The sequence below is a fragment of the Collimonas antrihumi genome (assembly GCF_018304965.1).
GTDB classification, from domain to species: Bacteria; Pseudomonadota; Gammaproteobacteria; order Burkholderiales; family Burkholderiaceae_D; genus Collimonas; species Collimonas antrihumi.
The window spans coordinates 57672-108162 of record NZ_JAGQED010000012.1 but is presented as its reverse complement, the minus strand read 5'-3'; the positions used below and the strand labels follow the sequence as shown (position 1 = coordinate 108162).

Annotated in this window: 42 protein-coding genes; 16 read left to right on the top strand and 26 right to left on the bottom strand. The window is 56.1% G+C overall.

Going from position 1 to position 50491, the window contains the following annotated elements; translation table 11 throughout:
- Nucleotides 1-651: 651 nt before the first annotated feature.
- The 3 genes from KHU29_RS12570 to KHU29_RS12560 form a co-directional block, all read right to left on the bottom strand.
- Nucleotides 652-1296 carry a hypothetical protein gene (locus tag KHU29_RS12570; RefSeq protein WP_211453139.1) on the bottom strand — a complete coding sequence of 215 codons (645 nt, stop codon included), beginning with the start codon at nucleotides 1294-1296 and terminating at the stop codon, nucleotides 652-654.
- Nucleotides 1297-1441: 145 nt separating this feature from the next.
- Entirely contained in the window at nucleotides 1442-1762 is a 321-nt protein-coding gene (locus KHU29_RS12565) for a hypothetical protein (protein ID WP_211453138.1), read from the bottom strand.
- 321 nt (nucleotides 1763-2083) lie between these two features.
- Nucleotides 2084-3217, bottom strand: coding sequence for a helix-turn-helix domain-containing protein (locus tag KHU29_RS12560; RefSeq protein WP_211453137.1), 1134 nt, complete (start codon nucleotides 3215-3217; stop codon nucleotides 2084-2086).
- A gap of 559 nt (nucleotides 3218-3776) precedes the next feature.
- Between KHU29_RS12560 and KHU29_RS12555 the strand changes: the two genes are divergently transcribed.
- Complete coding sequence (locus KHU29_RS12555; protein WP_211453136.1) at nucleotides 3777-3995, top strand: dodecin; 219 nt, start codon at nucleotides 3777-3779, stop codon at nucleotides 3993-3995.
- A gap of 244 nt (nucleotides 3996-4239) precedes the next feature.
- Here the strand turns inward: KHU29_RS12555 and KHU29_RS12550 are convergent, their stop codons facing one another.
- A complete protein-coding gene (locus tag KHU29_RS12550) occupies nucleotides 4240-5307 on the bottom strand; it encodes an AI-2E family transporter (protein ID WP_211453135.1) in 1068 nt (355 codons plus the stop codon).
- Between the two features lie 100 nt (nucleotides 5308-5407).
- On the opposite strand from KHU29_RS12550, the gene KHU29_RS12545 reads away from it, so the two are divergent.
- Entirely contained in the window at nucleotides 5408-5644 is a 237-nt protein-coding gene (locus KHU29_RS12545) for a hypothetical protein (protein ID WP_211453134.1), read from the top strand.
- Nucleotides 5645-5739: 95 nt separating this feature from the next.
- On the opposite strand, the gene KHU29_RS12540 is transcribed toward KHU29_RS12545, so the two are convergent.
- The 3 genes from KHU29_RS12540 to KHU29_RS12530 all read right to left on the bottom strand — a co-directional run bounded on the left by KHU29_RS12540 (nucleotide 5740) and on the right by KHU29_RS12530 (nucleotide 7592).
- Nucleotides 5740-5907 (bottom strand): hypothetical protein, encoded by a 168-nt coding sequence (locus KHU29_RS12540; protein ID WP_246541907.1) that lies wholly within the window; start codon nucleotides 5905-5907, stop codon nucleotides 5740-5742.
- Between the two features lie 446 nt (nucleotides 5908-6353).
- A complete protein-coding gene (locus KHU29_RS22365) occupies nucleotides 6354-6791 on the bottom strand; it encodes a pilin (protein WP_211453133.1) in 438 nt (145 codons plus the stop codon).
- A 225-nt stretch (nucleotides 6792-7016) separates the two neighbouring features.
- A complete protein-coding gene (locus KHU29_RS12530) occupies nucleotides 7017-7592 on the bottom strand; it encodes a TMEM175 family protein (RefSeq protein ID WP_211453132.1) in 576 nt (191 codons plus the stop codon).
- A 260-nt stretch (nucleotides 7593-7852) separates the two neighbouring features.
- Between KHU29_RS12530 and KHU29_RS12525 the strand changes: the two genes are divergently transcribed.
- Nucleotides 7853-8167 carry a hypothetical protein gene (locus tag KHU29_RS12525; protein ID WP_211453131.1) on the top strand — a complete coding sequence of 105 codons (315 nt, stop codon included), beginning with the start codon at nucleotides 7853-7855 and terminating at the stop codon, nucleotides 8165-8167.
- Nucleotides 8168-8230: 63 nt separating this feature from the next.
- Here KHU29_RS12525 and KHU29_RS12520 read toward each other — a convergent pair whose 3' ends face one another.
- The 7 genes from KHU29_RS12520 to KHU29_RS12490 form a co-directional block, all read right to left on the bottom strand.
- On the bottom strand, nucleotides 8231-8653 hold the full coding sequence (locus KHU29_RS12520; protein ID WP_211453130.1) for a type IV pilin protein: 423 nt from the start codon (nucleotides 8651-8653) through the stop codon (nucleotides 8231-8233).
- A gap of 11 nt (nucleotides 8654-8664) precedes the next feature.
- Entirely contained in the window at nucleotides 8665-10512 is a 1848-nt protein-coding gene (locus KHU29_RS12515) for a pilus assembly protein (protein WP_211453129.1), read from the bottom strand.
- Nucleotides 10513-10559: 47 nt separating this feature from the next.
- Nucleotides 10560-11057, bottom strand: coding sequence for a pilus assembly PilX family protein (locus tag KHU29_RS12510; RefSeq protein ID WP_211453128.1), 498 nt, complete (start codon nucleotides 11055-11057; stop codon nucleotides 10560-10562).
- Between the two features lie 17 nt (nucleotides 11058-11074).
- Nucleotides 11075-11617 carry a type IV pilus modification protein PilV gene (pilV, locus tag KHU29_RS12505; protein ID WP_211453127.1) on the bottom strand — a complete coding sequence of 181 codons (543 nt, stop codon included), beginning with the start codon at nucleotides 11615-11617 and terminating at the stop codon, nucleotides 11075-11077.
- A 123-nt stretch (nucleotides 11618-11740) separates the two neighbouring features.
- The gene (locus tag KHU29_RS12500; RefSeq protein ID WP_211453126.1) at nucleotides 11741-12052 is read right to left on the bottom strand and encodes a metal-sensitive transcriptional regulator; all 312 of its coding nucleotides are present in this window, start codon (nucleotides 12050-12052) and stop codon (nucleotides 11741-11743) included.
- A gap of 2 nt (nucleotides 12053-12054) precedes the next feature.
- Nucleotides 12055-13569, bottom strand: a complete 1515-nt coding sequence (locus KHU29_RS12495; protein ID WP_211453125.1) for a sensor histidine kinase — start codon at nucleotides 13567-13569, stop codon at nucleotides 12055-12057.
- Nucleotides 13566-14255, bottom strand: a complete 690-nt coding sequence (locus tag KHU29_RS12490; protein ID WP_211453124.1) for a response regulator — start codon at nucleotides 14253-14255, stop codon at nucleotides 13566-13568. The genes KHU29_RS12495 and KHU29_RS12490 overlap by 4 nt, the downstream gene beginning before the upstream one ends.
- 235 nt (nucleotides 14256-14490) lie before the next feature.
- Here KHU29_RS12490 and KHU29_RS12485 point away from each other — a divergent pair, with 235 nt between their 5' ends.
- The 6 genes from KHU29_RS12485 to KHU29_RS12460 all read left to right on the top strand — a co-directional run bounded on the left by KHU29_RS12485 (nucleotide 14491) and on the right by KHU29_RS12460 (nucleotide 23470).
- Entirely contained in the window at nucleotides 14491-15474 is a 984-nt protein-coding gene (locus tag KHU29_RS12485) for a tripartite tricarboxylate transporter substrate binding protein (protein WP_211453123.1), read from the top strand.
- A gap of 173 nt (nucleotides 15475-15647) precedes the next feature.
- Nucleotides 15648-16748 carry an ABC transporter substrate-binding protein gene (locus KHU29_RS12480; protein WP_211453122.1) on the top strand — a complete coding sequence of 367 codons (1101 nt, stop codon included), beginning with the start codon at nucleotides 15648-15650 and terminating at the stop codon, nucleotides 16746-16748.
- A 72-nt stretch (nucleotides 16749-16820) separates the two neighbouring features.
- Nucleotides 16821-18641 (top strand): ABC transporter permease, encoded by a 1821-nt coding sequence (locus KHU29_RS12475; RefSeq protein WP_211453121.1) that lies wholly within the window; start codon nucleotides 16821-16823, stop codon nucleotides 18639-18641.
- 65 nt (nucleotides 18642-18706) lie between these two features.
- Entirely contained in the window at nucleotides 18707-19798 is a 1092-nt protein-coding gene (locus tag KHU29_RS12470) for an ABC transporter ATP-binding protein (protein ID WP_211453120.1), read from the top strand.
- A 173-nt stretch (nucleotides 19799-19971) separates the two neighbouring features.
- A complete protein-coding gene (locus KHU29_RS12465) occupies nucleotides 19972-21045 on the top strand; it encodes a porin (RefSeq protein ID WP_211453119.1) in 1074 nt (357 codons plus the stop codon).
- A 211-nt stretch (nucleotides 21046-21256) separates the two neighbouring features.
- Complete coding sequence (locus tag KHU29_RS12460) at nucleotides 21257-23470, top strand: M3 family metallopeptidase (protein WP_246541905.1); 2214 nt, start codon at nucleotides 21257-21259, stop codon at nucleotides 23468-23470.
- A 168-nt stretch (nucleotides 23471-23638) separates the two neighbouring features.
- On the opposite strand, the gene KHU29_RS12455 is transcribed toward KHU29_RS12460, so the two are convergent.
- From KHU29_RS12455 to KHU29_RS12440, 4 genes are read right to left on the bottom strand one after another with little or no spacing between them, the layout of a single operon-like run.
- Entirely contained in the window at nucleotides 23639-24124 is a 486-nt protein-coding gene (locus KHU29_RS12455; protein WP_211453118.1) for an asparaginase domain-containing protein, read from the bottom strand.
- 46 nt (nucleotides 24125-24170) lie between these two features.
- Nucleotides 24171-25643 carry a c-type cytochrome gene (locus tag KHU29_RS12450; protein ID WP_211453117.1) on the bottom strand — a complete coding sequence of 491 codons (1473 nt, stop codon included), beginning with the start codon at nucleotides 25641-25643 and terminating at the stop codon, nucleotides 24171-24173.
- Entirely contained in the window at nucleotides 25640-27253 is a 1614-nt protein-coding gene (locus KHU29_RS12445; RefSeq protein WP_211453116.1) for a GMC family oxidoreductase, read from the bottom strand. The genes KHU29_RS12450 and KHU29_RS12445 overlap by 4 nt, the downstream gene beginning before the upstream one ends.
- A gap of 2 nt (nucleotides 27254-27255) precedes the next feature.
- On the bottom strand, nucleotides 27256-27894 hold the full coding sequence (locus tag KHU29_RS12440; RefSeq protein WP_211453115.1) for a sorbitol dehydrogenase family protein: 639 nt from the start codon (nucleotides 27892-27894) through the stop codon (nucleotides 27256-27258).
- Nucleotides 27895-28047: 153 nt separating this feature from the next.
- On the opposite strand from KHU29_RS12440, the gene KHU29_RS12435 reads away from it, so the two are divergent.
- Nucleotides 28048-28800: an L-asparaginase gene (locus KHU29_RS12435; protein WP_246541903.1), complete on the top strand. Its 753-nt coding sequence runs from the start codon at nucleotides 28048-28050 to the stop codon at nucleotides 28798-28800.
- 58 nt (nucleotides 28801-28858) lie between these two features.
- On the opposite strand, the gene KHU29_RS12430 is transcribed toward KHU29_RS12435, so the two are convergent.
- Nucleotides 28859-29845, bottom strand: a complete 987-nt coding sequence (locus tag KHU29_RS12430; protein ID WP_211453114.1) for a D-2-hydroxyacid dehydrogenase family protein — start codon at nucleotides 29843-29845, stop codon at nucleotides 28859-28861.
- 401 nt (nucleotides 29846-30246) lie between these two features.
- On the opposite strand from KHU29_RS12430, the gene KHU29_RS12425 reads away from it, so the two are divergent.
- A complete protein-coding gene (locus tag KHU29_RS12425; RefSeq protein WP_211453113.1) occupies nucleotides 30247-32139 on the top strand; it encodes a phosphoenolpyruvate carboxykinase (GTP) in 1893 nt (630 codons plus the stop codon).
- Nucleotides 32140-32441: 302 nt separating this feature from the next.
- On the opposite strand, the gene KHU29_RS12420 is transcribed toward KHU29_RS12425, so the two are convergent.
- A complete protein-coding gene (locus KHU29_RS12420; RefSeq protein WP_211453112.1) occupies nucleotides 32442-32759 on the bottom strand; it encodes a hypothetical protein in 318 nt (105 codons plus the stop codon).
- 413 nt (nucleotides 32760-33172) lie between these two features.
- On the opposite strand from KHU29_RS12420, the gene KHU29_RS12415 reads away from it, so the two are divergent.
- Nucleotides 33173-34138: a LysR family transcriptional regulator gene (locus KHU29_RS12415; RefSeq protein ID WP_092413126.1), complete on the top strand. Its 966-nt coding sequence runs from the start codon at nucleotides 33173-33175 to the stop codon at nucleotides 34136-34138.
- 150 nt (nucleotides 34139-34288) lie between these two features.
- Here KHU29_RS12415 and gntK read toward each other — a convergent pair whose 3' ends face one another.
- Nucleotides 34289-35845: a gluconokinase gene (gene gntK / locus KHU29_RS12410; protein ID WP_211453111.1), complete on the bottom strand. Its 1557-nt coding sequence runs from the start codon at nucleotides 35843-35845 to the stop codon at nucleotides 34289-34291.
- A 423-nt stretch (nucleotides 35846-36268) separates the two neighbouring features.
- Between gntK and gntR the strand changes: the two genes are divergently transcribed.
- The gene (gene gntR, locus KHU29_RS12405; RefSeq protein ID WP_211453110.1) at nucleotides 36269-37303 is read left to right on the top strand and encodes an HTH-type transcriptional regulator GntR; all 1035 of its coding nucleotides are present in this window, start codon (nucleotides 36269-36271) and stop codon (nucleotides 37301-37303) included.
- A 42-nt stretch (nucleotides 37304-37345) separates the two neighbouring features.
- On the opposite strand, the gene KHU29_RS12400 is transcribed toward gntR, so the two are convergent.
- A complete protein-coding gene (locus KHU29_RS12400) occupies nucleotides 37346-38716 on the bottom strand; it encodes an amidohydrolase (protein ID WP_211453109.1) in 1371 nt (456 codons plus the stop codon).
- A gap of 245 nt (nucleotides 38717-38961) precedes the next feature.
- On the opposite strand from KHU29_RS12400, the gene KHU29_RS12395 reads away from it, so the two are divergent.
- Entirely contained in the window at nucleotides 38962-39441 is a 480-nt protein-coding gene (locus KHU29_RS12395) for a hypothetical protein (RefSeq protein WP_211453108.1), read from the top strand.
- Nucleotides 39442-39470: 29 nt separating this feature from the next.
- Here the strand turns inward: KHU29_RS12395 and KHU29_RS12390 are convergent, their stop codons facing one another.
- Together KHU29_RS12390 and KHU29_RS12385 are read right to left on the bottom strand one after the other, a co-directional pair.
- Entirely contained in the window at nucleotides 39471-39782 is a 312-nt protein-coding gene (locus tag KHU29_RS12390; protein WP_211453107.1) for a hypothetical protein, read from the bottom strand.
- A 47-nt stretch (nucleotides 39783-39829) separates the two neighbouring features.
- Nucleotides 39830-40288 (bottom strand): Lrp/AsnC ligand binding domain-containing protein, encoded by a 459-nt coding sequence (locus KHU29_RS12385; protein ID WP_014008389.1) that lies wholly within the window; start codon nucleotides 40286-40288, stop codon nucleotides 39830-39832.
- A 360-nt stretch (nucleotides 40289-40648) separates the two neighbouring features.
- Here KHU29_RS12385 and putA point away from each other — a divergent pair, with 360 nt between their 5' ends.
- Entirely contained in the window at nucleotides 40649-44329 is a 3681-nt protein-coding gene (putA, locus tag KHU29_RS12380; RefSeq protein ID WP_211453147.1) for a trifunctional transcriptional regulator/proline dehydrogenase/L-glutamate gamma-semialdehyde dehydrogenase, read from the top strand.
- A gap of 147 nt (nucleotides 44330-44476) precedes the next feature.
- On the opposite strand, the gene KHU29_RS12375 is transcribed toward putA, so the two are convergent.
- Nucleotides 44477-46504: a DUF3300 domain-containing protein gene (locus tag KHU29_RS12375; protein WP_211453106.1), complete on the bottom strand. Its 2028-nt coding sequence runs from the start codon at nucleotides 46502-46504 to the stop codon at nucleotides 44477-44479.
- Nucleotides 46505-46783: 279 nt separating this feature from the next.
- On the opposite strand from KHU29_RS12375, the gene KHU29_RS12370 reads away from it, so the two are divergent.
- Nucleotides 46784-48817: an AsmA family protein gene (locus KHU29_RS12370; protein WP_211453105.1), complete on the top strand. Its 2034-nt coding sequence runs from the start codon at nucleotides 46784-46786 to the stop codon at nucleotides 48815-48817.
- Between the two features lie 73 nt (nucleotides 48818-48890).
- On the opposite strand, the gene KHU29_RS12365 is transcribed toward KHU29_RS12370, so the two are convergent.
- Nucleotides 48891-50192: an aspartate carbamoyltransferase gene (locus KHU29_RS12365; protein WP_211453104.1), complete on the bottom strand. Its 1302-nt coding sequence runs from the start codon at nucleotides 50190-50192 to the stop codon at nucleotides 48891-48893.
- Nucleotides 50193-50491: the final 299 nt, after the last annotated feature.

The following is a 50491-nucleotide window of genomic DNA, read 5'->3' as shown; positions in this document are numbered from 1 at the left end:
TCAGGTGGTAACAATCTGGCTACTGCTCTGTTCTTAAATGCTTCACTGTATCTTGCCACTTCATTTCCTTTGCGCCCCCGTTGATTAATTTCCTATCGAGGCGACATCTATTCTGGCACGGGGGGGTATCATGCGCGCGATATGGCATAGGGCAAACATGAGAAAAAATTTAGGCATTTTTTCTCAAAAAAAAAACCTAGGGGGTAGGGAGGCCGGATCACTTGACCACGCTCTCTAGGTAATCCGCGTAACGGTCTACGATTTCATACCCGGGGATGCACGGTTCAATTTTGAGCCATCTATGAATAATTCGATGCACTTCCAATTTATGGCATACAAGATGGCATACAAATATAGTAAATCTATAACAGACTTAATTAAATGAATGGATTTCAGGCTATCACTAGGTTCTGTATCGAAATAATTGGTCGGCCACAGCCGTCCAATGACATCCACAAAATGCCTTGAAAGCCTCATGAAATATAGACTTTATGTTTCATACCGGCTAATGTTGTCCTTTGACATCTAACGGTTTTGAGTACACAAACCTCGCTACATTCCGGACTGTGTACTCAAAATGCCAAAAGCTGCCAATCCGCTCAATGACACCCGCATCAAGGCTCTGTGAAACAAATCCCATGGGAAGGCCACTTAGAACTCCCACCCCCATTGGGTAGCGGCGTACTGCGGCTCTACTCTTACAGCGTATTGCCGGCCAGGTTGCGGCATAAAGCTGACGCCTATCCGCTCAATACGGTCGAACAACGAAGGCTGCACCCTTACGGTGTCCCCTGCGAAAGTTACTCGGCGTGAAAGCGTTCCGTCGGACACTGCGAGATGGCTACAAACCTCCTGCCGGTTGTTCTCGAAGTGCACGAACACCACGACATAAGCTGCGGCTTGCGAATAGCTGGAGGTCAGCATTACGTCAGCATCGAATGCCGATTCCCGTAGTAGCAATGACACCAACGGGTCTGAGGATGCATGCGCAGGAAGACGCTCCGACCACTTGATTGCACCGTCCTCGCTCCCCCGATCCTGGTCAATGCGAATCGCGCTACGCAAGCGCCAGTCACGCCGCCGCATGTTCTGCTTGTACACCTGCGAGAGAACCAATTCTTGGTCGTCCGGGTCAGAGAAGTCAACTTCGCGGCCGCGTTTCTCGCCAATTTCATTGGCAATGATCCATGCATCACTGTGCAGATCCTTATCCGTCAGTCCGCTCTTGGTAGCGTAGGCTATCCCTTTAAAACGGGATGCCATTTTCGTCAGGAATGATGCAAAAAATCTGAACATCGCAGGTTGTTGTTTTGGTTATCGATGCGACCGTATTCTGAAGGAGGTGTCAGAAATAAGAAAGGCCCCCTTTCGGAGCCTCGTTGAATCAGACATTCAATCGTAAATCGCCAGTTCCCCGCATGATGCTGGCCCGAGATGCCCTCTAAGGAAGTTCGATGCCAAAGAAGCGATTGCCATCGTCTCGCCAGTTACGCGGCAAGTCGTCTTGATAGTCCAAATAGCCGGCAATCGCTTTGATCTGAGTCACTGTCCGCGTACGGAGAGTGAACATGCGATGGACGAGGTCAAGTGACGTAATGAAAGGAATTGCCAACTCTTTTGCGATGAAGCCCATACCACCATCGTCACTGACGGCTACAGTGGGCATGCCATCGTTTGTCAGTACGTAAACGTGGGCAAGAACGGCACAATCAGTTGGCGAGGGGATTGTGTGTCCGTTGTCCTTTATGGCGCGCCAAGACATTTCGGCATGTCTCCGAATATTCTTCCGCATTAGCATAATATTAGTTGGCTGCTTGTCGCGTAACGTCACGAACGATGTCAGATTCGCAGACCGGTTTTCGACATACTGAGCCTCGTCCGGCCAATGGAACTTGCTTTTCAATTTTGGCTGTTTTGCCCACTCGGTATGGACTTCAGAAGTAACCTGCGCAGTCTCCGGTGGAAGAATATATTGCTGCCCAAGTAAGGGATGAATGCTGTATGCGAGCCGCAAGTATGTGCAAGTATCGAGTAGATATAACAAGAGCTTTCTCGCCGGATTGTTGTTTTAAGCGGTGACCGGCTAATTGATAAGCGCCTGATACAGCGCTTTCGCATCAATAAGAGATATATCCATTACCTCGGCCAGCCAGCCAGCCCCATGAGCTGAGTCAGTCAGGTACTGGCGCATAATATTGTAAATTGGCGTTTTGAAAACAGATTCATTCTCTGAAATGTAGTCGGCTGCGTCGGGCTTGCCATCCGGGAAAAGCGCCTCTGAAATCAAAGGGAAGGACTTTTCGAAATTTTTCGATGCACCAAAAAAAGCTGATTTGTGTTGCGTGAAATCCTTCAACCCACGATTTTCCGCGTAACGGTTTAGGCGTTTTACAACGGTATAGAATGAAATTGTTCGTTCCTTGGCCACTCTCTTTATAGTGTTGATAATCACCGGTGCCGACTTGCCGATGATCCCATCATAAAGTTTTTCAGAGGCCGACTCTGGAAACAGTAAGGCTCCCGCGAACTCCTCTGCGAAGTCCTCGCCAGCATCAGAGCCGGCTAGCTTAGGCGTAAAGACATGCGCCAATTCGTGTGCCATCCAAAAATTGAAGTCGCAAGCATTGCTGTCTAGATTTAGGTAGATCCAGGTTGCGCCCGATTCCGGCAAAAGAATATGAAGTGCATTGCCGTGCGCATCCTTTTTCCCCCACATCACAGGAATAATCACAGCCCCCAACTCACTGAACGTTCCAATGAGATGTTGATAGCCGACCGCATCGTCTTCTTGAATACCAAGGGTCTTGCGCAGATCGCGAACCGCATGCTCCACATAGGAATATTCTAGGCTGGGATCGCGAAATTCAGCAGGTTTAAGAAGCTGATTTGGTAGATAGGTCGCGAGTGGGCGTAAAAGGCGTCCTTTTTCCCGGGCGTGCTCCATCTCATTTTCGGTAGTCGTATTTCCTGCTCGCTTTCGGTAGGCGACTACCGGCGCCGGTTGCAGTGGCTCGGTTCTAATAAAAAGGTCGTCGAACGACAACTCTAGAAGCAACGACAGTTTCAGAAGCCTTTGGGGCAAGGGCTGTGTCTCACCCTTTAACCATTGAGTAACGGCTGCCGGCTGCACACCTATACGTTCGGCAAGTGCGGCTTGAGTGTAGCCATGTGCTTTGATCGCGTGCGCTATTTGGGGGATGTTAAGGCGCGGTTCCATGGAGTTGGAGTATTAACTAGTCACAATTAATGGTCAAGCAATATTAAGTTTTATTAAGTGGTTTGTCTTGAATTATGTGGTTTAATAGCCAATTTTTCTCCCAGCTGCAGTCAGATATACTGGCGATCAGTAAGCTGCGCCACTCGAAGTTGTCACTAGCCACTAGGGTTGAGATGAGTGGGCGGCCCGCTACGTCATGCTGGATACGTAATAGCAATTTACTTGGTCTGTGGATAACTTTACGCTTTAAGCACACAGGTAAGTACACAATTTCAATGTGAAATTCCAAGACCTAGTGTGGCAAAGACTTCCCGCCGCTTGTTAGCTTCTGTGTTGATACCTGATATAAATAGCTTGAAAGGGTATTGAAAATCGGTTGAGGGCCACAATATTGATTTGGTCTCCTCCAACTCCCCCTAAGTTTTGGACTTAGCCCGCAACCGCAAGGTTGGCGGGCTTTTTTTTTTGCTTCATCGCAGATTGCTTTACTGCGCAGCAGGAGTAAAGTGAACGGGCACGTGCATCTTCCTTAAAACAGCAATTAACAAAGGAGATTCGTATGTCCGCACATACTTACAAGATAGTCGAACTCGTAGGATCGTCCACGATTGGGACTGACGATGCAATCCAGAACGCGATTTCCAAGGCAGCACTTACGGTGAAACACATTGACTGGTTTGAAGTCATTGGAACCCGGGGGCATATCGCGGACGGCAAGGTCGCTCACTATCAGGTCACGCTCAAGGTAGGCTTCAGGCTTTTGGATGGCGCATCCTGACCGGGGCGATTGCCGTATATAAATAGTAAATAACTTAAAAGGTCTTGAAAATTGGTCGAGGGGCACAATATTGATCTGGTCTCCTCCAAATCTCCCTAAATTTTTGGACTTAGCCCGCTGCCGCAAGGCTGGCGGGCTTTTTTTATTCGTTTCTTGAAAACACATCAAGCGATGACAATATAACAATAAAACCGGTTCGCAAACTCTTGGAAATTATTTTCAACGGCAAATATCTTGAACCAGCTTACCTCACCCAATCACGCCACAACACCGTCAGTACTGTCATCAATGCGGGCCCGATGAAGAGGCCGAGCAGTCCAAACGTCTGCGCGCCTCCGAGGATACCGAACAGGACCAGCAGGAACGGCAGGCGCGTCGAGCTGCCGATCAACAGTGGCCGCACCAGATGCTCGGCGATCAGCACGACAACAAAACCGAATACAAGGACGCTAATGGCGCCAACGGTTGCACCTTGCACGAAAAGCCACAGGGCCGCGCCGCAAAATATGATCGGCGCGCAAAACGGCAGCATGGCGGCGATCGCAGTCAGCAGGCCGAGTAGCGTCGCATGCGGCACACCGGCTATCGCGTAGGCGATGCCCAGCAGCGCACCCTCGCCGATACCGACAACCACCAGGCCGGCGACGGTGCCGCGCACGGCTGCCGTCATCTGGCTCGCGATCAGTGCGCCGTCGGGGCCAAAGGCGCGGCGGGTTGCCTTGACCAGGTTTTCGCTCATGCGCGAACCTGCCAGGAAGATGACGAAGAGCGTGATCAGCATGAAGCCGAACAGGATCAGCCCGTGTGCGGCGACCGCGCCAAAATGGCGGCCGAAAGCAACGGCCGTTTCACCGTGCAACCCGTTCATTACCGGCGAGTCGTGTAGCGGACGTGCGAGGTTTTCTTGCCACCAGCTTGCGATCTGCTGCGCCCCGAAAGGCACGTGATTGATCAGGTCAGGCAGCGGGATGCCGGTAGCCTCGGCCTGCTTGAACCAGGTGACGAAATCGTGCGTCTCGTGTGTCGCCTGTGCAATGACAAGTACGAAAGGCAACACGACGAACAACGCAACAGCAACTGTGAGCAATAAAGCGACGACAGTTGTGCGGGCCCGCGATCCACGTGACGCTTCCAGGCGCAACAGCAGGGGCCACAACGCTATCGCGATCACTGCAGCCCAAACGACTGCCGGGATAAAATCGCGCACAACCCATAGCGCGAGTATGACGAGCACCGCGTAGAGCGCGGTCGATGCGGCTTGCTGGATGTTCTTGTTGCCAGGTTCTGGCTCGCCAGACTTGCGTGGAATCATAGAGGTATATTTTTAGTTGATATGCGTCCTGGCCGGCCGGAGCCGTTTTCAATGGTAACTGAAACGTGTACATTCCACATATCGCACAATAAAGGGATCTATGAAATACCTCTCCAGGCTGCTCCGCGACGAGAACCTCTACATGTGCCTGTTGTGCATACCGATGATGTTTGCCATTTTAAGAGGCAGCAAATTTGGCATAGCTTATGTCGACAGCATGACGCTCAAGATTGGCATTGCAATCCTGGCTCTTTTTCTGACATTGAAAATGACCTGGCTGGCAACCTGGGTCATCCACATGGCAAAAAGCCTGTACAAGATTTGCGTCGGGAAGTAACGCGCTACGAGTCCCATCGACGCTCGATATCGATGGTCAACATCCGGCGCGATTGATGGACATCGTGCCCGCCACCTGCAATCGGTGATTAGTGATCAGTAGCGGTAAGGGTTGTCATCCCTGCGCCGTTCGCCACCCCGATCATCATGGTGCTCGTGCCGGTCGCCGCCATCACGATAACCACCGTCTCTCGGACCATATGGGGCAACTACGCAGCCGCTGAGCAGCACGGCCAGACCAAACAGGATAGCAAGACGTTTCATGACGTATTCCAGACTATTCAGGGATATACGTTTCGACGCTTGAATCCGCGCATCGTTCACCTCGCCCGAGATAACCGGCTCATTGTGGGAGCAGAAAGCGGAAACGGTTAACTGGCTGGCCGTTCAGTCAGACTCTCGCGCCAGTCGCCGGAATAGGCGAAAGTCGGGGCGTGGACTTCCTGGGCATACCAAAAATGTGTCCTGAGCTTATAGTTTGGCTCCATGAACCAATGGGCGTGCCCGCTTGCATCGATTGCCCACCAATGTGCGCCTTTGGGCGCATGTCTCCAGTCAACCTCGCCGTACATGTTTGCCTCTTGCTGTTCAGCTACAAAATACCTGCCTTGAAACGGTAATTCCTATAATTTTCATTATAGGAACCAGACGCCTGACAGACATCTACACAGAATAAAAATTCTGACAGGCGCATTGGTTGGCAAGTTCCGTTACTTGCACAGCACCGTGGCGATACAGCCGCTGCCGCTAGTCGACCACTGGAGTGGGGTGCCGGGGGTTGGTGTCAGCATGTAGGTATCTGTGGCAAGAATGCCGTCTTTTGCTTGCGGGACAACTGTGATAACGCCGTTCTTGGTGCTGACCGACGCCACGAGACCGCCAGGATTTCCGGTGGCGTCGGCAGGAATGCCATTGGTGCCGCCGTCGCAACCTGTGCCGGTGTTCAACTTCTGCACGCAAGCCTCAACGGCAGATTTAGCCGCGACGCTAGCCGCAATCACTTCTGCAAATTTTTCTTTCTTCAGATGGTTTTGATAAGCAGGTATGACAACCGCTGCCAAAATGCCAATGATCGCAACAACCAGCATCAACTCTATCAGCGTGAAACCTCGGTCCATCCTGGCAGGCAGGCGATGTGTATTTTTCATTTTGACACCCTCTGATTTAATGAAGCAGGCGAAGCTTCCTGTTAGAGAGCCGGAAGCTGGTTTTGTTCTTACTATTCGTGCAAGACATGGTGCTTGTGTTGCGGTGCTTGTGTTGCCTAAGATACATTTTATACATCTATTGCCAAAAATACAAAGTATCAGTTATTGGTTGTCAAATTTATTCGATGATCCCGGCTTTCCAGGCGATCGATTGCAACTGCCACCTTAGCTGTTAATTACTTTCTCGATACGGCGATCAGGAATTAACCACATGATCGCAACCACCACGTACAGCCCCAGCGCCAGCCATCGGTTGACGAAAGAGAATGGGATCGCAATCGCGTACGAAATCACCGAAATCTTGCCCTTGAAGTCATTGCCGACCGCCCGGGCCAAGGCCGATTCCTTTCCATGCAGCTTGATCAGCGTGCGGCTCAAAATGTTATAGGCGCCGCCGGCCATCAGCAGCACCACGCCATACAGCGCCACCGGCACTTCGGAAAAATGGTTTTCGCCCATCCAGCCGGTGGCGAACGGAATCAGCGAGAGCCAGAACAGCAGATGCAGATTGGCCCACAAAACCGAACCGTTGATCTTTTGTACCGCATGCAGCATGTGATGATGATTGTTCCAGTAGATGCCGGTATACACGAAACTGAGTATGTAGCTGACGAACACCGGCAGTATCAGCCACAGCGCTGCCAGGCTTGGTTCGTGCGGTACTTTCATTTCAAGCACCATGATGGTGATGATGATAGCGATGACGCCATCGCTGAATGCTTCCAGCCGGCTCTTTCCCATACAAGATTTCCTTTAACTCAGCTAAGCCCGATCCTGATTATCCATTTTCCAAGATTCTGTTGCATAAATCCGAATTTTGAACAGATAAGCATGGCAAATGCACAAAAGAGAAGACGATTTTGCATTCTGATTTTGCTACATTCAATTACTTAAAGTTACACTTGTTGCCCCTCCGAACAACATCTACTCATTATTGTCCGTACACTGAAATCATGAAACGGCGAAATCGCCAAATGGTGTGCAGGTAACCAGGAAATAAAATGAAAAAACTTTTAGCTTGTCTGGCGTTTGGTGCCATTGCCGCAGGTGCTTGCGGCAGCGCTGCAGCTCGCGTGGATGTCGGCGTTGGCATTTACGTCGAGCCGCCGCAACCGTATTACCCGCCGGTTGTGCAGTATGAACCGCGTTACGTTCCTGCGCCGGTATATTACCCTGCGCAGCCGGTCTATGTGGAACCCGGCTGGCGCGAGCGCCGCGAATGGCGGGAGCGTCGTGACGACGAGTGGCGCCGCGAAGACTGGCGTCGTCGGGAAGGTTGGCGTAAGCATCGCGGTCATCACGATGATGATGATTGAGATTAAATCCCGTTGATTCAGTCCTGTAGAACCGAGCCCGCTGCCAGCGGGCTTTTTTTACGGCTAACGTCCCCAGCATTCTGCCAGTGAGGCAGTATTGCCGATTAGTCCACGTGCGCCGGTGTGGTCCAAAGTGAATGTGCCGCATTTGTCGGCGACAACCGGCGCCGCTTGCAGTTGATAGGCTGTGGCATGGGTTTGCCCAGCCGCCAGGCTGATCGCATACTTTGCCGTACCGCTTTGCGGCGAACGATTCAAGCCATCCGGCAGGACAGGAAGCTGGTTATCGCTGCCAAGATAGTTGTGATGCACGGAGAAACGGCGCTCTATCCAGTTAGCGGCTTCCAGCATGATTGCTCGCGCGGCGACGCGTTGGCTGCGCCTGACGTACTCGCTATAACCAGGTAACGCTATGCTGCTCAGGATAGCGATGATCGCCACTACGATCATGATTTCGACCAAGGTGAAACCTCTTTGCGTGCCCATGCTCCTTGTGCCTAGCCCGGATCAACGCTACTCGATGGCACCGGCAATTGACGCCAGGTTCTTATCGGGCGTCGTGTGGCCGGGTTCAGGTCGAGCGTTTGCAGCCCACCGTCACGGCCTCTTATGACGAGTTGCCGGCGGCCATCCGGCAACGTGATGAGGGCGGGGGTCACGGCTGAAACGGTTACTTCCAGCATTGAAACCTCTTGCGGGAAAGCGGCGAGCGCTGCTTCGGCGGTGGCGCCGCCTGTGGTGAAGTCGATTGCGATCAGATACGATTTTTCGGCGCTGGAAGAGTAGGTCAGTGCCCACAATACGCCATCGACGATCTGTAATTTTCCGACTACCTGGCCGACTTTGGCGGGCAGGTCGATGTACCAGCCGCCTTGCATGCTCCAGTTGATGGTATTGCTGGTCAATTGCCATTTTCCAGCATCGCTATCCGTTTCTGTCAGGGTTTGTTTCTGCAACTGGCTTCTGCTCGCAGCAGGAGTAGCACCTGTTTTTTCCACAATGCCGTACAAACTTGCTGTTTGCGACTTGCTCTTGGCATCGTCCTCCGCTTTCCCTGCGCCAAACATGATGATGGCGCCACCTTGGGGATGATGCTCAAGCAGGGGTTGCTGCATCAGGGATTGCATCTTGCCGCCGCTATCGGCAGCCACAAACAGGGGGCTACCGTCGAACGCGACTTGCCAGCGGTCCGGCTCACTTGCGCCAAGGTCGAATTTCCAAAGGCTGCCTGGCAAGTCGCCGGCATAGGCGGCAACTACTTCACGTTGCTGACTAAAGACCATGGCCGGCGTCCCCAAGCCGTTTGGAGCCACGGAATCAGCGGCGCCAGCCACCAGCTTTTTAATCAACCTGCCGCTAGCCAGGTCGACCAGAACCATGACGGCGCGTTGCTTCTCACTCTGATAACCATTGCCATACAGCGCGGCCCAACGACCGTTGCGCAAGCGAATCGCGAAGGCCTCGCCCAGCAAGTAGCCCATATCTTCATCAGCGACTCCCTGGCCGTCATCTTCCCCGCTTTTTTGCCATAGGAGAGTGGATATCTGCGCTTCCGGATCGCTGACATCGATCGCAAACAGACTCTTCGCTGCGGCGCCGGTTGAACCCAGGAGGATGGTTTTCCACGTGGCGCTCCCGCTATTGCCGAGATAGGCATCGCCGGCGGTGATCTGACCATCAACGAATAAACGATGTACGTAGTCGATATCGCTCAATAACGGTAAATGCTCAAAGATGGCGCGTGGAATGAACGCGATCTTTTCGATACCGCTGATCGCATCGAAACCATGCAGCATGCCATCATTGGCGCCAACGTAGAGCATGGCGCGGCGCTGCCTCTTGCTATCGACAAACTGCCGGTAACTACTACCGCCATCAGTTGCCGACAGCAACTGATAAGCCGAATCGAAGACACCGACATACAACGGTGCCGAATTGATGATGTCGCCCAGCTTGCCTTTGCGATCCCGGAACTGGCCGACGCCATGTCCGATTTCCAACTCGTCGTTCCCTCTCAGGTATTGCAGGACATCCTCCGAGGATAAGACGGATTTTTGCATGTCGCTCAAACGCCACCATTCAAATGGCAGCATTTGAACCGCAGCGCTGTCTTCTGCGGTCAGGATGCGGCGTACCTGCCACGGCGGAATCAAATCGGCCGCATCCCATTGCGCTGTTTCGGAAACACCGTTTTTACCGATCGGATAGGCTTTGACATGACCTTGCCATGTGATGGCTTCGTGGCTGGTTGTATAGATGAACGGTTGATCATCCGGCGTATTTGCGGCCTGGGCAGTGCCAGACATCAGAATGACAGCGCAGATGCCGGGAAAGACAGCTTTCATGTCTGGCGCCTTCTCCATGAGGAACGACGTAATCAACGTTAGCAACATTACAGAAGCAAATAACTTTGCAACACCACAACCGCCGCGGTACTCGCGCCTATCCCGCGCGCAGTAACCCTGTACGCTGGCCGTTGTTGTGGAAGCTGCTGCTGATACTGCAGGTCGCCATCGAACTGCAATTTCTCAACCAGGCAACGCGATGGCATCGCAGCCGCCGCGCCTTCGCTGCCCACGCGCGGCACGATTATCGAGACATTGCTGTTACTCCAGCTATCTGCGATTTCCCAATAGGGTTTGCTATTTGCGCCGTCGATCGGAATCGGCCCTTGCTTAAGCTGCGGGATAGTAATCGGCGATAACTGCAACTGGTTTCCGCAAAAGCGCAGGGCGTGTTCGGCGGCCTGGAATGCCATCTGCTGGTTGCCGGCATTCGCGGCCATTTTTTCTTCAAGCAGCGCGGCACGCAATGCGGTGAAACCCAGAAACATCATGACCATCAGAAAAATCAACACCATGGGTAAGACCACACCAGATTGCGGGCGCATTTTCCGACGATCATTCTTCATGGGGAAACCGTCGCAGCGTAGCAAGACACGTCTCGATGCACCACCGGATCGGCCGCCGTAGGCTGGCAATTTCTCGCGGTCGGAGTGGCGCCGTCCGCCACCGCAAGCAAATCCAGGAAATACACCTTGACCGTGAAACCATCGGCCACCGAACCGGCGATCTCACCCCAGCCGCCGACCATTGCATTGCCGAGGCCGGTACGCCATTCATGGATATCTTTTGCCGCCAGTTCCTGCGAAGTGCAACTCCCGGGATCAGGGCAAGATGGCGCAGATTCACCGAGCACGGGATATCTCTGCTGCGACAGATTGTAGGCGCCGTCGTGGGCGCCGCGGATATTGGCCCGCATGCGATCGGCCAGGTCGGCGCTGAACTGACTGGCCATTGAACGCAGGTGCGCCGTTTTCTGATAGCGCAACGCAACGATCTGCATGCTGATCAAGGCAAACATGGCGAAGACCATGATGACGATCGCCACCAGCACTTCTATCATGCCGATCCCCGACTGCGTGGCGCTGTGATTGCCGGCTAAGCTCATACCTTTCCTCCTTTCAGTCGAACATCTTCTGAAAAGAATTATAGGAATGGCATATCGGCGAGGGAATAGGTTATAGGCCTAAGTGTGCGGCAGGCAGTGCCTAAATAAACTGCAAGCTAAACTTCAAGCAAATTTATCCAGCAGTGCGGCCAGATGCCTGGCGCTTTGCTGTACTTGCTCAGGACCGCCTGCAGCAGCGGTGTGAGTGACGATGGCATCGGTCAGCAGGATGACGAATGCCCGGTCCAGCGCCTTGCGGGCGGCGGCCAGTTGCTGGGCGACGCCATCGCAATCTGCCGGCACTGCGGCATTGGCAATCAGTTTCTGCACACCGCGAATCTGGCCTTCGACCCGCGCCAGACGGTGCAACAAATCCTTTTTCTGTTCATCCGTCAGCGCCGTGCCGTGCACGACTTTTATAGGGGTATCGCTCAAAGTCAACCTCCTTGATTCAACGATAAAGGCAACGGAAAACTAAGTGTAACCTTAAGACCGGGAGTCTGATCCTTGCTATCGTCTGCCGCAGAAAGCGTAATCTGCGCCTGATGCATAGAGGCGATATCGCGCACGATCGATAAGCCGAGACCGGCGCCGCCCGGGTTTTGCTGCTGCGCCGACGGCGCCCGATAGAAGGCGGAAAACACACGCTCCCGATCTTCTTCAGCAATACCCATGCCGCTGTCTTCCACTTCCAGTATGGCACGACGCGCCAGATTATCGCGGCGCAGCCTCAGGACGATCTTGCCGCCGACAGGCGTGTAATGAATCGCATTGTCCAGCAAATTGCTGATCAATTCGTGCAGCAGCAGCGCATTGCCGTTGACGGTCAATTGGTCGGTGGCGTCGAACGACAGATCGATCTGCTTTTTCACCGCGCTACGCGCCTGCTCCAGTCCAACCTGGCGTGTAATGTCGGTCAGCGACACCGGTTCGATGCCACTCTCTGCGGCGCCGTGCTCGGCGCGCGCCAGCGTCAGCAGCCGATTTGCCAGATGGACGGTGGCATCGGTGGTGCCGGCAATGCTGGCGACGATTTCACGCAGGTCTTGCCAGGCGCGCGGGTCGTTGGGATTACGGTCAAATTCGCGCAGGGCCAGTTCAGCTTGCGTCTTGAGTACGGTGAGCGGTGTGCGCAGTTGATGCGAGGCATCGGCGATGAACCGGCGCTGACCGGTGATCAGCGCCTGCAGCCGTCCCATGTAACCATTCATGGCAACCACCAGCGGCCGCACTTCCCGGTGCACCTGGTTGACCTCGAAATCGGCCAGGTCGGTGGTGGCGCGCGCTTCCACCGCTGCTTTCAATTGCATCAACGGGCGCAATACAAACCGCACCGCAAACCACACCAGCAAAGCCGCCACCGTCACCAGCAAACCTTGGCGCCACATGGTGCTGAAGAGAATTTTACGGGTCAGGTCGCTGCGTGCATCCATGGTTTCGCCAACCTGGATCAGGGCGATGCCGCGCATCGAATCGTCGTACACGGGTTGATACAGGGCGGCAATCCGGACCGGCTGGTTGTGATAGTTGGCGTGATAAAAACGCACCAGCGCCGGATAGATTTCCGAGCGCGGCACGTCCGGCGGCAATGCCGGCAAATCCTCATAGCCGGAAACGAATTCTCCGTTAGTGCCTGTGACCTTGTAATAGATACGTCCCAGCGTATCGGTTTCAAAACTGTCCAGCGCCACATACGGCACATCGGCGACCACCTTGCCGTCGACCACCGAGACCCGCTCGGCAAGCGCCCGGGTCGAGGCGAGCAGCGCGCGGTCATACGCCAGGTCGGCCACATCGAGCGCGTTGCGATAGACGGAAAATGCATCCAGCGCTACCACCAGCAACAAGGGGATCAGGAGCCAGCTCAACAGCTGGCTGCGCAAGCTGCCTAACGATTTTGCCGGCTTGGGCTTGACTTCCGTTGCGGCTGGATGGATTGGCGGCGTCGTCATTTTTCCGCGACAACTTCCAGCAGATAGCCGAGGCCGCGCAGGGTGGTGATGGCGACGGCTTCGGTATCGGTATCGGTGCGCTGCAATTTCTTGCGCAATCGATGGATATAGATTTCAATCGCGTCCGGATTGGCGTCATCGACCAGCGAAAATACCTCATCGAACAATTTTTCCTTGGATACCACGCGGCCGGTGCGGCTGATCAGCACCTCCAGCACGGCATGCTCGCGTGGCGTCAGCGCCAGTACTGCATTGCCGTAGCTGAACATGCGCGATACCGTATCGAACTGCAACGCGCCGCAGCTATAGATCGGCGCCTCGCCGCCATGCGCACGACGCAGCAGCGCCTTGACGCGCGCCTCCAGCTCAACCAGCTCGAACGGCTTGGCCAGGTAATCGTCAGCGCCAAGATTGAGGCCCTGCACCCGATCTTGCAAGCCGCCGCGCGCGGTCAGGATCAGTACCGGTGTTTTGCTGCCGCGGGCGCGCAGACGCTTCAAGACTTCCAGGCCGTCCATTTTCGGCAAGCTCAGGTCCAGTATCACCAAGGCATACTGCTGGGTGTGCAGCAAACTGTCGGCGTCGGCGCCGTTCATGGCGCACTCGACCGACCAATGCGCATCCTGCAGCGCCTTGGTCAGCCAGCGCGATAACTCGACATGGTCTTCAATCAGTAAAATCCGCATGGCTGTGGGCAAGTAATGAGCAAGTAATGAGCAAGTAATGAGCGACTAATGGCTAAAATTCAAAAACAGCCGTCAATACTCACACAGAAAACCGCGCTTGGCAAAATCTGAGTGAAAGGAAAATGAAAGACTGCGGCCGTTATGATGCAAAAAAATGACTAAAGCCCTGGTTTCGCATTTGCTCGCATACTCACTAGTATCGCAGCTGAAACAACAACAGAATGGGTAGGAGACAATGACTTCCGTTATCAACTGGATTGGTGCACTCGGTGTATGTATCACGCTCGGCGCTCACGCGGCGCCGGTGCAATCGCATGTGCAATGCATCGCCCCGGCAAAGCCAGGCGGCGGCATGGCCGTGACTTGCAAGCTGATCCAGAAAGGCTTGCAACTGCCAGCTGCAGGCGCAGCTTCGGATACCTCTGTCAAGATCAGTTACTTGCCAGGCGGCATCGGTGCTGTGGCCTGGAATTCCATCGTCACGCAACGGCGTGCTGAAGCCGATACGCTAGTGGCGTTTTCCGGCGGTTCCCTGATGAATCTGGCGCAAGGAAAATATGGCGACGCCGATGTCAACAATGTGCGTTGGGTAGCGGCGGTCGGCGTCGACTACGGCATGATCGCGGTGCGCGCCGATTCACCGTACAAGACCTTGCACGACTTGCTGGACGCGCTCAAGAAAAATCCGGGCAAGATCACCATCGGCGCTGCCGGCACCGTCGGCAGCCAGGACTGGCTGAAGATTTCCATGCTGGCCAAACAGAACCAGATTGATCCCAAGACGCTGCGCTTTGTCGCGCTGGAAGGCGGCGGCGAGGCATTTACGGCTCTGCATGCCGGCCATGTGCAGGTGGTTTCCGGCGATGCTTCAGAAGCCACTCTGCATTCCCTGGACGGCGAGATCCGCGTGCTGGTGGTGTTATCCGACCAGCGCCTGCCGGGCGCGCTGGCCCACGTGCCGACGGCGCGCGAGCAAGGCATGCCGGTCAGCTGGCCGATCATACGCGGCGTCTACATGGGCCCGCAAGTCAGCGATGCCGACTACAGGCGTTGGGTCGGCACTTTCGACAAAATGATGGCGACTCCCGAATTCGACCGCCTGCGCGCCAGCAATGGCTTGTATCCATTCGCGATGAGCGGCGACAAGCTCACTGCATATATTAGAAAAACCGTTGATGACTACCACAAGCAATCGATTCAGCTTGGCCTGATCAGATAAATCCGGCCGCAGCCTGCTGATCTTGCAGGTCCGGCAAAACCCCGCAAGCAATGCCAGATGACAGCCATCACATGGCGGGCTTCTGCTCGCCTGCGCCTTTTGACGAATTTTGATGAATTTTGAATGCTTCACAGCCCTTTTGCAGTACCCATAACTACCAGGAGATGATACCCATGCTGATCAAAAAACCTCTGGCAAGCGCACTTGCCGTTCTGTCCTTGAGCTTGACGCTGAATGCTTCGGCGCAGGCGCCGGCTGGCTATCCAGCCGACTATGCAAAGATCGTCGACGGCGCAAAAAAAGAAGGCAAGCTGGTGATTTACAGCGCCACCGATTCCAAGGCGGCAGAACCTTTAATCAAGGATTTCAGCGCGCTTTATCCAGGCGTTAAAGTTGAATTCAACGACATGAATTCAACCGAGGTATACAACCGCTTCATCTCGGAAGCAGCTGCCGGCGGCGCCACTGCCGACGTGTTGTGGTCATCGGCGATGGATTTGCAATTCAAGCTGGTCAGCGAAGGTTATGGCGCGGTGTACAAATCGCATGAAGCCACTGCGATTCCAGCCTGGGCCAATTACAAGGATAGCGCTTACGGCACAACTTTCGAGCCGCTGGCAATCGTGTATAACAAACGGCTGGTCAGCGCCGATGAAGTCCCGGCAACCCATGCCGACCTGACCAAATTGCTGAACACCAAGGCTGACAAGTTCCGCAACAAGGTCACCACCTACGATATCGAAAAATCGGGCGTCGGCTTTTCGTTCATTACCGAAGATGCGCAAATCAATCCGCAATTCTGGGATCTGGCAAAAGCATTCGGTGATGTAGCCGTCCGGGTGCAATCGTCGACCGGCACCATGCTGGAGAGAATTTCGTCCGGCGAAAACCTGATCGGCTACAACGTGATCGGCTCTTACGCCCAGGCTCGGGCTGCAAAAGATCCGTCGCTCGGCGTCGTATTCACCAAGGATTACAACCTGGTGCTGTCGCGCGTGGCGTTCATCAACAAGTCTGCAAAGAACATGAATGCGGCCAAGTTGTGGATCGACTATCTGTTGTCCAAGCGCGGCCAAAGCATCATCTCGAATGAATCCCAGCTGTATTCATTGCGTTCGGATGTCAGCGGCCATGCGACGCTGGCTAGCCTGACGACACAACTCGGCAGCGCCCTCAAGCCAATCGCGATTACACCGGCCTTGCTGGAATACCTGGACCAGACCAAGCGCCTGGCATTCCTGAAGCAATGGAAAGCCGCTGCAGGGAAAAAATAATTCAACAACTTCATCCCCGCGCAAGCGGGGATGAAAGATTTTCAAGATTCAGGTTTTCTGCAAGGTACAACTATGTCATCCATTTCTCCTCCCCATCCGCTGGCCAGCCGTTCCCGGCTGGCGCGCCTACGCCGGCCGCACCTCAACTGGCCGCGCGGGCTGGTGGTTACGCTGGCGGCGATAGCCATTTTTCTACCGCTGGTACTGATTTTTTATCAAAGCTTTTTATCCGCGCCGTTTTTCGCGCCGGTCAAAACCCTGAGCCTGGAACCGTATCGCTTCATTTTCGACGATCCGGATTTCCGTCAGGCCTTCATTAACGGCTTGCTGCTGGCTACCGGCCTGGCATTTATTGCCGTGCCACTGGGCGGCATGCTGGCATTCCTGATGGTGCGCACCGACCTGCCTGGCCGCAACTGGATTGCGCCGATGCTGCTGGTGCCGATTTTCGTATCGCCGATGGTGATCGCCTTCGGCTACGTGGTATCGATGGGACCGGTTGGTTTCTATACGGTGTGGATGCAAGACCTGTTACGGATGATCGGCATCGAAGCGACGCCGTGGAATGTGTATGCCTTCCCCAGCATCGTCATCATCGCCGGCCTGACCCATGTGCCGCACGTTTACCTGTACGCTTCGGCCGCGCTGAAGAGCCTGGGCGCCGACGTCGAAGAAGCGGCGCGCGTGGCCGGTGCTTCGCCGTTGCAAGTAGCGCTGAATGTCTCGCTGCCGATGATCATGCCGGCGCTGGCCTATGCAGGCGTGCTGGTGTTTTTCCTGGGTTTCGAAGTGTTCGGACTGGTGCTGGTGCTGGGCGATCCGGAAGGCCACCTGGTGCTGCCGACTTATCTGTACAAACTCACCAACAAACTCGGCACGCCTTCCTATCATTTGATGGCTGCAGTTGCCGTGTGCCTGGTGGCGGTGACCTTGCCGCTGGTGATGATCCAGCGCTGGCTGCTGCGTTCGGCCAACAAGTATGTATCGATCAAGGGCAAGGGCGCGCGCCAGAAAGCGCTGCCGCTGGGTAAATGGAAATGGCTGGCGTTCAGCCTGATCGCCGCATGGCTGATTTTCACGATCGTGATTCCGTTGTCCGGCATCGCCTTGCGTGCGTTTGTGTCGCATTGGGGTTACGGCGTATCGCTGCTGGATACCTTGACCTTGCAGCACTTCCGCGATATCTGGGACCAGCCGGCGCTGGTGCGCGGCATCGTCAACACCATCATGATCGGTGTCATCGGCGGCGCGCTTGCGGTGGCTTGCTATTGCTGTATCGCACTTGCCATGCATCGCAAATCGGATGGCATCACCCGTTTCCTCGATTACAGCGTGCTTATCCCGCGCGCTGTACCGGGCTTGCTGGCCGGCCTGTCGTTCCTGTGGGTGTTCCTGTTCGTGCCATCTTTCCTCGACAGCATGCTGAAGGGTTATGACAACCTTGTAGCGCAATGGCTGGTGGAGAATTTCATTCCGCAATTGCGTGAACTGCGTTCCACCATTTTCTCGGTGTGGCTGGCGTACTCGGTGGTGTGGCTGGCGTATGGCTTGCGCCTGATTACCACAGCGCTGTTGCAGGTCGGTCCGGAACTGGAAGAAGCGGCGCGCGCGGTCGGCGCGCGCCGTTCGCAGGTGACGCGCGATGTCACGTTGCCGCTGGTGCGCTACGGCATACTCGGCGCGTGGCTGATGGTGTTCCTGATTTTCGAACGCGAATATTCGACCGGCGTCTATCTGCTGTCGCCCGGCACCGAAGTCATCGGCGCCCTGATCGTTTCGCTGTGGGCCTCGGGCTCGGTCGATCTGGTTGCCACTCTCTCCTTTATCAACATCACGCTGGTGGCCATCGGCCTTGGCATTGCACTGCGCTTTGGCGTGAAGTTGCACGACTAAATTGCACGAATAAATTGCACGAATAAGCTGCACGACCATGTTGCAACACTAATCAGGAAATCATCATGAGTGAATTAAGCGTCAATAACTTGCATCTCGACTACGGCAGCGGCGCCAGTGCCAATCCGATTCTCAAAGGTGTGTCGATGGAATTGCAACGCGGTGAAGTAGTTGCGTTGCTGGGACCGTCCGGCAGCGGCAAGACTACCTTGCTGCGCGCGGTAGCCGGTCTGGAATCGCCGAAATCTGGCAACATACAGATCGGCGAACGCGCCATGTTTGACGGCCAGCGCAAACTGGAAATTCCGGCGGAAGAACGCAATCTGGGCCTGGTATTCCAGTCCTACGCGCTGTGGCCGCACAAGACCGTGCTCGACAACGTCGCCTACGGTTTGAAACTGCGGAAAATGAACGGCAGCGACATTGCCGAACGCGTCAAAACAGTGTTGAACCAACTCGGCCTCGGCCATCTGGGTGACCGCTTCCCGCATCAATTGTCTGGCGGCCAGCAACAGCGCGTCGCGATTGCCCGCGCGCTGGTGTACAACCCGCCGGTCATCCTGCTGGACGAACCGCTATCCAACCTGGATGCCAAGCTGCGCGAAGAAGCGCGGGCCTTTCTGCGTGAGCTGATCGTGCGGCTAGGCTTGTCGGCGTTGATGGTGACGCACGACCAGGCCGAGGCGATGGCGATTTCGGACCGCATCCTCTTGCTCAACAACGGCAAGATTGAACAGCAGGGTACACCGCAACGCATGTATGAAACGCCGGATACGTTGTTTACGGCGGAGTTCATGGGCAGCAACAACCGCCTTCCGGCCAAGGTGTTGCAGCGCGACGGCGATCAAGCCTTGTTGCAGATCGAGGGCGGCCATGTGAAGGCGACGCTGCGTGGCGAGGCCATCAATAACGACGGCAAGGATGCAGTCGCGATAACCCGCGTCGAGCAAGTCAACATCTCAGACACACCTGTGGATAACGCCATCAAGCTGCCGCTGTCGACCTGCATGTACCTGGGCGACCGTTGGGAATGTGTGTTCCGCAACACTGCCGCAAGCGGCGCCGACAGCACCGTGTTGCGCGCCTATGCGCGGCATAGGCTGGCGCCGGGCGAGTACTGGCTGCAATTGCCGCAAGCCTCGCTGTGGGCCTTCTAGCCAGAGATTCAGACATATAGAGATGTAGAGATATAGAAACAGGAAAGGGGGAAGTTATAAAAGGGGAGTTCTATCGACATCCGACAACAGCCTTTGTGCAGCTTAACCATCACCGCACAGTCAACAAAGAAAACGCAGCCCACAGAAAAATATTACACAACGGAGGAACAACAATGAAAAGAAAATACCTGGCGTCAGCCATCTTTACTGCACTCGGCCTGCTGGCATCCGGCGCTTACGCGCAATCCAGCGTCACTGTCTACGGTCTCGTCGACACCGGCGTCGAATATGTGAATAACGCCAATGCTAACAAGGATGGCGTGGTCCGCTTGAGTTCCGGGGCCATGAATACTTCGCGCATCGGTTTCCGCGGTACCGAGGACCTGGGCGGCGGGCTGAAGGCGGTATTCCAGCTGGAGGACGGCTTCAAGACCGATACCGGCGAATTCGACAGCCCTGGCCTGCTGTTCGGCCGCCAAGCCAATGTGGGATTGGAAGGCAGCTTCGGACGCATCGTCGCGGGCCGTTCCTACTCCACCACCTATGACTTCATCTTGCCATTCGACCCTATGGGTTATTCCGGCCAGTATTCATGGGTGACTTCGGCCGGCGCTACCGGCGGCCGTAAAGACGGCATGCTGACCAACCTGCCGAACATGCTCAAGTACACGGGGAAATTCGGCAGCTTCAAGCTGGGCGCAACCTATGGCTTCGGTGAAGTTGCCGGCAGCACCGGCGACACAGCGAAATACGCGCTAGGCGCCGGTTACGAAAACGGCCCGTTCCGGGTCGCTGCCACATTTGACCGGGTCAACGGCACTGCGGCAGTCGCCGGCGGCGCTTACGACAAGGCCACCAGCATCCACTTGGCCGGCGGGTACCAAATCAGCAGCACGCTGGATCTGAGCCTGGGTTATCGCAACTACAAGAAGACGCTGGCATCGAACGCGGCCGATCTGCGTAGCGATTTCTTCTGGGGCGGCGCTAGCTATAAGGTGACGCCGGTAGTGACGCTGATCGGCGCAGTCTACTATCAGAACATCAAGAACGTAGCCAGCGGCAAGGATGCCGATCCGATCATGTATTCGGTACGCGGCAAATATGCACTCTCGAAACGCACCGATCTGTACCTGAGCGCGGCCTACGCCAAAGCCAAGAACCAGCAACTGGTAGGCGTGTCGCGTGACGATGTTGCCTACGGCACCAGCCAGACCGGCGTTATTGGCGGGATTCAGCACCGGTTCTAAAGTTCGCATTATTGCCTGGTGAGACGCACTATAACTTGCGTCTTTACCGGGCTGTTTTTTACGCGAAAGACATGACGTATTTTTTGTCATGTCTTTTGTGTTTTTTACATCCGGTTTTTATCAATATAGTCCGTGATCCCCCTGACCTTGAATGCTGACGTAGAATGTTTCGTCAAAAAAATAATTCCCAGAACCAATATCAGGAGAATTGATGCAAATTTCTACACGACGTATTTCACGACATATCTCGCTATGCGGATTGATGTTGACCGCGGCAGCGGGAGTGATGGGATGCTCGGCAATTGGCGATACGCCAACCAAGACATCACAAGCCACCACCACCGCAGCGCTCGCTGCAAGTTCTCCCTTCGCCCAGATCAGTTCTCTGCCATACAACCTGCCGCCGTTCGACAAAATCAAGGACTCCGACTACAAGCCGTCATTCGAAGCCGGCATGGCGCAGCAACGCCAGGAAGTCAACGCGATCGCAGCCAATCCGGCGGCGCCGAGTTTCGACAATACTATCCTCCCGCTGGAGCGCTCCGGCCAAATGCTGGCACGCGTCGCGGACGTGTTTTTCAACCTGGTCAGCGCCAATACCAGTCCTGAGCTGGACCAGACCCAACAAGACATTGCGCCCGAGCTGGCTGCGCACAAAGACGCCATCTTCCTGGATCCGCAACTATTCGCCCGCGTAGAACAGCTGTACCAGCAACGCAGCACGCTTGGCCTCGATCCCGAATCGCTGCGGCTGCTGGAGCGCTATCGCACGGAATTCGTCCGCGCCGGCGCCCGTTTGTCTGCAGCCGACAAGGACCAGCTGCGCAAGCTGAATCAACAGATCTCCACGCTCACCACGCAATTCCAGCAAACCCTGCTGAAAGCGAATAACGACAGCGCCGTAGTGGTCGACAAACGGGCCGATCTGGACGGTTTGTCGCCGGAGTCCATCGACGCCGCCGCGCAAGCTGCAAGCAGCCGCAAACTCGACGGCAAATGGCTGATCGCGCTGCAGAACACGACCGACCAGCCGCTACTGGCGCAGCTCAAGAATCGCCAGCTGCGCGAGCGCATCTATACCGCCTCGATCAACCGTGCGAATGGCGGCGGCGACGATAATGTCGCGGCTGTCGCCCAGATCGTCAAACTGCGCGCCCAGCGTGCCGCATTGCTGGGTTACCCTAGCCACGCCGCCTATGTGCTGGAAGACGAAACCGCCGGCACGCCCACCGCCGTCAACCGCATGCTGGGACAACTGGCGCCGGCAGCAGCAGCCAACGCCCGAAAAGAAGCGGCAGTGATGCAACAGCTGATCGACCGCCAGGCTAAAGCCAGCCATACCAAGCCATTCAAGTTGCAACCGTGGGACTGGGCGTTTTACGCCGAGCAGGTGCGCAAGGCGCGCTACAGCTTCGACGAATCACAGACCAAGCCTTACTTCGAATTGAATCATGTGCTGCAGGACGGCGTGTTCTACGCGGCCCACGAGCTATATGGCTTGAGCTTCAAGGAACGCACCGATCTGCCGGTCTACCAGCAAGACGTACGCGTGTTCGAAGTGTTTAACCAGGATGGCTCGCCATTGGCCTTGTTCCTGTTCGATCCTTTTGCGCGCGAAAACAAGCAGGGCGGGGCCTGGATGAACAGCTACGTGTCGCAGTCGAGGCTGCTCGGAACCAAACCGGTGGTGTCCAACAATATCAACATCGTCAAACCACCGGCCGGCAAACCTGTGTTGCTCACTTTCGACGAAGTCAACACCATGTTCCACGAGTTCGGCCATGCCTTGCACGGCATGTTCTCCAACGTCCGGTATTCGCGCTTCTCTGGCGCCAACGTACCGGCCGACTTTGTCGAATATCCGTCGCAGTTCAATGAAATGTGGTCGCACAATCCGCAAGTCCTGGCGCACTATGCCAAGCACTACAAGACCGGTAAGCCGATGCCGCGGGCGCTGGTCAACAAGGTCTTGGCTGCACGTAAATTCAATGCAGGTTTCGAAAGCTCCGAGTATCTGGCAGCGTCAATACTGGACCAGGCCTGGCACCAGCTGCCGGCCGACCAGACTCCTGCTGCAAAAGAAGTAATGGCGTTTGAAGCGAAAGCGTTGCAGACGGCAGCGGGCAGCGACGGTTACGTGGTGCCACCGCGTTACCACACAGCGTATTTCCAGCACATCTTCGCCAACGGTTACTCGGCAGGTTATTACGCTTATATCTGGAGCGACGTGCTGGCCAAGGATACCGAGCACTGGATGAACACCCACGGCGGCTTGAAACGCGCCAACGGCGACCTGCTGCGCTCCAAGGTGTTGTCGCGTGGCTTCAGCTCCGATCCGAGTGCTTTGTTCAAGGATTTCTATGGGCGCGGACCGGAAGTCGGCCCATTGCTGGAGGCACGCGGTTTGACGGAAGCCGCGAAATAATCGGAATGAACGTAAAAACGGGGCAGAAAATCTGCCCCGTTTTTTTTCTCGGAAATCCGTGTTGGAGCCGGGTAGGGTGGGCAAGTTTTTTGCCCACGTGCTAGCAAGATAACCGGCGTCAGAAATTTACGGTCCGCGTGGGCATTCATGCCCACCCTACGGAAGCCGTTATAAGGGTTCAAACACGCCCGCCGCCCGATTTTTTTCGACTTTATCCCACGCAAAAATCTTGCCGTTCATCGCCACATACACGCCAGGCGGTAGGGCTTGCGCGACGCCGCAAGCAAAGCCGAAATTGAACAGGGCGTCGGAATTATCGATGGCGTAGGGAATCATCGCGCCGGTCACCACGATCGTCTTGTCCAGCGCGGCAGCACCCAGCACGGCTGCCGTCTCACGCATGGTGTCGGTGCCGTGGATGATCACTATCGACTGTTCCGCAGCATGCGTGCAGGAGGCCAGCACGCGGCGGCGATCTATGTCCTGCATGTCGAGTGAATCCAGCAAAGGCAATTCTTCCAGCGCGATCTCGGTGGTGATGCGTGCGCGCTGGATCACTTGCGGCAGGTGGCTGGCGGCAAAAGTCAATTTACCGGCGATCTCGTCGTAATGCTTATCGAAGGTGCCACCGGTGGCGATGATACGTAAAGCCATGGGAATCCGTTTCCTTTTCAATAATTGTGATTGTGGTTGATCGCGGTCATTTCGGCGGGTTACGTGGACTATGCGGACTATCCGGATTGCGCCGACGACGCGTGAACAATGAAAACAGTATAAATACCACGATCAACGCTGCCGCCGCCAGCCCCCAGGGCAATAAAGACAGCATGGGCGAAACCGGTCCCCCGTGACGCTGGGTTTTGACAACTTCTGGTGTGATGGCCGGCGCGTCTGCATGACCGTATTGCTTCAGGATGTAGTTGGCCAGCGTTGCAATCTGAGCATCGTTCAAATGATCCGCGAAGCCGGGCATAAAGGCTTCATCATCCTTGCCGCGACGCTGCACGCCATTGAGGATCACCATCAGCAGATTGCCTGGCTCGCGCGCACCCACCACGCTGTTGCTGAACAGCGACGGATAATAACCGCCGACCACCCCGCTGCCGCTAGCCGAGTGACAGCTGGCGCAGTTGCCGCTGAACAGCTCTGCACCGCTGGAAGCATTGCTGCTAACCGATACTGCCGCTACGCCGCGCAAATCGGCGTCGTCGTCTGCTGGCTTCCCCCAGGCGTAACGCGGCTTCTTGTCGGCCGCATCGCTGATGGCCGGCACGCTGCGCATGTAAGCGACAATCGCCTTCAAGTCGGCGTCGCTCAGATATTGCAGGCTGTGTTCGATCGCTTCAGCCATGCCGCCGGCAGCGGACGCCTTGCCTGGCACCAGGCCGGTTTTCATATACTGGACCACTTCTTCGTCTTTCCAGCCGCCGATGCCGCTGACCGGATCAGGCGTGATGTTGAACGCCGTCCAGCCACCCAGTTGCGCACCGCCGAAAGAACGCTTGAGGTCGACACCCATGGTCAGGTTACGCGGCGTATGGCACTCCTGACAGTGGGCCAGTCCTTCCACCAGGTAAGCACCGCGATTCCATTCGGGACTCTTGCCGGCATCGTCTTTCCATTCGCCTGGCTTGAAATTGAACAAGTTCCAGCCGGCCAGGATCCAGCGCTGGTTGAGCGGGAAAGGCAAATTGTTTTCCAGATTTTTTTGCTGTATCGGCGGCAGGCTGAACAGATAGGCCTTGATCGCCAGCACGTCGTCACGCGATAGTTTGGTGAAGGAAGCGTAGGGGAACGCTGGATACAGATGCTTGCCTTCTTCATCGATGCCGTTGTGCAGAGCGCGAATAAAATCTTCATCGCTCCAGCTGCCGATGCCAGTCTCTTTATCGGGCGTGATGTTGGGGCCGTAGATGGTGCCGAACGGCGTCGCCAGTGGATAACCGCCGGCGAACGGTTTGGCAGGATCGACCGTGTGGCAGGCGATACAGTCGGCAGCTTTGGCCAGGTAGGCGCCACGCGCGATCTGGTCGGCATTGGGAGGCGCGGCGAGCGTAGCCGGAGCGCCAACCACCGCATCTGCAGCAGCGGCGCCATGCACCATACCGGCGGCCAGAGCCATGCCGCTGACCCAACGGAAGAGCTGGAAGGTGAGTTGAGAGCGGGCCGTCATAGCACTGTCCTCAAAGTATCCGCGATGCGTAAAGACAGCGCCGCGATCGTCAAGGTGCAATTCACCGTGCCGGCCACCGGCATCACCGAACCGCTGGCGATAAACAGGTTTTCGTGATCGTGTGACCGGCAATGGGCGTCGACCACCGAATCGCGCGGATCGCCGCCCATGATGGTGGCGCCCATGATGTGGTTGTTCGGTGCGAAATCGTCGTCAAACTTGATTTCCGTGCCGCCGAACATGGCGGCGATGCTGGCATAGGCCTGGTGCGTAAGCACCGCGCTTTTCTTGACGTAATCGTTGATTGAATACGTGATCTCCGGTTGCGGAATGCCGAGAGCATCGCGCTTTTCCGTGCTGGGCCGTATGCGGTTTTCGGGATCCGGCAGGATATCGTGGAAGCTGTTGATATTCACGGTACGCGCCGCGCGGCGGCGGATTTCCTGATTCAATTTGAGACCGACCAGACCGTCTTTAAGGGCCGTCTGCGCGGCGTGATTGGTTTGCGCCATATTATTCAGATGCAGCTTCTTGGCCGCATATTCGGCACGGAAAGCGCCGTCGCGCATATCGACGATGGAGGTCATTTCTATCGGACCGCGGCCGGGCCACAGGTCTTCATTGGCGAGGAAGATGACACCGGTGCCGGGATGGTCCATCAGGTTGCGGCCGACCTGGTCCGAACTATTGCCTATACCGTTCCTATGCTTGTCGTCGGTAGACATCAGCATCAGTTTGGGAATCTCGATACCGTTCGCCGCCAGCACGAAATACTTGCCGGTAACTCTGTGGGTGACGCCCTCCGGATCTTTGTAGTGCACGGCGCTGATGCGCTCCTTGGCGTCCACTTCTATCCGGTAAACCACGGCGTCGGCCAGCACCCTGGCGCCGGCTTTTTCGGCTTTCTCGACGTGGATGATGCCGCTATACATGGCGGCAATCGGACAGATCGGCATGCAGTTGTTGTTACCGCAGCAGTTGGGGCGCTGATCGTAGGCGCGGCTGTTGCGCGCCACCGGCTCCGACACGACTTTGTGGCCGTTGCCGTTGACCACGGCGCTGAAGCGCTGATCGTTCCAGGATAGCGGCAGGTGGTCCATCGGATAGGGTTGCTTGCGCGGCGAGCCGAGATCGGTGCCGTCGTTAGGGCCGGATACGCCCAGCTCGACTTCAGCCCGATAGTAGTAGGGTTCCAGTTCGTCGTAACTGATGGGCCAGTCGCGGCCGACGCCGTACAGCGTTTTCATTTTGAAATCGTTCGGCAGAAAGCGCCAGGCGGCAGCGGCCCAGTGCCAGGTAGTGCCGCCTACCGCGCGGATGTATTGCGAATTGTATTTGTGCGTACCCTTGAGGATCAGGTAGTTATTTTCCGGTGTGTACTCAGGATGCGGCGCGTATTTGGTGGACGGGTAAGGCACCATGAAATCGTCTTTGCTCGGCGTATTCCGATAATTTTCGACGATACGCCAGCGTTCCAGCCGCGGCCCCGCTTCCAGCACCAGCACCGAAGCGCCGGACCGTGCCAGTTGATGCGCCACCAGGGCGCCGGCGACACCGGAACCGACAATCACGACATCTGCGGACTGCGCTACAACTGAGGTATCAGCCATGCTCAAACCCTCGCTTTCAAGACTGCCGGTTGGGTAATCCAGTACCCTGGAGCGGCACGGCAATAGGTCGGCACCACAACGGCATCGCGCACCTGGTCGAACATCAATGCCTGTTCGAATGCGATCACCTTGGCGCCGCCGGTTACGCCACCGTCGCCGACTACGCCCAGATACCAGGCACTGATAATCCGGTGCAAGACTAGCGATAACGCACTATCGGTGCCGACTGCGGCAGCCAGGTTATCGACGTCCTTGATATTTTTATCGAGGCTGTACTGCCACAACGCAGCGGCTTGTTTCTCAAACTCGATCGCTTGTTTAGTCAGCGCGCTATACAGTCTTGCGCCTATGCGCGGATTGAGTTTCGGCGCGCCGGTCAACAATGACGACAAGGCCATGAAATCGGTTTGCTGCTGATTGCTTGCGCTGGGAGGGGAACTGGTAGAACCGGGGGTGGAGGCAGGAGTGACGGTCTGGGCTGAGGCTTGCCGCAGCCAATAGGGGATGCTCATCGTCGCGAAACTGAGGCCTCCCAACAGCATGAGATTGCGCCTGCCGACTGAAAACGCGCCGCTATCGGTGGCTGCTGTGATGGGCTGGTCGCTTGATCGCTCGTCTGTAACTGGTGGACGTTGCTTCATATGGCTAGTCCTTTCTACCTTGGAGGGTGGCTTGATTATACTGAGGTAAGCAAATCGATGCTGCGCCTTTTGCCTATCCTATGAAACCGCGGCGCAGCGGCTACACTGGTAACATTTGCCTTAGGCGTGCACTTTTTTTAAGAATTCCGACTCATGAAACCCATCGCTCCCGGCACCGTTATTTTTCACCGCTTTCGCGGCTATGGCGTAATCACCTCGGTTAACTTGTTAACCGGCTGGATAGCTGCGCGTTTCGGCAGCGAGAAGCGGACGCTGGACTTGAATCTGTCTTCCGACGAAGTGCAGCACGCAGACGGCGAACCCATCATGTTCCGTCACGCACCGCCAGACCGTATGCCGCACGCTCGCCTGATGGCGCTGGTGCGCGAATTGCATCGCGCCGGCTATCAACGGCTGTATCTGTACAGCTGGCCGAAACCGTCCGGCCTGCACTGGCGCTGGCATTTGTTTTGCGGACGTCGCAGTTGGATGGAACGGCCCCGGCGCGAAGGCTGGTACGGGTCTGGCGCAGATTACAATTTCAACCCGATCCTGGGCTGGGGCGACCAGCCCGGCGCGTCGATACCGGAACTGGCAAGCGCGCTGGCGCAGTTCGATCCGCACGGCCTGGCGCAGGCATTGGGAAACGATGAAGACCATAGCAACTGGTTTGCCAAGGTATGCGATGCGTTGCTGCCGGATTACGCCTTCAGCCTGGGCTGGAGCGAAGGCGCCATGCCGCATAGCTTGCCGGTGATCCCGGTGCGCAAGAACGTGCCTGAATATAGCGGCCCGCCATTGCCGTGGCCGCCGGGCTGGAAGACCATGTGGCATGACACCACGCTAGCCGCGCCGGCAGCCCGGCTGAACAAGTTGATTTTGCCTAGTGGCGCCGACGACGACTGATGGTCTTTACCCACGCGGAGGCGTGTATTGTGCGTCCGCGTGGGCATGCATGCCCACCCTACAACAACGCGTCTGGATTCAGGACGTTCTTCGGCGTACCACTCGCGAAATCCACAACGTTCTGGAATGCGGCGCGGAAGTATAGCTCGTAGCTGTCTTTTTCGACATAGCCAAGATGCGGGGAGGCCAGCACGTTTTCCATCCGCAAGAGCGGCGAGTCCGGCGCCAATGGTTCGGTTTCGTATACATCCAGCGCGGCATAACCGGGCCGGCCTTGTTGCAAGGCCGGCAGCAATGCGCCGTCGGCAACCAGTTCGGCACGGCTGGTGTTGACGAAAATGGCGCTGGGTTTCATCAAAGCCAGATCGGCGGCTTCGACGATGCCACGGGTAGCGTCATTCAAGCGCAGATGCAGCGTCAAAACATCAGCCTCGGCAAAGAACTGATGTTTCGAATCTGCCGCCAGACAACCGTCTTTTAACGCGGCCGCACGGCTCGCTTCGCGGCCCCAGACCAGCACGCGCATGCCGAACGCCTTGCCGTACGCGGCAATCATGCGGCCGATTTTTCCATAACCCCAGATCGCCAACGTCCGCCCTTTGAGCACGGTGCCGAGTACATTGTTTTGCGGCGTCGCCGAAACCGATTGCCATTGCCCTTGCTGCAGATTGCTGACATAACGCGGAATGCGGCGGCTGGCCGCCATGATCAGGGCCCATGTCAGCTCGGCCGGTGCGGTCGGATCGCCGACGCCTTCGACGATGGCGACGCCGCATTCGGTGGCCGCCTCGACATCGATATGGCCGCTGACTTTTCCGGTCTGGGATAGCAATTTCAGCTTAGGCAATTTTTGCAGCAGCGCTTTGGAAAAACTGCTGCGCTCGCGTATCAAAACCAGCGCGTCGAAAACGGCCAGGCGGATTGCCAGTTGACCGACGCCGCGCGCGGAATTGTTGAACACTTTGACCTCGTGGCCATCCAACATCTTGAAACAGTCGAGATGGCGGACACAGTCTTGATAATCATCCAGTACGGCAATTTTCATAGGAGCTTTTTGATATTTAAATTGCATAAAAATAAAGAAAAACCGCTGCCACGTAATAAAGCAACAGCATCCGGAAAACGGGAAATACCTTACTACAATAGTTGGTCATTTTCACTACAAATCAGGTGTACAATCGGCCCACTTTTCCCGGGATAGAGGCTACTCCCCCGTTAAAACCAGCAACATCGCTCAAAGGTGTGCGGCCTGCATTACAGCAAGAATCACAGCAAGGCCTGCAGTAAAACCAACACGATGCTTGTTGATCGATAAATGATAACGCTAACTAGCCAGATAGCTCGCAACAAGCGCACCAGAATTCAACCAGCCGACATGGCAAGTCAATCGACTACAAGCCGCTGGCAAGAAAAAGATTTCTTTATTGGTATTGGAGGTAGTTTTTCATGAATCAACCACGCATGGGTGGCATCACCACAATCAATGCTCCAGCATTTGTCAAACAGCAAAAACTGATCAACTGGGTAGCCGAAGTCGCGGCCCTGACAAAGCCTGACCAAATCTATTGGTGCGATGGTTCGCAGGCTGAATACGATCGCCTCTGCAGCGAAATGGTGGCTGCCGGCACCATGAAGAAGCTGAACCAGGAAAAACGCCCTAACAGCTATCTGGCATGCTCCGATCCGTCGGACGTGGCGCGGGTCGAAGACCGTACCTTCATCTGCTCAGCCAGCAAGGAAGACGCCGGCCCGACCAACAACTGGACCGACCCGGCCGAAATGCGCAATACGCTGCACGGCTTGTTCGATGGCTGCATGCGAGGCCGCACCATGTACGTCGTACCGTTTTCGATGGGCCCGCTGGGTTCGCCGATTGCACACATCGGCGTTGAACTGTCCGACTCTCCTTACGTCGCCGTCAACATGCGCATCATGACGCGCATGGGCAAGGCTGTGTATGACGTGCTCGGCAGCGATGGCGAGTTCGTGCCTTGCGTGCACAGCGTCGGCGCGCCGTTGGCAGCCGGTCAGAAGGATGTCGCCTGGCCATGCAATCCGACCAAGTACATCGTCCACTATCCGGAAACCCGCGAAATCTGGTCTTACGGTTCCGGCTACGGTGGTAATGCATTGCTCGGCAAGAAATGCTTCGCCTTGCGTATCGCCTCGACCATGGGCCGCGATCAAGGCTGGCTGGCCGAACACATGCTGATCCTGGGGGTCGAATCGCCCGCAGTAAATGGTAAACCTGGCAAAAAGCACTATGTGGCAGCGGCTTTCCCTTCGGCTTGCGGCAAAACCAATTTCGCCATGCTGATTCCACCTGTCGGTTTTGAAGGCTGGAAAGTCACCACCATCGGCGACGACATCGCCTGGATCAAACCGGGCGCCGATGGCCGCCTGTATGCGATCAATCCGGAAGCCGGTTATTTCGGCGTTGCGCCTGGCACCAATGACAAGACCAACCACAACTGCATGGCGTCATTGCGTGAAAACACCATCTTCACCAACGTCGCCCTGACCGACGACGGCGATGTCTGGTGGGAAGGCATGACCAGCACCGCGCCAGAGCACCTGATCGACTGGCAGGGCAAGGACTGGACGCCTGCCATCGCCAAGGAAACCGGCGCCAAGGCAGCGCATCCGAATGCACGCTTTACCGTGGCGGCAACTCAGAATCCGGTGATCGACGCGGCTTGGGACGATCCGGCCGGTGTGCCGATTTCGGCCTTCATTTTCGGCGGCCGCCGCTCCACCACCGTGCCGCTGGTAACAGAAGCCCGCAACTGGGTTGAAGGCGTGTACATGGCTGCCACCATGGGCTCGGAAACCACCGCTGCTGCGGCCGGCCAGCAAGGTATCGTACGCCGCGATCCGTTCGCGATGCTGCCGTTCATCGGCTACAACATGAGCGACTATTTCCAGCATTGGCTGACGCTGGGCGAAAAGCTGGCTGCCCAAGGTAAACAAAATGCAGTCGAGTTGCCGAAGATTTTCTGCGTCAACTGGTTCCGCACCGGCGCCGACGGTAAATTTGTCTGGCCTGGCTTCGGCGACAACATGCGTGTGTTGAAATGGATGCTGGACCGCCTCGAAGGCGGCCATGGCCAGACTGGCGGCGTTGAGCACTTGTTCGGCGTGACGCCGCGTTATGCCGATCTGAGCTGGGAAGGTTTGAATTTCAGCGAAGAGCAATTCGATCGCATCACTGCTATCGATAAAGCTGCCTGGAAAGCGGAAACCGCGCTGCACACAGAACTGTTCGACAAGCTGAAATATCACTTGCCGAAAGAACTGGCAGACGTGAAATTGGCGCTGGAAAAACAGCTGGCCGACTAACGCCTTATACCGCAACAAACAAAAACGCCCGCAGCGTAAGCTAGCGGGCGTTTTTTTATGTGGCTCTGCAGTCAAAAAACCCCCTGCTGACGGTTAGCCGGCAGGGCGAATCTTTCCATCGCGGGAAAGAGGAGACGTCAGAAATTCAATAGTGGAGATGGCTTAACGGCGTATTACAGGCCGTTCAAACCCATCCAGGCTGAAACGCGCGTTGCCGCGGCGCGCAGCCATTGCATCACAGCGAAAGTAGGGAAGCCGTCTTCGTCAAAGTATATGTATTGGTGCATAACAACTCCTTGTAGTTAATCGCGACCGGCCAGCAGTCGCAGTTCAGCTGCCAGGCTTGGCTGACTGAGTGCATGGTCGTTAGCCATGCGGCGTACTAATTGCTGCCCGTTGAACTTGCTGCGGGCAATCCGCTGGTCCAGCGATTTGCGCGGTTTGACCAACATCAATGCAGCACGCAAGACCCCCATCCAAAGCGGTTTGAAATACACCATCAAGGTCGCCAACGCTCCCACGCCCAGCAATGGCCGCACTGCGGCAGCAGCGGCGGCAAGCAGCGCCGATACGTCGAACAAAGCTATTTCAGCAGGCAGGGCAAAAGCGAATAAAGACATACGACTACTTTTCAATGATGATGTTGCATTGCAGTATATTCATTACTTAGCGAGCTATCCAATTATGATTTTGGATATCAGTTATGTGTTCAACGAATAACGTTCGGTATCTGTCAAAAAAATCCGTCGTGCACATCAAATAGGCAATGTCTGTAAGATTAAGCCTGACAGAGAGGGTTTGCATTATTTTGGTTTCCCTCCAGCAACCATTACAGTTATCAGACATAATCTCAACTGATAGTCGCTTCATATTGCGTTTATGTTGTTGTGCAATATTTTTGCAGCACTTGAAATCTGTCATTGCGCTTTCATATAACAGTTATAAAATCTGTGAATATTGCATTCAGGCTAAATTTTTCAGCCCCGTTTTCAGTACAAATTCAGTCCAAAAATAATTAACATTAGATCCGACCATGAGTTTTTTAACGCTTGATTTAAATTTGCTGCGTGTCTTCGATGCCGTCATGACCGAGCAAAACCTGACACGCGCCGCCAGCCGCCTGGCAATGACCCAACCGGCGGTGTCGAATGCCTTGAAACGATTGCGCGATACGCTCAACGATGAGCTGCTGATCCGCACCGCGCACGGCGTCAAGCCGACCCAGCACGCCGAAGAATTGTGGCCGGTGGTAAGGCGCGCGTTGACCGACCTGGAAACTGCGATCACGCCAGAAACTTTCGATGTCTCGCGCGCCCACACGACCTTCCAGATGGCCATGGCGGACGCCACCGCAGCGTTGTGGCTGCCGGGACTGGTGCGTACGATCGAACGCGAAGCACCGCAACTGAATCTGCGCATGGTGCCGCTGACAACCCGCGATCCACGCCAGATGCTGTTGCGTGGCGATGTCGACCTGGCGGTGGGATTTTTCCCTGGCGTTGCGGCCCAGCTGGCCGGCGGCCAGACTACCAGCGCCTCGCCGATCCATCATGAGCGGCTCTACACCGGCGAATATGTGTGCGTGATGCACAAGAAGCATCCGCTGGCCAATCAGGTGCTGACCCTGGACAATTACTGCGCATCGCATCATCTGCTGGTAAGTTTTTCCGGCCGGGCGCATGGCTTGATCGATGAAACCCTGGCGGCGATGGGGCGCGAGCGGCGCATCCTGCTGACCGTCAATCAATTCTTCACGGCCGGCCGCGTGGTTGCCAGTTCCGATCTGCTCACAGTGTTGCCGCGCCACCTGATTGGCGCAACCGGCATGACCGAAGAACTGGTGGCGCGCGAACTGCCGTTCCCGACACCAGCGGTCCATGTCGATATGCTGTGGCACGAGCGCGACTCCCGCAATCCGGCGCACAAATGGCTACGCGCGCATTTGAGTGAAACCGCCCACGAGAAATTCAGCTTGATTGATCCGGAAGATGAAGATTAAAAGACTGTAACGGCAACTGGTAGGGTGGGCACGCCTTTGTGCCCACGCGGAATTCACATCACGTACATGCGTCTATTTTCCGCGCCGTAAGGGCCCGCACTCCGGTTATCGCGGTCACGCATGGGCAAAAAACGTTGCCCACCCTACGCCTTATCGGACTTGAACCGCCGTCTCACGCTGAAACTGCGATAACTGCCGGTATTGCTGCTCCAGCTGCTTGGGAATGGCGGCATAGATCGGCCACAGACGGCGATACAGCGCCACATTCTCTGGAATCGGCAGATGCTGGTGCGTCGCGCCGACCATGCCGCCGATGGCATCCAGCGAATCGATTTTCCCCAGGGCGTACAAACCCAGCACGGTGGCGCCGAGACAGGATGACTCGACGCTTTCCGGCACCACCACTTCGCGCTCGAAAATATCCGCCATCATTTGCCGCCATAAGGCTGAACGCGCAAAACCGCCGGTCGCCATCATATGAGTGGTCGGTCCGATCAGGTCTTCTACGGCCGGCAAAATACTGTACAGGCTGAAAATTACGCCTTCCAGCGCGGCCCGGATCATATGCGGTTTGCCGTGATGCATCGCCAGCCCGAAATAGGATCCACGCGCATCGGCATTCCAAAGCGGCGCGCGCTCACCTGCCAGGTAGGGATGGAACAGCAATCCTTCAGCGCCGGCAGTCACTGACTCGGCAATCTTGGTCAACGCTTCATACGGATCGAGCCCGGCTTCCTTGGCGGCGGCAGACTCGGCGGTGGCCAGTTCATCGCGCACCCAGCGGAAGATGCTGCCGCCATTGTTGGTAGGGCCGCCGACTACCCAGTGTTTGGCTGTCAGCGCATAGCAAAAAGTACGGCCGGCGGGATCGGTCACCGGCTTGTCTATCACCGTCCTCATCGCCCCCGAGGTACCGACAGTGACGGCAACCTGGCCCGGGCCGATGGCATTGACGCCGAGATTGGATAGCACGCCATCGTTGGCGCCGATCACGAACGGCGTCGACGATGACAAGCCCAGCTGCTGCGCCATGGCTGGCGCCAGGCCGCTCAGGTAGTGCGTGGTCGGCACCAGTCGCGATAGCTGTTGCGGGCTGATGCCGAGCATCTGCAACGCACCCTGATCCCAATCCAGCTGCTGCAAATTGAACATGCCGGTGGCGGAGGCGATCGAGTGATCGACCAGCCATTCGCCGAACAGGCGATACAACACATATTCCTTCATACCGACAAACCTTGCGGTGCGTCCGAACAGCTGCGGCTGGTCGTGCCGCAGCCACATGATTTTGCAGAGCGGCGACATCGGATGAATCGGCGTACCGGTGCGCAAATAGATCGCATGGCCATCCAGCTCGTCGCGAATCCGGTTGGACCATTCGCCCGCGCGATTGTCAGCCCAAGTGATACTGTTGCTCAATAACGCGCCGTCCTGATCCACCGCAATCACGCTATGCATGGCGGCGCTGAAGGACACCAGGGCGATCTCTCCGGCGGCGACCTTGCTGCTGCTGACCGCATTCTGGATCGCGCTGAGCACCGCGGCGTAAATCTGCAGCGGGTCTTGCTCAGCCATGCCCGGCGTGGTGCATAACAGGGGATATTCCACCGCATGCTGCGCCACGACCTGTCCCTGGGTGGTGAACAGCACCGCCTTGGTGCTGGTGGTGCCGATATCTACGCCAAGCATGTATTCTGGCTGATGTTGCATGAACTACCTCGTGATGGAATATGCAGATGTAAGGAAAATTAGCCGGACAGGCCGCTATCCTGGATTTGGCCGGTCATTTGGCGAATCGCTAGCCTCACCGCCTCATTGTAGTGCTTGTTGGCGGCTGTGCAGTGGCTGTAATCGGTGGCTGTAATCAGTGGCTGTAATAACACTTTATAAGGTAGCGCTATCATATGGATGATGAGTATATCGGGATGCGATAGCGTGGCGCGACTGCATCATTCCTCCAAGGAGACTATATCAATGTGCCATGCCTTGCGTGTAACATTGGCTGCGCTAGCCAAATGGACAAGATTCCGCTACCGCGCACAAATATCCGAAGATTGACCGGATAATGCGTACAGGAAACGGCTGCCAGCTAAATACAAAGTACAACGAGACTATAAGAATGCCATTTCGACCATGAGCGCCCCGGAACTCAAACAGCAACGCCATAGCCGCGCCAGCGGCAGGGTAACTATCGTCGACGTCGCCCGGCTAGCCCGCGTCAGCCCGATGACGGTATCGCGCGCATTGAAAACGCCAGCGCTGGTGCAACTGGAAGCACGGGAACGGATTGCGGCGGCGATCAAGCAACTCGGCTATGTGCCGAATCAAGCTGCCAGCACGCTGGCCTCGGCCAAATCGCAAGTGATCGGCGTGATTGTGCCGTCGCTCAGCAACTCGGTTTTCGTGGAAACCCTGACCGGGATCCGCGACAGCCTGAATCAGCACGGCTACAAATTCCTGATCGGCGAAAGCAGTTACTCGCAGGAAAAGGAAAGTCAGCTGATCAGCACTTATCTGGCGCATGCGCCGGATGGTTTTTTGCTCAGCGGCATAGAACAGCAGGATGTGTTGCGCGACCAGCTGGCGGCGCACAATGTGCCGGCGGTGCGCATGTTCGACCTGAATCCCGGCTGCAGCGAAGTCACTGTCGGTTTTTCGCATGAAGACGCGGGCTACAGCATCGCCCGCCATTTGATCGAGCGCGGCTACCGCCAACCCGGCTTCCTCGGCGCCCAGCTCGATCCGCGCATGATGAAACGCCGGCATGGCTTTCGCAAGGCGCTCGCCGAAGCCGGCATAGCCGCCGACGTTGAAGTATTGACGCCGGCGCCGTCGACGGTAGAGCTCGGCACCAGGATGCTAGGCCAGATCTTGCAGCAAACTCCCTCCTGCGATGCGGTGTTTTGCTGCAATGACGATCTTGCACTTGGCGTCTTGTTTGAATGCCAGCGGCGCGGCCTCTCGGTTCCCGGCCAGATGGCGATTGCCGGCTTTAACGATTTGCCATGGTCGGCCTACGCCAATCCCGGCATCACCACGATCGTCACGCCGCGTTACGACATCGGCTTTACCGCCGCCCAGCTGCTGATCAAGATACTCAGGCGCGAGGTGGTGGAAACAACCAGTGTCGATCTCGGTTTCCGGTTGGCGATACGCAGCAGTACCTGAATTGGCGCTACGTTAAATCAAGCTATCCTCAACCTTTCCGATTTAACGTGGCGCAGCAGCATTCGCATGCAGGTAATCGGTCGCCAGCGAAGCCATGGTGCGCACCCCGACTACCAAAGCCGATTCATCCACAAAGAATCCCGGATTGTGATTCGGCGCAGCCTTGGCCATATCCTGGTCGCGCGGCGTGATGCCCAGGAACACAAACAGGCCTGGCACTTCGTTGGCAAAGAAAGAAAAATCTTCAGCGCCGCCGGACAGCGCACCCTGCACCACATCATCCTGTGCCGCCCAACGCAATGTCGGCTCCATCTTGGCCGTCAGGACGGCATCGTTGACGGTCGGGTCGTATTTTTCGACGATGCTCACTTCCGCTTTGGCGCCGCCGCTCTCGGCAATTTTTTCTACCGTCTGCCGTACATCGGCATGCAGCTTTTTCCGAATCCCCGCGTCATAGGTACGGATGGTTCCGGTCATGTCGACGGACTGTGGAATAATGTTGTCACGGGTGCCGCCATGGATCGTGCCGATGCTGACCACCGATGGGAATGTTGAAATATCGGTCCGGCGGCTGACCACTGTTTGCAAGCCGACCAATGCTTCGGCGCTCATGATAATCGGGTCGATACCAGCCCAGGGAACTCCGCCATGGGTCTGCCTGCCAATCATCTTTATGTGCAGATCGTCCGAACTGGCCGTGGTCGGGCCGGCGCGATAAGTGATCTGGCCGGCCGGAATCCCGGCAAGCACATGCAAGCCAAATACAGCGTCCGGCTTGGGCGACTTCATTACGCCTTCCTGCACCATCATCTTTGCGCCCCAGGTATTTTTACCATCCGGGACAAAGTCGCCAGGGCCTTCTTCCGCCGGCTGAAAATAGAACACTACGGTCCCCGGCAAGCGCGCCCGCATGCCGCTCAGGATTTTGGCGGTCGTCAGCAACATCGCGGTATGCGTGTCGTGACCGCAGGCATGCATCAGATCGACTTCCTTACCCAGATAAAGCCCCTTGCTGCGCGAGGCAAACGGCAAATTGGTTGTTTCCTTGACCGGCAAGCCGTCCATATCCGCACGCAGGGCGACGGTAGGGCCGGGCAAAGCGCCTTTCAGTATCGCTACCACACCGGTGCGCGCGACACCGGTCTTGACCTCCAGCCCCATTGCCCGCAATTGCGCAGCCACCAGTGCGCTGGTGCGCTTCTCGGCGTTGCCTAGTTCCGGGTGGGCGTGGATATCGCGCCGTGTTTCCAGCATGGCTGGCTCCAGCGCCTTGGCCTGTCGGGCGATCTCGGTTCTTGCCGCTTCCGCGCCTGCGGACGCGGCAACCGGTTCCGAAGCCGCAATCGCCGCAGGACCACTTAAGCTGCAGATCACGACGAGCAATAATTTACGTGGGGTGCCCGGTAATTTCATAATGTCTATCCTCCGAATTAGTTGTTTTGATATAAAAAACACAACTAGTGTTGCACACTCTTCGGAGTTATAGTTGTTTTACATTCAACTCGAAATATAAGGGCGACGTCACGTGCAGCTTAATTTCCACTTTTAACTTTTTGTTAAAAATTGTGGGCTAGCGCACGAATCGATGGTCAATTTGTCAAGATGCAAATTCCTCGACACACTGGATAGTTAAACAATAAATAACTATTTTGAATGCGATGAAAACCTGGCGTTATATTTATCTGCTAATCTGGCTTATAGTTGCGACCTGTTTTTTTTCAGGTTTGTGGCTTGCATTTGCCGAGTCTCTACCGCAATTGCCTGATGGCGTTTGGTATTGGTCTGCCCGAATTTTAGGGAAGAGCGAGGACCTTGCGTCACTTGTCGGTTTTGTCTACGCTTTCATCATCGTTACTGTAATTACAATACCGGTAGCGATTCTTTGGAATCGAAGATTCCCAATTCAACAATTATCTAGTTTGCCATGTCATCCAGCGGAACGGATCGTCCGTATCGTCCTCATCAGCTTCGCTGTTTTTGTATGGTTAGGGGCAATTATCGGCGACACTTATTTCCCTCTTCCGGAAAATCATAGAGCAAATTTTTCTGATGGACTTCCCATATTACTTATCGCCAGCGCAGCGGCAATCATCTGTGGCAACTACCATCGAAAAATGTCGCTAAAACCCGCGCAATAATCTCTTTCCACTTATTGGCATATACCACCTCAACCGCGCCGCACCCACGTCACCTTGCCAGCAGCAATCCCCAGCGTGCGCCGGGCTTCCTGATAATCCATGGTCCCGGCGAATTGCTCTCCATCGCGTTCGCCGATGCGCCAGACGCAGCCGGACAACAGCGCTACGGCTTGCTGTTCGGTCTTGCCTACCAGTGCGCTATCTTCCTGTTTGTCTGCCGCGCAGCCCGATGATGAATTGCTCGCATGGGTTTCGGTTTGCGGGGTTGGCGCGGGTTCATCCATAGTCGTACATCCTTGCAGAGCGGCGAAACATGCCGCGGCTAATATCAGTCGATTCATGGTCGTTTTCCGTAGTTACAGTAGTTCAATGGATTTTCGGCAATATGTCAGCGTATCGGCAATTTAGTGGTGTGCTTGACCTCTTCCATCACCGCATAAGTGTGCGTCTCGCGCACGCCCTTGAGCTGCAGCAGCGATTTGCCTAGAAACTCGCGATAGGCGTTCATGTCCTTGACGCGCGCCTTGACCAGATAATCGAAGCCGCCGGCCACCATGTGGCATTCCAGCACTTCCGGGATGATTTGCACGCTTTGGCTGAATGCTTCGAATACTTCCGGCGTGGTGCGGTCCAGCACTACCTCGATAAACACCAGTAACGCTACGTCCAGCAGCTGCGGATTGAGCTGGGCCGTGTAGTGCAAGATATAGCCGGCCTCCTGCAATTTGCGCACGCGCTCCAGGCAGGCGGCGGGCGACAAGTTGACGCGGGCCGAGAGATCGACATTGCTGATACGACCATCATTTTGCAATTCGGCCAGAATTTTCTTACTTATCTTGTCTAGCATGGGATGTTTTCTGAAAAATTTTATTCGGTTAAATTTTCTCACCAATAACAAAATTTTGATAGCGGCCATTATTACCAGAATTAATCCATGCCGATGCCGCCTACAATCGAACAACTTAGATTTCTACCGAAACTAAAACGACAATGCCAGCGAGCAAATCTGCGGCCGGGCGGCGATGTTGCCATTCCTGCAATGCCAACTGCGGGCAGAGTCAGCATTATCGCCCGGCAGCAGGTTGCTTACGGCTTGTGGGAGCAACCACAAGTTGACACCATAATTATCCTTACCGAGACCGAGACAATCGCCATGCCGCCGCTACCGCCGTCATCCCAGCCATCCAGCAATACTCCTTCCGCCACCATGTTCAGCACTGCATTCACCGCTTTTCACCACGAAGTCATGACCGATCCGACGCCATTGCGCGCCGCCATCACCGCTGCTTACCGGCGCGATGAAACACTGGCCGTGCAGTGGCTGCTGGCGCAGGTGCAAACCAGCGCCGGCTCGCATGCTGCCAGCCAGGCGCTGGCGCGCAAGCTGGTGCAAGCGGTGCGGGAAAAACGCACGCGCGCTTCCGGCGTCGACGCTTTGATGCATGAATTCTCGTTGTCTTCGGAAGAGGGTGTGGCGCTGATGTGCCTGGCGGAGGCGCTGTTGCGGATTCCGGATCACCAGACCGCCGATCGCCTGATCGCGGACAAGATCAGCAAGGGCGACTGGCGCAGCCATCTGGGCGAATCACCGTCGATGTTCGTCAATGCCGCTACCTGGGGCCTGCTGATTACCGGCAAGCTGGTGGCCACCAATAGCGAGCGTGGGTTGGGCTCGGCGCTGACCAAATTGATCGGCCGCGGTGGTGAACCGCTGATCCGCAAGGGCGTCGATGTGGCCATGCGCATGCTGGGCAATCAATTTGTCACCGGCCAGACCATCGCTGAAGCACTCGACAACAGCCGCGACAATGAAAAGCGTGGCTATCGCTATTCCTACGATATGTTGGGCGAAGCGGCTTTGACGGAAGAAGATGCGGCCGCCTATTACCGCTCATATGAAGATGCGATCCATGCCATCGGCAAGGCTTCGGCTGGACGTGGCATCAAGCAAGGGCCGGGGATCTCGGTCAAATTATCGGCGCTGCATCCACGTTATTCGCGCGCGCAACGGCAACGTACCATGGAAGAATTGCTGCCACGCCTGAAACAATTGCTGCTGCTGGCAAAACAGTACGACATCGGCTTGAATATCGACGCCGAAGAAGCCGATCGCCTGGAATTGTCGCTGGACTTGATGGAAGCGCTGGCGTTCGATCCTGAACTGGCCGGTTTCGACGGCATCGGTTTTGTGGTGCAGGGTTATCAGAAACGTTGTCCTTTCGTGATCGATTACCTGATCGACCTGGCGCATCGCAGCGGCCGTAAATTCATGGTGCGGCTGGTTAAAGGCGCTTATTGGGATTCTGAAATCAAACGCGCCCAGGTCGACGGCTTGTCCGGCTTCCCGGTATATACCCGCAAGGTGTACACCGATGTTTCGTACCTGACTTGCGCACAGAAATTGCTGGCGGCGACCGCTGTCATTTATCCGCAATTTGCTACGCATAATGCGCATACGCTGGCCACCATCTACAGCTGGGCGCAAGAAAAAAATATCACCGATTATGAATTCCAGTGCCTGCACGGCATGGGTGAAACCTTGTACGACCAGGTGGTCGGCAAGGATATGCTGGACAAGCCTTGCCGGATCTACGCACCGGTCGGTTCGCACCAGACTTTGCTGGCTTACCTGGTACGGCGTTTGCTCGAAAACGGCGCCAATTCTTCTTTCGTGAATCAGATCGTCGATGAAAATGTGTCGATAGATTCGCTGATTGCCGATCCGCTGCAAGCCGCCCGGGAACTGGGCGGCGAGCCGCATCCGCAGATTGCATTGCCGACGGCTATGTACGGTGCGGAACGCAAGAATTCGGCCGGCCTGGATTTGAGCAACGAAGAAGTCTTGCGTCAGATCGACAGCGCTTTCGGTGTCTTCGGCAAGCAGCAATGGCATGTCGCGCCGATGCTGGCCGAGCCACAAACGTTCAATCAGGCTGCGCGTCCGGTATTGAATCCGGCCGACCAGCGCGACGTGGTCGGCAGTGTGATCGAAGCCAGCGTGGCCGATGTGGATAAGGCATTGCATGCCGCCAGCGTCTACGCCATGGATTGGCAAACCCTGCCGCCTGCGGAGCGCGCCGACAAACTGGATCGCGCCGCAGCTTTGTTCGAAGATAATCAGTTGGAATTGATCGCCTTGGCGATCCGCGAAGCAGGAAAATCGCTGCCCAACGCTATTGCCGAAGTGCGCGAAGCAGTCGACTTCTTGCGCTACTACTCAGCACAAGTCCGGCATGCGCAGAATGCGCTGGCGCTGGGGCCGGTGGTGTGTATCAGCCCATGGAATTTCCCATTGGCGATTTTCACCGGCGAAGTCAGCGCTGCGCTGGCGGCCGGTAACGTAGTGTTGGCCAAGCCGGCCGAACAAACACCGCTGATCGCCGCGCGCGCAGTACAACTGATGCATGACGCCGGTGTGCCGCATGCCGCCTTGCAATTCTTGCCAGGCCAGGGCGATACCGTTGGCGCTACGTTGACTGCCGATGCGCGCGTCAAGGGTGTGATTTTTACCGGCTCGACCGAGGTTGCGCAAATCATCAATCGCACCTTGGCCAAACGTTCGCTGGCGGAATCGATCGATTTACCGTTGATCGCCGAAACCGGCGGCCAGAATGCCTTGATCGTCGACTCCAGCGCATTGCCGGAGCAAGTGGTGCAGGATGTGCTGAGTTCGGCTTTCGACAGCGCCGGCCAGCGTTGTTCAGCCTTGCGCGTGCTGTGCCTGCAAAACGATATCGCCGATCGCACCCTGCATATGCTGAAGGGCGCCATGCAGGAGCTGCAGATCGGTAATCCCGATCGTCTGAGTACTGACATCGGACCGGTGATCGATGCCGAAGCGCAGGGACAACTGCTGGCGCATATCGAAAAGATGCGCGCCACAGCGAAAGATTTCTATCAATTGCCGCTGCCGGCCGAACAAAGCAACGGCACTTTCGTGGCGCCTACACTGATCGAAATCGGTTCCATGTCCGAGTTGAAGCGCGAAGTATTCGGCCCGGTATTGCATGTGCTGCGTTATGCGCGCAGTGAGCTGCCGCAACTGATCGATGCCATCAACGGTAGCGGCTACGGCCTGACCTTGGGCATCCATTCGCGTATCGATGAAACCATCGATTTCATCGTCGGTCACGCGCACGTCGGCAATATCTACGTCAATCGCAATATCGTCGGCGCGGTAGTCGGCGTGCAGCCGTTTGGCGGCGAAGGAAAATCCGGCACCGGGCCGAAAGCCGGCGGTCCGCTGTATCTGAAACGCCTGCAACGTAATTCTGCCGTCTCGCTGGGTGCGCACACGATTCACGCACCGAATGCCGACGCCACGATCGCGACACCGGTGCTGCAAGCCTTGCTGAGCTGGGCACGGACCCACGGCCATCAACGCATAGCGGCGCTGGGCGAGGAATACATGCATGCCAGCTGGCTCGGTACTTCGCTGGTGCTGCCGGGCCCGACCGGCGAGCGCAATAGTTTGTCGTTCGCACCGCGCGGTGCGATTCTGTGCAGTGCGGATAACGTCGGCACCATGCTGAATCAACTGGCTGCGGTTTTCGCTACCGGCAATTTGCCGGTGGTCGAAACGGCTTCGTCTGCGATGGTCCCGGAAGGTTTGCCACGTGCAGTGCGTGCCGCGATCCGGGTGGTCGACAAGCTCGCCGGCGACGACCATGCTACGCGTCTGCAATTGGCTCTGGTCGACGGCGCAGGCACTGCGCGCTTGCGTCCGTTGCTGACTGCGCTCGGAGAACAAAGCGGGGCACTGGTGCCTTTGCTGGAGACTTCGGAATACGCCTCGATTCCATTGTGGCGCTTGCTGGCCGAACGCGCTGTTTGCGTCAACACCACCGCTGCCGGCGGTAACGCCAGCCTGATGACTTTGCAGGCTTAGGCGCATAGAAAACGTCGAATAAAAATCGAATAGCGACTGGTGAAAACAAGAAGGCTGGCTGAACCGTGTGTTCAGCCAGCCTTTTTTGTTGAACGACGGCTTATGGCTAGCTACTCCCGCCGTCCCGATTACATTTTCTCAGCGCGCTCATTTGTGATCGTCTTCCTTCTTTTGGAGGTGGATACCGCCATTGTTATGCGCCTGCTCGTTATTTTGCTGCGGCGGACGTGGCTGCTGGACCTGTGGCTGAGGTTGCGGGCGTGGCTGCATTTGCGGCTGTGGCTGAGGCTGCGGCCTTGGTTGCATTTCCGGTTGTGGCTGAGGTTGTGGCCTTGGTTGCATTTCCGGTTGTGGCCGTGGATGCATCTGTGGTTGCGGTTGCGGCCGCACCTGTATCTGCGGTTGTGGTTGTGGCCGCGGTTCCGGGCGGTTGAATACCTGAGGAGCAGGATTTGCTGGCGGCCGATTCATTTCCTGATGCATTTGCTGGCCGCCATTAGGCCTGTTCTGGAACTGCTCCGGCTGCCGATTCTGCACATTGTGCTGCGGCGGCTGAAATGGCTGTGGCTGTGGCTGTGGCCTTGCCATCTCTGGCACGGCAGGACGGTTGCTGTTCGGCCTTTGCATATTGCCGCCGAAAGGATGCTGGTTCAGGTTAGCGGGCTTTTGCGCTTCCACATTCCTGGGTGGCGCCGGGTGCAGATTCTGCGCGTTTTGCTGTAGCTGATTCGGCATCGGCCTTGCGTTCTGCCCAGGCTGGCCAAAAGCCGGATGTCCCTGTTCGCCGGCTTGCGGCTGATTTGGCGCCGGCCGGACAAATCCCGGGCGCGCCAGCTGATTCAGATTTGGCGCACCGCCGACGCCATTTGCGCCTGGCGGAATCTTGCCGAAATTAGGCTTGGTCATGTTGTTGAAATCCGGCTGCGGATGGTTCTGCCGAGGATTGCCGGCAAGCGGCGCAGCATTCTGACTCATCTGCGGATTCCTCTGCGGTTGTACAGGATTTCCCTGCGCACCGAAGTTAGGCCGGGCTGCATTGAAATTAGGAGCGCCACCGCCCGGCTGGCCAGGGCGCCCGCCATTGGCTAACGCGGGATTGTTGGCAGGGCCGCCCAAATTATTGTGGTTGTTGTTGTTATTGTTGAAGCGGTTGTTATTGTTGTTGTTACTATTGTTATTGATCACCGTATTGTTATTCGTAACGTTATTGGTAACCCGGTTGACGATCGTGGTGGAACGCGACACATAGGTATTGTCGTTATACACAACCGCAGGCCGATGCCAGTTGCCACCGCCGCCATGACGACCACCCCAATGCACATCCCACGAATTCCAATCCCAGTCGTGATGGCTGATAACGCTGCCGACTGCAATCCCCAGCCCGAACGTAATCACGCCGGCGCTCACAATTTCCCCAGGCGGGTAATACACAGGAGCGGGTTCGTAGTAATAGCCGGGATAAACCGGCAGCGGCTCGCCGTAGACCACGCCCGGATTGTAGGCCGGTACATACACTACATCCGGTTCGGCCGGTTCAATCACGATGGTTTCCGGTGGTGGCGGAATCATTTCGGGGCCGTCGTACACCCGCGGCTCACCAGGTGCTTGCGCATAGCCGTAAGCCGGTGCCGGTTCGGCGCGCGGCCTCACGGCAATCCGCAGGTGTTTAGTGTTTTTCAGATTGCCGCTGCTGGCAGCGCGCTGACGCATCACCTGAATTGCGTTCATCACATCGACAGGATCGTTGACATAGGCGTCGCCGAGAGCCGAGGTCCAGGGAATATTGCGGGCCATCTGATCCAGCACGCTAGGAAATTGGGTCAAGCCTTTTACGCTGACGTCCCATGGTTGTTGATTGGCCGCGTCTTGCAGCTGGGTGCCTTTCAGATTCTTGTTCTGCGCCAACCAGTTGTCGGCAGCCGTCACCTGGTCGGGATAGCTGGATGCTGCCAACACTTGCGCCACCAGCTTGTCCGGGAACAAGGCGATCGGGCCGACCAGCTGGTATAGCTGATCAGCAGTTGGCGGAACATACGCAGGAGCAGCTTGTGCCTGCGGCACTTGCGGCGCCAATGCGGCTGGTGTTGTGTCGGCTTTTTTATCGCAGCCCGCGAGCGGCAGCAATGCTACGCACACGCTTAACATCAGCGCCATTGGGGCTTTGTTGTTTTTCATTTTTTCTCCCGACAGCAAGGAATGGATAGTGGTTAGTTACAAGCTAGCACGGCGGATTATCTATGCAACAAGGGGTTACAAACTCTTGCATGTCTCACACTCTGCAAAGAATCATGCCGATTCAGCCTGCATCATTAGTTAACGTTTCCTCATCAGGTCTCGATGACACGGACGATGGCATACAATCATTTATCGACTTAGTATTGCCAAAGCAGCAAACAATACGCCCGTAACACTTGTCAAATTGAACCTTTCCATCACGATGCCCATCACAAATCTATGACTACCCCTATATTTCGACCCGCGCGGCTGTTGTTATGGTCGATCGCCGCGCTGATTGGTTTGGTTGCACTGTGTACGGCATTACTGCTCACGTTCGACTGGAACCGCGCCAAGCCATGGCTCAACGAGCGTGTCAGCGAGGCTACCGGACGCAACTTTGCGATTCGCGGCGATCTGTCATTGACTTGGGAAAAATCGCAAACCGGTCAGGAAAGCTGGCGCCGGTGGGTGCCCTGGCCACGCCTTAGCGCCAAAGATATCGTGCTCGACAATCCCGATTGGGCCAAGACCGGCCCGCATATGGCAGAAATCGGCCAGCTGACATTTTCATTGAGCCCATTGCCGTTGCTGGCCCACAATATCGTGTTGCCATCGCTGGAGCTGAACGCACCGAACATCGCATTGGAACGCAAGCCGGATGGCGCCAATAACTGGACGTTCAAATCGAGCGGGCCGTCTGCCTGGCAGCTTGAACTGCAAAAACTGGTGCTGGCCAAGGGCACGGTGAGATTGCTGGATCCGGTCAGCAAGATCGACATCCAGGCCGATATCGATAGCCTGCCTGTGACAAGCGCGGAAGGTTATGGCATCGGCTGGAAAGTCGGCGGTACGTTTAACAAGGCCGCGGTCAGCGGTGAGGGTAAAGCCGGCGCAGTGCTGTCGTTGCAAAATTCCAGCAAGCCGTATCCGCTGCAAGCCAGCGTCCATGTCGGCAAGACCGCGATTGAAGTGCAGGGAACCTTGACCAAACCGAGTGACCTGGCAGCGCTCGACCTGCGGCTGAAACTGTCCGGCGCCAGCATGTCGAACCTGTATCCGTTGACTGGCATCGTACTGCCGGCGACGCCGCCATTTGCCACCGAAGGACGGCTGATCGGCAAGATCGATCGCGCCGGCGGCGACTGGACTTACGATAAGTTCAGCGGCCATGTCGGCTCCAGCGATTTGTCCGGCACGTTCGAATATATCGCCCAGAAACCGCGGCTGTTGTTGAAAGGCACGCTGCTGTCCAATCAGCTCAGACTGCAGGATCTGGCGCCGTTGATCGGTGCCGACTCGAATGCCAGCAAGGCTAATCGCGGAGACGGTGTGGCTCAGCCTGGCAACAAGGTGTTGCCGGTCGAGCAGTTCGACACCACGCGCTGGGGCAGCATCGATGCCGATGTCAAATTCACCGGCCGTAAAATTATCCGCGACAAAGAGCTGCCGATCCAGGATCTGGTGGCGGACCTGCATTTGAAAGACAGCGTGCTGTCATTGACGCCATTGAATTTCGGCGTGGCGGGCGGCAATCTGATTTCCAACATAAAACTTGATGGCAGAAATAAATTGATCAAGGCCGAGATGAAGATTTCGGCGCGCCATCTGAAAATCAAGCAGCTATTTCCGACACTGGAATCGGCCCAGGCCAGCCTGGGTGAAATAAACGGCGATGCCTCGTTATCGGCGGTTGGCAATTCCGTCGCCAGCTTGCTGGGCAGCGCGAACGGCGAGCTGAAGACACTCGTCAATCAAGGTTCCATCAGCAAGTTCGTGCTGGAAGCGGCTGGCCTGAATATCGGCAATGTAGTGATTTCCAAAGTGTTCGGCGATAAGCAGGTCAAGCTGAATTGCCTGGCCAGCGATTTTGCGGTGACCAATGGCGTCATGGACACCCGCACCTTCGTGATGGATACCGACGATGCGATCATCAACGTCGACGGCAAGATCAATCTGGCTCAGGAGTCGCTGGCCCTGATCATTCATCCGAAATCCAAGGGACTGCGGATTTTCACGCTGAGAACCCCGATACACGTCACGGGCAGCTTCAAGAATCCTGACGTGGGGGTGGACAAGGGTGTACTGGCGTTGAAGGCTGGCGGCGCGATTGCGTTAGCCGTGCTGGCGCCGGTGACTGCTGTGCTGCCTTTGATCAATATCAGCCCGGATCAGCAAAGCGATTGCGCCGGCTTGCTGGCGGAAGCCAGGCAGAAACCGGTAGCACCTCCGCCCGGCAAGACTATGCCGCAAAAGAAGGTGAAGGCGCACTAGGAGGCGCATTTCCCCGCCTTGAGCGACCGGGTAGGGTGGGCACTGGTGCCCTCCCTACAATGAACTGCACATCTCAATCCAGTCCATCAAACACTGCATCGTCCGGCCCCACATGGTGCGGCGAACGCCAGCTGACATCGCGCATCGAATGCTGCACCTGGTTCTCCACGCCTAGCAAAGTGGCAAAGATCGCCATTCTTACCGGTATGCCATTGTCTGTCTGGCGGAAAATCGCCAGGCGTGGATCGTGGTTGAGATCGGTGCTCAGGTCGTTGGCGCCTGGCCGGCCGTCGCGCGGCAGCGGATGCATGACGATAGTGTCGGCGCTGCAACTGGCGTCGATCAAAGCCTGGTTAATCTGGAAATCCGGGGTATAGCCTTCTATCGCCTCATCGGCAAAACGCTCCTTCTGGATCCGTGTGGCATACACGATATCCGCGCCTTTCAATCCTTGCGCCAGGGAAGTCGATTGTTCCACCACGTGGCCGCCGCGTGCAATGCGGTCCAGGATATGGGTGGGCATCTCCAGCGTGGGCGGTGCTATCAAAGTGAATTTCAGGCCGCGATAGAGCGCCAGCAGCTTGATCAGCGAATGCACTGTGCGGCCGTACTTCAAATCGCCCGCCATGACGATATGGGCGCCATCAATCAGTTTCCCTAGCCGCGAGAATTCGCGCTGAATGGTGTACAGGTCGAGAATCGCCTGGCTCGGGTGTTCGCCGGGACCATCACCGCCGTTGATTACCGGGATATTCGTAGCGCGGGCGAATTCGTCGACCGCTCCCTGTTCCGGATGCCTGACCACCAGCGCGTCGACATAACCGCTGATGACACGGCTGGTGTCATAAATCGACTCGCCTTTGGTCATGGAAGAGAAGGTGAAGCCGGTCGTATCGCATACCGAGCCACCCAGCCGGCAAAAAGCCGCCCCAAAGCTGATGCGCGTGCGCGTGCTGGCTTCAAAGAATAAATTGGCTAGTACGGCACCCTCGAGGATGCGCGAGACCTTCTGGCGCCTTGCAATGGGCTGCATGATGTCCGCTACTCTGAACAGCTGTTCGAGCGAGTCGCGCGAAAACTGGTCTACCGACACGAGTTGCGGTTTGCCGTTATGGGAAATCTGCTCGCGTAGTGGTGCGCCTGCTTTCGCCATATATACGCTTTGCGTTAAGGGCGATTGCGTCAGTTCGCTAGCGATGATTTCGTTGACGAATTTGCTGACAATGTCAGGCATGACGCGGAATTCGCCGGATGTTTCCGGGAGCAGCCAAGTATCCAGCGCACGCCTGCGAACACCAATGCGGTCGGAAAAATTGTCCCTGGTAAGGTTCATGCGACGCATGGCATCGCGGAGAAAAGTCTGCTGATCGCTCATTCACATCTCCCTTATATACGCTATGCGTACATTAAGGCTTTGAGTTTCGCTTGTCCAGATTTTTCTTTTCTTTGGCGGTGCTCATTATTTAGGCAGGAGAAAATTTTTCTTAAAAATTGCCTGGCCGGACTTAAAAACAGCGGTAAACAAGCAAATTCAGACAAATTTTTCAATTTTGTGGATAAAGCTGTGGATATCGTGTTTTTCAATTGTGGATATCTGAGAAAGTTTTCCACAACCCTCTTTTTATCCAAGAACTGTTCTTCAGGGATACACCGATTACTCAGCCTTTATCCAAG

Coding starts and splice junctions, on each gene's coding strand:
- KHU29_RS12420 (WP_211453112.1), bottom strand. CDS start 32,759: ATGTCTTTATTCGCTTTTGCCCTGCCTGCTGAAATAGCTTTGTTCGAC.
- KHU29_RS12465 (WP_211453119.1), top strand. CDS start 19,972: ATGAAAAGAAAATACCTGGCGTCAGCCATCTTTACTGCACTCGGCCTG.
- KHU29_RS12450 (WP_211453117.1), bottom strand. CDS start 25,643: ATGACGGCCCGCTCTCAACTCACCTTCCAGCTCTTCCGTTGGGTCAGC.
- KHU29_RS12570 (WP_211453139.1), bottom strand. CDS start 1,296: ATGTTCAGATTTTTTGCATCATTCCTGACGAAAATGGCATCCCGTTTT.
- KHU29_RS12390 (WP_211453107.1), bottom strand. CDS start 39,782: ATGAATCGACTGATATTAGCCGCGGCATGTTTCGCCGCTCTGCAAGGA.
- KHU29_RS12440 (WP_211453115.1), bottom strand. CDS start 27,894: ATGAAGCAACGTCCACCAGTTACAGACGAGCGATCAAGCGACCAGCCC.
- KHU29_RS12400 (WP_211453109.1), bottom strand. CDS start 38,716: ATGAAATTACCGGGCACCCCACGTAAATTATTGCTCGTCGTGATCTGC.
- KHU29_RS12480 (WP_211453122.1), top strand. CDS start 15,648: ATGCTGATCAAAAAACCTCTGGCAAGCGCACTTGCCGTTCTGTCCTTG.
- gntR (WP_211453110.1), top strand. CDS start 36,269: ATGAGCGCCCCGGAACTCAAACAGCAACGCCATAGCCGCGCCAGCGGC.
- KHU29_RS12415 (WP_092413126.1), top strand. CDS start 33,173: ATGAGTTTTTTAACGCTTGATTTAAATTTGCTGCGTGTCTTCGATGCC.
- KHU29_RS12530 (WP_211453132.1), bottom strand. CDS start 7,592: ATGGGAAAGAGCCGGCTGGAAGCATTCAGCGATGGCGTCATCGCTATC.
- KHU29_RS12375 (WP_211453106.1), bottom strand. CDS start 46,504: ATGAAAAACAACAAAGCCCCAATGGCGCTGATGTTAAGCGTGTGCGTA.
- putA (WP_211453147.1), top strand. CDS start 40,649: ATGTTCAGCACTGCATTCACCGCTTTTCACCACGAAGTCATGACCGAT.
- KHU29_RS12370 (WP_211453105.1), top strand. CDS start 46,784: ATGACTACCCCTATATTTCGACCCGCGCGGCTGTTGTTATGGTCGATC.
- KHU29_RS12435 (WP_246541903.1), top strand. CDS start 28,048: ATGAAACCCATCGCTCCCGGCACCGTTATTTTTCACCGCTTTCGCGGC.
- KHU29_RS12445 (WP_211453116.1), bottom strand. CDS start 27,253: ATGGCTGATACCTCAGTTGTAGCGCAGTCCGCAGATGTCGTGATTGTC.
- KHU29_RS12560 (WP_211453137.1), bottom strand. CDS start 3,217: ATGGAACCGCGCCTTAACATCCCCCAAATAGCGCACGCGATCAAAGCA.
- KHU29_RS12545 (WP_211453134.1), top strand. CDS start 5,408: ATGAAATACCTCTCCAGGCTGCTCCGCGACGAGAACCTCTACATGTGC.
- KHU29_RS12540 (WP_246541907.1), bottom strand. CDS start 5,907: ATGAAACGTCTTGCTATCCTGTTTGGTCTGGCCGTGCTGCTCAGCGGC.
- KHU29_RS12520 (WP_211453130.1), bottom strand. CDS start 8,653: ATGGGCACGCAAAGAGGTTTCACCTTGGTCGAAATCATGATCGTAGTG.
- KHU29_RS12455 (WP_211453118.1), bottom strand. CDS start 24,124: ATGGCTTTACGTATCATCGCCACCGGTGGCACCTTCGATAAGCATTAC.
- KHU29_RS22365 (WP_211453133.1), bottom strand. CDS start 6,791: ATGAAAAATACACATCGCCTGCCTGCCAGGATGGACCGAGGTTTCACG.
- KHU29_RS12495 (WP_211453125.1), bottom strand. CDS start 13,569: ATGACGACGCCGCCAATCCATCCAGCCGCAACGGAAGTCAAGCCCAAG.
- KHU29_RS12525 (WP_211453131.1), top strand. CDS start 7,853: ATGAAAAAACTTTTAGCTTGTCTGGCGTTTGGTGCCATTGCCGCAGGT.
- KHU29_RS12365 (WP_211453104.1), bottom strand. CDS start 50,192: ATGAGCGATCAGCAGACTTTTCTCCGCGATGCCATGCGTCGCATGAAC.
- KHU29_RS12555 (WP_211453136.1), top strand. CDS start 3,777: ATGTCCGCACATACTTACAAGATAGTCGAACTCGTAGGATCGTCCACG.
- KHU29_RS12395 (WP_211453108.1), top strand. CDS start 38,962: ATGAAAACCTGGCGTTATATTTATCTGCTAATCTGGCTTATAGTTGCG.
- KHU29_RS12425 (WP_211453113.1), top strand. CDS start 30,247: ATGAATCAACCACGCATGGGTGGCATCACCACAATCAATGCTCCAGCA.
- KHU29_RS12550 (WP_211453135.1), bottom strand. CDS start 5,307: ATGATTCCACGCAAGTCTGGCGAGCCAGAACCTGGCAACAAGAACATC.
- KHU29_RS12565 (WP_211453138.1), bottom strand. CDS start 1,762: ATGTCTTGGCGCGCCATAAAGGACAACGGACACACAATCCCCTCGCCA.
- KHU29_RS12470 (WP_211453120.1), top strand. CDS start 18,707: ATGAGTGAATTAAGCGTCAATAACTTGCATCTCGACTACGGCAGCGGC.
- KHU29_RS12485 (WP_211453123.1), top strand. CDS start 14,491: ATGACTTCCGTTATCAACTGGATTGGTGCACTCGGTGTATGTATCACG.
- KHU29_RS12510 (WP_211453128.1), bottom strand. CDS start 11,057: ATGCGCCCGCAATCTGGTGTGGTCTTACCCATGGTGTTGATTTTTCTG.
- KHU29_RS12385 (WP_014008389.1), bottom strand. CDS start 40,288: ATGCTAGACAAGATAAGTAAGAAAATTCTGGCCGAATTGCAAAATGAT.
- pilV (WP_211453127.1), bottom strand. CDS start 11,617: ATGAGCTTAGCCGGCAATCACAGCGCCACGCAGTCGGGGATCGGCATG.
- gntK (WP_211453111.1), bottom strand. CDS start 35,845: ATGCAACATCAGCCAGAATACATGCTTGGCGTAGATATCGGCACCACC.
- KHU29_RS12430 (WP_211453114.1), bottom strand. CDS start 29,845: ATGAAAATTGCCGTACTGGATGATTATCAAGACTGTGTCCGCCATCTC.
- KHU29_RS12475 (WP_211453121.1), top strand. CDS start 16,821: ATGTCATCCATTTCTCCTCCCCATCCGCTGGCCAGCCGTTCCCGGCTG.
- KHU29_RS12515 (WP_211453129.1), bottom strand. CDS start 10,512: ATGAAAGCTGTCTTTCCCGGCATCTGCGCTGTCATTCTGATGTCTGGC.
- KHU29_RS12460 (WP_246541905.1), top strand. CDS start 21,257: ATGCAAATTTCTACACGACGTATTTCACGACATATCTCGCTATGCGGA.
- KHU29_RS12490 (WP_211453124.1), bottom strand. CDS start 14,255: ATGCGGATTTTACTGATTGAAGACCATGTCGAGTTATCGCGCTGGCTG.